Origin of the sequence: Kribbella sp. NPDC004536, from assembly GCF_042873835.1 — a bacterium.
Classification (GTDB): Bacteria; Actinomycetota; Actinomycetes; order Propionibacteriales; family Kribbellaceae; genus Kribbella.
On sequence record NZ_JBIALY010000004.1, the window covers coordinates 279787 to 337457 of the forward strand.

Consider the following 57671-nt stretch of genomic DNA (forward strand, 5'->3'; position numbering starts at 1 on the left):
TGAGCAGGATCAGTACTGCCGTCCGGACATCGCCACGCGGCGCCCGGCCACGGCCGGAACCACGACCGGAACCACGGCCTCCGTCGCGCCGGAGCCCACGCTCACCGCGGCCCCTGCGTTCGCCACGTTCGCTGCGTTCTCCACGCTCGCCGCGGCCGCCGTGCATCGGCATGCCTTCGCCCATCCGCGGTCCACCGCGGCGGGGGTGCTGGTGGCCGCGCCGGCGGCCACGGAATTCGTTGGGGGTGTTCATCATTCCCTCCTCGATACTCTTCATGACACTAACGATATATCGTTACCGTCATGAACGCAAGAACTGAGTTGCGGACACTTCGCTTGGGCCGGAACGTGAGGAGATGAGCACCTTCGACGACCTGATGGGTGAAGTGATGTCGACCGCGTACCACATGGGCGAGGCACCGGCCGAGAGCTTCCCGGAGCTCCTCCAGCGGAACCCAGGCCTGCTGGACAAACGCCTGCTGACCCGCTTCTACAGCTCACGCGCCCTGGCGTCCGCAAAAGCAAGGACGGAGTGGGTCGAGCCCGACGTGAAACCGTTCCCCTTTACTCTGCCCCAAGGGCAGGGGGTGTGATGGTCGCGTGTTGACGATCAGTGAGTTCGGGCGGCGGGCCGGCCTTTCGTTGAAGGCGTTGCGGCTGTACGACGTGTCCGGGCTGCTGGCTCCGGCGCAGGTGGACCCTGCCAACGGGTACCGGTGGTACGACGAGGAGCAACTCGAGCGGGCGCGGCGGATCGGCGTGCTCCGGCAGTTGGACATGCCGCTGACGACGATCCGCGAAGTGCTCGGCGGGACCGACGAGGAGGGGCTGATCCGGCTCGACCGCTGGTGGGCCGCCGAGGAGGCGACCACCGCGGCGCGGCGGGCGACCTGGCAGTACCTCCGCGACCGGCTCTCCCGGTCCGGTACGTCCGGACTCGCACCACGCCCGGTGCTGACCCGCGACGTACCGGCCACGAAGATCGCCTCGATCCGGGCGGACACCGATCAGCAGATGCTGGTCGGCGTGATCGTGACGTGCACCGACGAGATCATGACGTACCTGCACGCCGCCGGGGCGACCGCGACCGTCGGGTCGTGGGTGATCTACCACGGCGCGGTCACGCCCGAGGGCGAGGCCACGGTCGAGGTGTGCGTCCCGTTCGAGGGGCTCGTCGATCCGTCCGGGCGGATCGGGATCCGGGTCGAACCGGCGCACCGCGAGGCGTACTGCACGATCACGATGGACGAGTGCGCGTACCCGCGGATCATGCTCGCGTACGACCTCGTCTTCGACCACGTGCGCGCGTCCGGCGCCCCCGAGGCGGGCCCGCCGCGCGAGCTGTACCGCCCGAACTGCCAACTGCTCCCCCGTGACGAACCGGCCGTCGACATCGCACAGCCCATTCTCCGCTGAAAGGACACAACTGATGGACTACGCGATCCAGACCCCGTGGAGCGATCCCGGCCGGTACGCCGAGCTCTTCGACGCCCTGCCCGACGACGTCGCGGAGATCGCCGCGGTCGTACGCAATCTGCTGATCCACTACCGCGGCGGCGGCATCGAGTTCACCGGCGCACGCCTCGCCGAGATCGACAACCGCTGGGTGACGGCGATCCTCGAGACGGACCAGAAGCGCAACGGTACGCCGCTCGCCACACCGCGCGAGCCCGTCGACCGGGTGGTCGGGTGCTGCCGGGACTACACGCTGCTGTTCGTGTCGATCCTGCGGCACAAAGGGATCCCGGCACGCAGCCGGGTCGGTTTCAGCAACTACTTCGCCGAGGGGTTCAACCACGACCATGTGGTCGCGGAGTACTTCAACGGCGAGCGGTGGGTGATGATCGACGCCCAGATGGCGCCGGGCTCCGTCCCGTTCGAGGTCGGGGACATGCCGGCCGGGCCGTTCCGGTCAGCGGCCGAGGTGTGGCTCGGGTACCGGTCGGGCGAGCTCGACGGCGACCGGTACGGCGCGAGCCCGGAGCCGATCGCCGACCTGAAGCTGTACGGCGGCTGGTTCATCCGGAACTACGTGCACTACCAGCTCGCGCACCTGAACGGCGACGAACTGCTGCTGTGGGACAACTGGGGCGCCATGTCCGACAAGCTGGAGGGCGCCGACCTCGACCTGACCGACCGGATCGCCCGGCTGATGGTTGCCGCCGACAACGGAGACGAGACGGCGGCCAAGGAGGCCGGCGAGCTGTACCGGACGGATCCGGAGCTGAGGTTCGCGGGTCGTTCGTTCGTCACCTCTCCGGCCGGCGGGGAGTTCGCCTGGCAGGAGCTCCGTCGCTGAAGCCGTTGCCGAGCTTGTCGAAGAGGCGCTCGACCCGGGCGCGGTGATCGTCCACGACGTCAGCTGGTGCGGCCCCGGCCAGCTGACGTCGTGCCGTCTCGGTGAGAACCGCCGTGTAGCCGGCGATGAAGAACGCGGCGAGCAGTTCGTCGTTCAGTTCCTCGGCGAGGGTCTTTCGCAGGTCGTCGGCGATCTCGCGGGCGCGGGCGATCAATGCCGGTGACGCCGCGACCGTGGCGAAGAACGGGACCGACCCGTCCCGCAACCCGGACAGCGCGTGCCGTTCGTCGGCCAGGTCGAGCGTCATCCGCCGGAGCGACGCCAGTACGTCGCCGCTGTGTGCTGCCGTACGCAGCAGTTCCGCCGCGTCGTCCGCCCGGTCCAGCAGCAGGTCCTCCTTGCGCGGGAAGTGCTTGAAGACGGTCACGCTCGAGACGCCCGCCTCGCGTGCGACCTCGGCGACCGTCACCTCCTCGAACCCGCGCTCCAGGAACAGCTGGGTCGCGACCTGCGAGATCCGGGCGCGCGTCTGCGGTCCGCCGCGGGCTGCGGTTCTGGGCACGCGTGACCTCCATCTCTTGTGTCACTAAGCTTAGTGACTTAACTTAGTGGCATGTCCTCAGCTCAGGCAACTGTCATAGCAGGCGCCCCGCGTTCACTGCGCGCGGCGTGGGTCGCGTTGGCCGGCCTTTCGGCGGTCTTCCTGTTCGAGATGCTCGACAACTCGATCCTCAACGTCGCGCTCCCCACCATCGGCCGCGAACTGCACGCGTCGACCACCGCACTGCAGTGGGTCACCGGCGCGTACGCCGTGGTGTTCGGCGGACTGATGCTCGCGTTCGGCGCGGTCGCCGACCGGTTCGGGCGGCGGCGGGTGATGCTCGTCGGGCTGGTGCTGCTCGGGCTCGCGAGTCTGGCGACGGCGTTCGTGAACTCGGTCGAGCAGCTGATCGCCGTACGGGTGGCGATGGGGGTCGCGGCGGCGATGACCACGCCGGGGTCGATGGCGTTGAGCTTCCGCCTGTTCGAGGACGACGGGTTGCGGGTGCGGGCGACGACGCTGATCTCGACGGTCGGGCTGGTCGGGCTCGCGATCGGGCCGACCGCGGGCGGGTTCGTCCTCGCGGTGGCGCCGTGGCAGGTGCTACTGCTGGTGAACGTACCGATCGCGGCGCTGGCGATCATCGGCATCCGCCGCGGTGTCGCCGCGGATCTGCCTGCGGACCTGCACCGGGACCCTGTCGATGTGGCCGGCGCCGTCCTGGGTACGGCAACGATCGTGCTCGCGCTGGTCGCGCCGACGCTGTTCGTCAACGATGGCGCGGGGTCGTGGATCCCGTGGGCGTTCACGGGCGCCGCTGTCATCGGAGCCGTCGGCTTCGTCGTCCGCGAGCGCGCTACGCACTACCCGCTGCTCGATCTCAGGCTCGTAGCGCATCCGCTGGTGTCCAGTGGCCTCGCGTTCAAGGCGGCCGCCGGGCTGGCGACAGCCGGACTCGGGTACCTCGTGACGCTACAACTCCAGCTCGACTGGGGTTGGACTCCCGTCGTCGCCTCGCTCGGCCTACTCCCCCAGGTGGTCGTACTCGTCGCCGGCGGCGCACTGATCCGCCCGTTCGTCGACCGCGTCGGTCTCGAGCGCGCCGCCTGGATCAGCGCGTCGTCCGTCGTCATCGGCCTTGCTGTGTACGGCGTCGTCGGCCGCTACGGGTACGTATGGGTCGCCGCCGCTCTCGTACTGGTCGCCGCCGGGATGCGCGTCGTCGGAGTAGTTGCCGGAGTCAACGTACTGCGCGGCCTACCGAAGAACCGCACCACCATCGGCGCCGCCCTCACCGACACCGCCACCGAGGTCACGTCCGGCGCCGGCCTGGCCATCACCGGCACCATCCTCGCCACGCTCTTCACCGGCCCCATCACCACCCCGAACTGGACCACTCACCAAACCACCCAGTTCCACACCGCCACCACCACAGCCACCCTCACCCTCACCACCCTGGCCGCCGCACTAGTTGCCTACGGCATCATCAGAAGCAAGAATCACTGAACCTCACCGTCTGTTCCGCGACGAGGGCGGCGGACAATCGCCCCGAGGGCCAAGACGCCGCAGAGCAGCGTCCCGAGGGGTATCCAGAAGCCGATCAGGTGCAGTTGCGCCGCCTTGGACTTGTAGCCACCTTCGGCCACGTTGTTCTCGGTCGCGCCCGCGACATTCTTCCTGACGGTCGCGTCGTCGTACTCGATGGAGACCTGCGTCGCAGTCAGCTTGTCCTCGCCGTTGTACGCGATCGTTGCGAGCTGCTGCTCCTTGCCTTTGATGATCGCGCCGGTGACCGGCTCGATCCACAGCGTCCTGGTGTTCTCGTAGGTGCGCTGCACCGGCACCGACGCCTTGCCGGGCTGGCCGACCAGCTTGCCCGGCACGAGCAGCGGCTTGGCGAGGGGCACCTCTTGCCTCGGAATGTTCTGCTCGAACACGTAGACCTTGAGTCCGTCCAGCGTCGCTTCGGACTTGTAGTGAATGGGGAACGCCTTGCGCAGCGTCGTGTCCCAGAACCGGTACGTCGTCTTCTTGGTGGCGAACGGGAACTTCAGGACGAGTCCTTCGTGGCCCTTGAACAATGCGCTGTTCGGATCGGGCCTGAGCCGATCAGCCTTCGCCAGTGTCGTCGTGATGTACTCACCGCTGTTGTCGCCGCCTGACGGGTTCCAACGCACCGCTTCACCGGTGCGTGCATCGAGAACCACGCGTTCCTGGACGAAGCTCAACGGCAGGTCGGCGGTTTCCGACGCGTTCTTCGGGAAGTGATAGTTCCTCGAGTCATCGGTGACGACCGCAGTGTCGTACACGACCACCTTGCGGTGGAGTGCCGTGCTGATCTTCTCGGCAGCAGCCACGTCACCGCGGACGGTACGCCGTGCCTCCAGCCGAACTCCCGTCTTCTCCTTCAGGTCCGCGACGCTGAAGATCGTGGCGTCCGAGCCGACCGAGACCGTGTGTGCAACCTGGCCTTCCGGCGCCGTCGCCAATGCCGGCATCGCGTAGAACCTGGTCAGCGCCGCGACAGCGACGAAGAACACCCCTAACCCCACCAGCACCGCACGACGACGAGTCCCCACAGCATCCCCTCCCGGTCCGATTCGCGGGACGCTACCAGTGGGTAGCCAGGCTTGAACAGACGCTGGCGTGAACAAATTCGAGACTGGCCGGACTGGCATATAGTCGCCCGGCATGAGGGGGATCTCCAGCGTCCGACGACCGCCCGAGACATCGGTTCTCCGCGGCGTCGTGGTGACGATCGCACTACTGCAAACAGTCGCGCTCGGGGTGCTCGCACAGCGCGGTTCATGGCTGAGCGACGACCTCACGTTCCTGGAGCAGGGCAGTCGTGGGTTCGCCCCGGCCGAGCTGTTGACGCCGGTGAACGACCACATCGCGCCGGGCCTGCGGTTCGTGTATGCCGTCTTCGCAGAGATCGCACCCCTGAACCACGGCCTGACCATCGGCTGGCGGATGCTGATGCAGGCACTCGCGATTCTCCTGATGGGTGTCCTGCTGATGCGCGTCATCGGCCCGAGTTGGTGGGTTGCGATCGGCACGGTGTATTACGCAGTGACGCCACTCAGCATGCCGTCGTTCATGTCGTTGTCGAGCGGCGTCAACAACCTCAACGCCCACGTCTTCGGCCTGCTGTTGCTCCATGCAACGATCGATTGGCACGGCAACCACCGCCGGCGAGCGCTGGTCTACGGTCCACTCGCACTGCTGATCTCCCTTGCCTGCTGGGAGAAGTCGGTGCTGGTAGTGGTCACAGCCGTTGCCCTGGCCGAATATGTGCGAGGAGATTCGCGGCGCCGCTGGCTCCGTCACGGCTGGCCGTTCGCTGCTGTCAACGGCGTCGCGATCGTGGCCTTCGGCATCGTCTATGTGGCCTTCGGCGACCCGTCATCGGGTCAGCCGCCGAGCGCTCCGCAGGTCCTCGACCTAGTGGCCCGCAGCTTCGAAGTGCCGCTGTCCAGTCTGGTCGGGGGACCTTGGCACTGGGCTGCTTCTGGGCAGCCGTTCAGCTTCGCCGCTCCGCCCGTTGCCGCGATCGTGGCCGGGGCGGTGGCTGCCGCGACGCTGCTGCTCGTCGCGTGGAAGCGCGATCGGCGGGCACTGTGGATGTGGTGCGCCGTCGGGGTCTACGTCCTCGCCACGACTCTCGTCGTCTCCTACGGACGTTTCGACACCTTCGGTGCGAGCTTCAGCGTCCACTATCATTATTGGTCCGATCTCTCGATCCCGCTGACGCTTGCGATCGTTCTGTCCGCCCGCACCGTCCCGGTCGCCGTACCTGCTGTCGCCACGGCCTGCCTGATGATCGGAGTCGTCGTGTCGGACGCCGGTTTTGCCGTTGCCTGGGGGAAGAACCCTGCCAAGCCGTACTTCGCCGCCGTGCGGATGGAGCTGGATCTGGCCGGTCCGAACGTCAACCTCTGGGACACCCAGATGCCGCAGCCGATCGGCACTGCCCTGATGCCGGACAGCCGGCTGTCAGCTGTGCTTCGGATGGCCAGGATCCCCTTCCGGCTGCAGGCTCCTGGCAGCGAGCCGCTGCTGGTCGACGACTCGGGCGCTGTGCGGCCGGCGGCGTTCGCAACCTGGTCGCGAGGCGAGCCGGCCTCGCGCGCCAACTCGTTCTGCAACCTCCTCCTCCGGGGCACCGAGCCACTCAGAATTCCGCTGACACCGACACAGAACAAGGTTGCCGGCGCCGAGTGGTACGCGCGGGCGTCGTACTTCTCGAACCGGGAAAATCAGGTCTCTGTCGAACTCGTCGACGCGGACGGGGCGATCGCTGCGATGCCGACCGCCGGCTGGCCGGCGGGCGCCGGGACGATGTACCTGGGTCCGTCACGGCGCATCCGTGCGACCGCGGTTCAGCTGCACTCCACCGATCCCGCCACGAACCTGTGCGTGGAGCGCATCGAGATCGGCATTCCGCGATGAGAGCGACCAGATTTCCGGCGTTGGACGGTCTGCGCGCGGTCGGCGCGCTCGCAGTCATCACGACGCACGTCGGGTTTCACAGCGGAGCCTCGCTGAGCGGTCCGTTCGCAGGCATCCTCGCGCGGCTGGACGTCGGGGTGGCGATCTTCTTCGCGATCTCCGGGTTCCTCCTCTACCGGCCGCACGCCGTCGCCTGGTTCGAGGAAACGCCGCCGCCGACAACCCGTCGGTACCTTCGCAACAGAGCCCTGCGAATCCTCCCCGCGCTCTGGATGGCTGTCGCAGCGGCCGCTCTTCTCATCCCTCACAAAACCGACGTGACCTGGGCGACCTATGTCGAACAAGCGATGCTCACGCAGATCTATTTCCAGGGGGCAGCCGCGGACGGCCTCACACAGATGTGGAGCCTTGCCACCGAAGCAGCGTTCTACCTCTGCCTGCCGCTCCTGGCGAGGGTGCTCGTTGGGCGCGAGCCACCGAACCGGCGAAACATCCGCCGGTGCCTCGCTGTCATCTGTGGGTTGATCCTGCTCGGCCCGGTCTGGATGGCAACCGTGAACGTCACCGGGCACCCGCAGGCAGGGCTCTGGCTGCCCGGGTACGCCGGCTGGTTCGCCGTGGGCATGGGGCTCGCTCTGTGGCAAGTCGCCCGAACGAACGGCGGACTCGCGCCGACAGCACTGGATCCGCTGGCCCGAGTGCCCGGGACGATCTGGACGATCGCGCTCGGGCTGCTCGTCCTTGCTGCCACACCGCTTGCCGGGCCGTACAGTCTCGCCGCCTCCACGCCCGGCCAAGCATTCGTGAAGAACCTTCTGTACACGGTGATCGCCACCTGCATCCTCTTACCGGCCGTTGAGCCAACTCAGCAGGTTTCTCGCGTCCTGGGTGGCCGAGTCGGTCGTGTCGCCGGCGACATCTCGTACGGCGTCTTCGCGTACCACCTGATCGTCCTCGGTCTCGTCGAGCGGATCAGCGGCTACCGCCTGTTCAGCGGGCACGTCGTCCTCCTGCTCGTTCCCACGGTCCTCGTGTCCGCGGCCGTCGCCGCGGCGAGCTACTACGGGTTGGAGCGTCCGATCATGCGGCGTGGCAGACGGGACAAGTCGTACGACGTCTCGCCTACGACAGGTGACAGCAAAGCGAGTGCGCAGCCGAACAACACCGCCCCTTGAACGACGCCCGACGACACTCCTGCTCCCCCACCAGGCCACGGATGAACGGCAGCGAGAAGGCTCCCGAACGTCACGGCGCCAACCACAGCGACCATCGCAAGACGCCGTGACAGGAACCACGAGCAAGCTACGGCCAGAAGGACCGTCACGAAGCCGATCCAGCCCGCCATGAACACTCCAGCCGTCAGGCCGAGGACGATCGCGACCCACGGACGAACTGCACCGCGCTCCCGCGGTGGACGTCCCGACCTTCGCAGCGAGACCACGGCCGCCCCGACCATCAACAGCAGGGTCAGCGAGCCGATCAACAGGCAGGCACGATAGGTCCGGTCAGGCACGAACCTGGCGGTCACCACCTGTTCCGGTCCAGCCGGGACGATCCAGCCCTGCTGCCAGCCACCGACGCGGATCGGCGTCAGCTTGTGCCCGGCAGTGTCGTGCGCCTCCCAGCCCGCGTTGAAATTCTGCGTGACTGTCAGGATCGATTGCTCGCCTGCTGCCGGCACCGCGGCGGTCAACTCGACAGGTGACGCTCGCTCGATGGCGACCGGCAGAATCCCTGCTGCCGGCCGTTCGTCCCAACCAGGCTTGCTCAGCACCGTCTCGATCGGCACGAAGCCGCCGCCGGCCAGGGCGTCCACGGCGTGACGCCCTGGCGGTATCGAGATCTCAGAGTCCTTCCCGCAGGAGGTGTAGGTGACCGGTCGCCGCTGCAGCAGGTCCCGCAGAGTCGCTGTGACTCGAGTGTCAGCCGATACACCATCGATCCGCACCCGTGGCCCGTAGCCGCAGTAGGCGCCGGTCGGAGTACTCAGGTTGATCCGCCTGCGTAGATCGTCCGCGCCGAGCACCCGGATCTCGGCCACTCCGACCGGCGCGATCCGGGCCAGCCCGGTCGCGGAGTCGAAGTCCTTCATCGGCCGGCTCTTGACGAACGAGATCGCGATCACCCGTGCGGCTCGCGCGCCAAACCGTACATACCCCTCCGGATCCACCGTGCTCCTGCTCGGTGGACCGCCGTCGATCCGGACCACGATCTCGCTCGGACGGGACGCGGTCAGGTACGGATCGGTGAGGAACTGCAGGCCGTTCACCTGCCGGCCTCGCGGCAGCGTCAGCGTCAGGACCGGGTTCAGGTCGGTCGAACTCGCCACCCAGCCGGTCCCCAGATCGCGATCAACCGCGGCCCCCGGTCGCCCCTCCGGCTCCTGGACGGCCCGCGACGACGCCGCCGCCCTGATCGCGCCGGGAACGACCAGCAAACGCTCGAGAGTACGCCCGGCCTGGGGCAGCGCAGTTCCACGCACTTCGTACGAAGCATCCGCCGGCAGTTCCACACTGCGCCGGAGGCCACTGGGCTCCTCCGAATCAACACCTGCCCCCTCACGACACAGTGGCCGACCGTTCACGTGCAGGCAGGAGGACCGGCCGATCTGCTGGTTCCGGAACACTATGGCGCTCGGCTCCCGGCCAGGGTCCGGCACCGCGAGCCTGCTGTCCGCGGACATGCCCGGCAACGTCACCTCAGCGATCGAGACGCCGTTCGGATTCCTTCCATCGGTCACTCCGACAGTGAGCCGCAGTCGCTGCGTCTTGCCCGGCGGAACCGGAATGCTTTGGGGACCGGACGAGTCGGACACGACCGAGGTCAGCGAGCCGGTATCGGTCCGCACCTGCAGCGTTCGCACCGGCTCGGTGGTCGGTGGCAGGAGCGAGAACTGCACCCGCAGGCCGTCGACAGTGCGCGGCGACGCGAAGGTCAGCTCAAGCCATTCCCCACTGCTGCGTCCGTAGGCGCCGGAGATCCACCGGCTGGATGGATCACCGTCGACCGCGGCGAACGGCCCATTGCCCGGGCCGGCTCGCAGCGTCGCGTCGGCATCCGACGCGGACGACGAAGCGCGTACGTCGGCGATGCCGCCGTCCCAGATTCGGGTCGTGCTCGGGCCTGCTCCCTCGACGTCGTAGCCGAGTGTGCGACGGCCCTGCCTACCGGCCGCCGACGCGGTCAGGACAGGCGAGTAGTTCTCGGCTGCCCTGCCGAACGAGACTTCCCGGCGTTGCAGGCCGTCGGTCTGAACGAATGGCAGGCCGGTCAGCCGGCCTGCCGTGTCTGCGTCGGCGATCGCCTCCCGTTCTCCGCCGAGCGCGGTCAGCACGCCCGGCACGTCCTCGGCTGCACCGCGAACCTCCACCAACCGTGGGCTCGGCACCAACCGTCCCGCGCTGGTCGGTCCGGCATCGAAGACCTCCACACTCGGGTACGGAAGCCGGGTGTGCCCGTCGAGCGTCACCTCAGGTTGCTCGATCGTGCTTCCGGTCATCGGTCCGAAGGACGCCACCCGCCGGAGGCCGGCCCCGGCCAGGCTCTCGTGGACCGCGAGCGTCGACGTCAGCTGCGCGTCTCGCCGCAAGTCGTTACGTACGACGACGTACCGGACGCCGGCGCGCGTCAAGGCCTCGCGTAAGGTCTCGTCTCCGACGCCCGACCCGAGCCGCCGCTCGACCTCGTCGAGCCATCGCGTCGCGCCCGCAGAACCGAGCGGTACGGCATCCCGCACAGCCATCGGCCGCTTCAGCAGAGCCTGGAACGGCTCGTCCTTGGTCGATCCCCAGGTGAAATCCGCGAACGACGCAGCGGGAGTCACGAGCACGGTCCCCGGCACGGGCTGGTTGTCGAGCCAGGCCGCGGCATCACGCCAATAGCCAGGAATTGCGTCGTACCCCTCAGGCCGAGGCATCTGGCCCACCACGGCCGGTGTTGCGGCCGAAACCGCGAGACAAGCGACCAGTACCGGCAGGACGCGGCGGTGCACACCTCGCACAATCGTCCACTGCGACAGCCTGCTCAAGGAATGTGCCGCGGCGAGCATCAGCGGCAACCGGACGACCAGTTCGAACTTGTGCGTGTTACGGAGCGCGGCGAGTGGTCCGTCGAGCAATTCCTGCAGCTGTGGTGCGAGCGGCGAACCCGCCACGCCGGCATGCCCGACGGTGACGAGCAGCAGCCCGGCAAGGAACGAGAGTTGCAGGAACCCACGATTGCCGATCGACCGCATCGCCAGGCCGACCAGACCGAGAAGCGCGATGGCGGTGGTGATGAGGATCAGCATGGGCTGCGTGACGTAGAGCCAGCCCGCCGGCCAGCTCGGTCCGTCACCGGCTGACAGGAAGTTCAACCACTGCGACGTACCACGCAGCGACTCGAAGATGCTCGCCTTGCTTGTCGTCAATGCAGCGTTCTCGATCCAGTCGAGGAACGGCGGGCTGTACCGGCCGAGCAACACGAGCGGAGCCAGCCACCAGACCGACGCTGCAATCACACCGCCGAGCCAACCGGCAGCGAGCTTCAGCGTGAATCGATCGAGTCGGCGCGTCATCAGCCAGATCGCCGGCAGCAGGAGCGTTGCTGCGGTCGCTACCGCGTTGACTCCACCGACAAGCGCGAACGCCACCGCCGACCAGGCGGCACGCCACCCGGCGGACCGGGCTCGTGGAGTGACCAACGGCAGCAGAACCCAAGGAGCCATCGCCATCGGCCACACTTCGATCGAGGTGATCGACAGCTCGCCGAGCATTCTTGGGCTGAGGGCGTACAGCAGCGCGACCGCGAAGCGCGTCCACGGCACGCCGAGCTGGAGCGCATTGCAGAGCTTCCAAACACCGACGAATGCGACGCACAACGTGAGCGACCACCACAGCCGCTGGGTGATCCAGCCCGGCACCGCCAAGGTGTCCAGCAACCAGTGGAACGGGCCCATGGGCAGCAGATAGCCGTACGCCTGGTTCTGCAGCTGGCCGAAGGCACCCTGCGGATCCCACAGGTGCAGGGATCGCGCCAGAAACGTACCGGGACCCGCTGTGAGGTCGAGCTTGGTGTCCGGAACGATCTTTCCCGGTGCCTGGTGAAAGCACAGGGCCGTCAACGCAACGCATCCCGCGATCAGTCGCGCACGCCAAACCAGGCCCGGACCCCCCTCAGCGTTCATCGGCGCCGCAGGACCAGAACGAGATTCCACGTCACGAGCTCCCGCAGGCCAGGCAGCCCGACGACGCCGTACGCCCATCGGGGGTGATACCTCGGAACCGCGGCTGTCAGGTCGGCGCCTCTGCATGAGCGAGCCCACCGCAGTCCGCCGGCGACAGTGATCGGGAAGAGCGATTCGCCGTACCTGTTCTTGGGTGGCTTGCCATGTCGTCGCTCGTAGCGGTCGGCAGCTCGATGTCCGCCGAAGTAGTGCCACGGCGCGGTCTCGTGGCCACCGTGCGGACCCCACCAACCGGTGTACGACAAGAAGATCGTCCCGCCCGGCTTGGTGACCCGGACGAGTTCGTCGGCCATCTGCCACGGGTCCGGCACATGCTCGAGCACGTTCGAGGAAAGGCAGATGTCGACCGCCGCATCCGCGACCGGCAAGGCCATACCGCTGCCGAGCACGGTGCCGGGCGTCGGTTCACCGCGGCCGCTCAGCTCGCCCAGGTCCGAGTCGATCGCGTAGTACGACGCGCCCGTGCGCCGGAAGGCATCGGCGAAGTAGCCGGGGCCACCACCCACGTCGAGGAGCACGGCTCCCGCCAGCTCGGAGTACTGACGCAGCTGGCCGACCGTGTCTTCAGCAAGCGTTTCATAGAAGCGATCCGGGTCCGTCTGCTCGACACCGAAGGCCCGGAACAGCCGCACCGCACGACGCAGATCGGCCGCCCAGGCAGGGCTTTCTGTGTCGTTCGTCATCCGCTGCACAGGCGAGACATTAACGGAACTCGTGAGGTCTGGTGTAGATCGTTACTGCTTGGTAACGTCCGCGCCCATTACCTCGGGGGAGGTGACCGGAGGGGTGGGGCGAACAAGTGACCGCACAACGCGTTCTGCTGCTGAACTGGCGCGACACGACGAACCCGGAGGGAGGAGGATCCGAGCGATACGTCGAGGAGGTGGCGAAAGGTCTTGCAACGCTGGGCTGGTCAGTCACCGTCTTGTGCGCGGCTTACCCAGGAAGCCCACGCGAGGCATGTCGGGACGACGTCAAGTACGTGTACCGCGGTAGCAAGATCACGGTGTACCTGCACGGCCTGTTCTACACATGGCTCCACCGACCCGACCGCGTGATCGACGTACAGAACGGCCTGCCGTTCTTCACCCGCCTGGTTCGCCGGACAGGTGTGTTCGTTCTCGTGCATCACGTCCACGAGGAGCAGTGGCAAGTCGTGTACCCGGGCTGGCGCGGTCGGCTCGGTTGGTGGCTGGAATCGCGTCTCGCTCCACGCTTGTACGCCGGCTGCACCTATGTGACGGTGTCGTCGGCGTCGCGCGAAGAACTCGCCCGTCTCGGCATCACCGACATCGCGCTGATCCACAACGGCACCGACCCGGCGCCACCACGCCAACGGCCGAAGGCCTCGAATCCAACCGTCCTTTGCGTCGGTCGCGTCGTACCGCACAAGCAACTCGAGCACGCTGTCGACGCCATCAGGGCTGCCCGCGTAGTCCTTCCGGACGCCAAGCTCATCGTCGTCGGCTCGGGATGGTGGGAGGACGCTCTGCGCAACTACGTCGCGGACCGTGGGCTGGACGAGGCCGTCGAGTTCCGTGGCCATGTCAGCGAGGACGAAAAGCACGCGGCCTACGACGAGGCTTGGATACTGGCGCTGCCAAGTCTCAAAGAGGGCTGGGGTCTGGTCGTTGGCGAGGCGGCTGGTCACGGCGTGCCGACCGTCGCCTATCGGACGGCCGGCGGCCCGACCGAATCGGTGAACGACGGCGTCGCAGGTGTCCTGGTGAACTGCCCGAGCGAGTTCACAGCGGCAACGGTCCGGCTGCTGCAGGACGCAGAGCTAGGCCTGCGCCTGTCACAGGGAGCAGCCGCCGGCGCCGGCACCTTCACCTGGCAGGCGGCCGCGCGGGCCTTCGACCAGCTGCTGACGGCTACTTCGTCCCGTACCCCACGATCGGCACATCCGCCTGCCCCTGAGTCTGTCCGGGCGGCGGCGCCGGATCGTCCTTCACCGACTGGACCACGCCGACAACGGTCGTCGTAGCCACCGCGAGCCCAGCGAGTACGGCGATGGCCGCACCGATCAGCGTTCCCATGAAGCGTGTCCCCTCCCGGTCAAGTGAACCGAAGAGTAACAACGGCGCAGCACCTGCGCCAGAGCACCGAGCAAGGTCGCCAGAGCCGCCGCCCACGCGCCCAGAACGACGGCGGTCCGCCATGGCGCGAACCGAAGCGGCGCCGGCGTGCCCGTGATTCGATAGACCGTCACCGTCGGACCGGAAAACTCTTCGGTCAGCCCGGACACGAGACCTTGCGGTGACGGACCACCGGCCTCATGATCGACGACGATCCAGCCGACCCCGGATCGCAGCAAGGCCGGAGCCGCATCCGTTCCGTCTCGCATTGCCGAGCGGATCGCTGCCGCAACATCTGCCGCCGTACGGTCCTCACCACTCAGTCGGCGACCGCTGACGATGAGCTCGTCCGGGGCAACCGACGGCTGTGCGAAATAGCGGGGCATCGGATCCAGTACCGGACGTCGCCCGTTCCAGACCGGTGCTCGGTAGGTCTCGAAGGGCCACGGGACGAAAGGTCCGGTGATCACCTGCCGCGCGCGCTCCCAATCGGACGGATAGTGCGCCACCCCCAGACCGGAACCGCCGAACAGAGAGGGCAAGGCAGCGATCGGTAGGAGTACCGCAGTGACCCCGACGACAGACCGAAGCGGAACGTGTTCACCGATCGCGTCCGCGCCGACGCCGAAGCCGATGGACATCAGCAGCACGAAGGGTGGAAGGTATCGCTGACCGTCGCGGAACAGTCCGACACCGGGGAGGTGCGCGACGAGTTGGGCGAATCCGCCGGGCGCCACGACACCGGCCAAGGCGATGAGCAACACAAGTACAGCTGCGACGACCAGGGCTCGAACCGCCCGGTCCCGGCGCCACCACGACACCACGCCCGCCACCGAGATCAGCAGCATCGCGAACGCGAGGACGACACTCGGCACGTCCCCACGGTTGCCGGGGACAACGTTCGCGTTCCAGACACCACCGAACGTCAGCAGAGTCGGCAACACTCCGCCGTACCCTTCGTCCCGCGCCGCGAACGCCACCACCGACGAAGGGTCCGTCGGCATTCCGCCGTGCGTCAGTCCCGCGACCACCCACGGGCTGTTCAGAAGCACCGCGGCACCCAGTGGCCAGATCCTCCTCCGTGGCGGCCAGAGCAAGATCAGCCCACCGACCAGCAATCCGATGACCCCACCAGAGGCAGTGAGCGCGCACCCGGCCGACGCGAGCACGAAACCGGCCGCGCCTTCGCCACGACGAAACCGCAGGGCAGCTCTCACCAGCCACGGCAGAGCCGCGTACCCCAGGAGAAATGCCCACGCGCCGAGGTGCAACCGCTCAGCGACGAAAGGATTCCAGACATACAAGGTGGTCGCCGCTGCGCCAGCCAACGCACCACCCAAGCTGAGCTCCCGCCAGAGAGCCGCCATACCGAACCCGGCCAGCAGCGGTATGGCGACCACAACCCCCTTGCTCAGAAGCTCGCCACCGACCAACCCGTCGAGCACGCCGACGAGCACATCGGACGGAACCGCCCTGGGCATCGCCGTCGACACTCCGAGCAGATCCAGCCGCACCGCGAGATTCGGAACGAACACCATGTCGTAACCGATCACAAAGCCCGGAGCGAGCAGCGGAGCAGTCATCAACAGCGTGAGCGCAACTATCCACGACGGAAGCAGAACGCGATGCCAGCGTGATGACACGACCACCCCCGGATGTATCCAGCGTCGGACAACCGAGCATGGGTTCTCCTGCCGTCCGGAACAAGAGATGAGCGCGCCCCGCCTGGTGGGGCAGGCGGGGCGTGTCTTTTCTGGTGAGGCTCAGAATTCCGAGCCGGCGGGGAGGTCGGGGGTGGTGGGGTCGTCGGGGTCGGACGGGCCGGCGGCCAGGCCGAGTTCGGCGACGGAGGCCAGGCCCTGGTGGTTCGGGACGACCCGGACCGTGTAGCCGAACGGACCCGTGCGGTCCAGCTTCAGTTCGCCTTCGTAGCGGTGCCGGTTGCCCTCGTAGGTCTCGGCGAGCGACAGCGTCGCGCGGACCGGGTCGGTGATCTCGTCGTTCGTGTCGACGCGACCGTGCAGGACCTCGACGCAGATGTCCGACGGCTCGAGACCGCCGAGCGCCGCGAACGCCCGGATGCCAACGGTAGTACCGAGCTGCGGTACGTCGCCGAGACCCTGCAGCTCCACGTGGTCGACGCGGATCTCCGGCCACGCCGCGCGGACCTTCTGCTTCCACGCGGCCAGCTCGCGTGCACCGTCGTACGTCGAGTTCAACGCACGCGACGACTGCGCGGCCGGCACGTACAGCTGCTCGACGTAGTCCCGGACCATCCGCGTCGCGAGAACCTTCGGCCCGAGCTCCTTGATCGTGTGCCGGAGCATCTCGATCCAGCGGCCCGGAACCGCGCCGTCGTAGAACCGCGGCGCGACCTGCTTCTCGATGATGTCGTACAGCGCGTGCGCCTCGAGGTCGTCGCGCCGCTCGGTGTCCTCGATGCCCTCGGCGGACGGGATCGCCCAGCCGAACTCGTCGTCGTACCACTCGTCCCACCAGCCGTCGCGGATGGACAGGTTGAGCGCACCGTTCAGCGCCGCCTTCATGCCCGACGTACCACAGGCCTCGTACGGACGCAGCGGGTTGTTGAGCCAGACGTCACAGCCCGGGTACATCGGCTGCGCGAGCGCGATGTCGTAGTCCGGTACGAACACGATCCGGTGCCGCACCTCGGGGTCGTCGGCGAAGCGGACCATCTCCTGGATGAGCTTCTTGCCGCCCTCGTCGTGCGGGTGCGCCTTGCCGGCGATGACGATCTGCACCGGCCGCTGCGGGTGCAGCAGCAGCGCCTTCAGCCGCTCCGGGTCGCGCAGCATCAGCGTCAGCCGCTTGTACGACGGGACGCGGCGCGCGAAGCCCATCGTCAGTACGTCCGGGTCGAGGATCGAGTCGACCCAGCCGAGCTCGGCCTCGCTCGCGCCGCGGTTCAGCCAGGACTGCCGCACCCGGGACCGGGTGTCGTCGATGAACCGCTGGCGCAGCAGCCGCTTGGTCTCCCAGATCTGCTGGTCCGTGGTCTTGTCCAGACCCGCGAACACCTCGTCGCCCTCGGTCGTGTAGTTCGCGTACGTCAGGTCGTGGACCTCACGCGCCACCCACGTCGGCGCGTGCACGCCGTTGGTGATCGAGGTGATCGGGACGTCGATCGAGTCGAAGCTCGGCCACAGGCCCGCGAACATCCCGCGGCTGACCACACCGTGCAGCTTCGAGACGCCGTTGGCGCGCTGGGCGAGCCGCAGCCCCATGATCGCCATGTTGAACAGCGCCGGGTCGCCGCCCTCGAAGTCCTCGGCGCCGAGCTCGAGGATCCGGTCGATCGGCACCCCCGGACCGAACACGTCCGGCGAGAAGTGCTGCTGGATCAGCTCGACCGGGAACCGGTCGATCCCGGCCGGGACCGGGGTGTGGGTGGTGAAGACGGTGCCGCCGCGGTTCACCTCGAGCGCGGTGTCGAAGTCGAGGTCCTTCTCGACCGACAGCTCGCGGATCCGCTCGACGCCGAGGAAGCCGGCGTGGCCCTCGTTGGTGTGGAACACCTCGGGCGCGGCGTGACCGGTGATCCGGCAGTACGTGCGCACCGCGCGGACGCCGCCGACGCCGAGCAGCAGCTCCTGGAGCAACCGGTGCTCGGTCGAACCGCCGTACAGCCGGTCGGTGACCTCGCGCTCCGACGGCTCGTTCTCCTCGATGTCGGAGTCGAGCATCAGCAGCGGCACGCGGCCGACCTGGGCGACCCAGATCTGCGCGTGCAGTTCGCGGTTGCCCGGGAGCGTCAGCGTGATGGTCGCGGGAGTGTCACCATCCCGGAGCAGGCTGATCGGCAGCCCGTCCGGGTCCACCAGGGGGTAACGCTCCTGCTGCCAGCCCTCGGCGTTCAGGGACTGCGCGAAGTAGCCGTGCCGGTACAGCAGGCCGACGCCGATCAGCGGCACGCCGAGGTCGCTGGCCGCCTTCAGGTGGTCACCGGCGAGGATGCCGAGACCGCCGGAGTACTGCGGCAGGACGTGGGTGATGCCGAACTCCGGCGAGAAGTACGCGACCGCGTCGAGCGGCGAACCGCCCGCGGTCTGGAACCACCGGTCGTCGGTCACGTAGCTGTCCAGGTCGGCTACAGCCAGTTCCAGCCGGCGCAGGAAAGCGTGGTCTGCCGCCAACTCGTCGAGGCGGGCCGCCGGGACTTCGCCGAGCAGCTTGACCGGGTCACCGCCGGTGCTCCGCCACAGCTGCGGGTCGACGGCCTCGAAGACGTCCTGCGTCTCCGGGTGCCAGGCCCAGCGGAGGTTGTTCACCAGGGTGCCCAGGCCGGTCAGCGGCTCGGGCAGGACAGGGCGGACGGAGAATCGTCGTATCGCTCGCACCGGGACACCGTACCGGGCAAAGGTGCGCAAGACACCCTCGGGATGCATCGATCTTGCAACGCGAGCAAGATTTTGCAGCCCTGTGTGTCACAGCCAGGTACTGGGAACCGATAACGTCAGTCCTGCAGTGCTCGCCATTCGAACAGGGAGTTCATCCACGCCATGACTGGGCGCATCCCGATCACCGACGTCACCCCGACCGTCGACGCCGGAGCGTATCCGGCCAAGGCAGCAGTCGGCGAGACGTTCACCATCGCGGCAACGGTCTTCCGTGAGGGCCACGACGCGGTGAACGCGAACGTCGTACTGACCTCGCCGTCGGGACAGACCAGACGGATGCTGATGACCCCGGTCGGCCAGGGCACCGACCGCTGGACCGTCGACGTGACGCTGCAGGAGCAGGGCGCGTGGACGTTCGCGGTCGAAGGCTGGAGCGACCCGTACGGGACGTGGCGGCACAACGCCGAGATCAAGATCCCGGCCGGCCTCGACGTCGACCTGATGTTCATGGAAGGCGCCGCGTTCTTCGACCGCGCGGCGGCCGGCGTACCACCCGCCGTACGGGCGGACCGGTCCACGCTGAGTGACGCGGCACACGCCCTCGCGAACGGAGCGCTGCCACCGGAGGCGCGGCTGGCCGCCGGGATCTCCCCGCAGGTACGGTCCGCGCTCGGGCGGTATCCGGTCCGCGAGCTGATCACGTCCTCCGAGACGTACCCGGTGTGGGTCGACCGGACGCGCGCGCTGTACAGCAGCTGGTACGAGTTCTTCCCGCGCTCGGAGGGGGCTCGCTTCGACGAGGCGTCGGGGCAGTGGGTCTCCGGCACCTTCCGTACCGCGGCGGAACGGCTCGAAGCGGTCGCGAAGATGGGCTTCGACATCCTGTACGTGCCGCCGATCCACCCGATCGGGCACTCGTTCCGCAAAGGCCCGAACAACACCCTCGACCCGAAGCCGGGCGATCCCGGTTCGCCGTGGGCGATCGGCTCCGAGGACGGCGGGCACGACGCGATTCACCCGGAGCTGGGGACCTTCGAGGACTTCGAGTACTTCGTCGGCCGCGCCCGCGAGGTCGGCCTCGAGGTCGCGATCGACCTGGCGCTGCAGGCATCGCCGGACCATCCGTGGGTCAAGGAGCACCCGAAGTGGTTCTCGGTCCGCGCCGACGGCTCGATCGCGTACGCCGAGAACCCGCCGAAGAAGTACCAGGACATCTACCCGATCAACTTCGACAACGACCCGGAAGGGATCTACGCCGAAGTACTGCGGATCGTGAAGCTGTGGATCTCCAAGGGTGTGACGGTGTTCCGGGTCGACAACCCGCACACGAAGCCGGTCAACTTCTGGGAGTACCTGCTCGGCGAGATCCGCAAGACCGACCCGGACGTGGTGTTCCTGTCGGAGGCGTTCACCCGCCGGCCGATGATGCAGGAGCTGGCGAAGGTCGGGTTCCACCAGTCGTACACGTACTTCACCTGGCGCAACGAGAAGTGGGAGCTCGAGGAGTACCTGACCGAGCTCACCAAGGAGACCGGTCACTTCCTGCGGCCGAACTTCTTCGTCAACACGCCGGACATCCTGACCGCCTACCTGCAGTACGGCGGGCCTGGCGCGTTCAAGATCCGCGCCGCGATCGCGTCGACGTCGTCGCCGGCCTGGGGCGTGTACGCCGGGTACGAACTGTTCGAGCACGTCGCGCTGAGGCCGGGCTCGGAGGAGTACCTGGACACCGAGAAGTTCCAGCTCCGCCCGCGGGACTGGGACGCGGCCGAGCGTGAAGGCCGCACGCTGGCGCCGTACCTGACGCTGCTGAACAACATCCGCCGCCGGCACCCGGCGCTGCAGCAACTTCGCAACCTGACGCTGCACTCCGTCGAGGACGAGGCGATCATGTGCTACTCGAAGCGCTCGACCGCAGCGGACGGCCACAGTGACACCGTCATCGTCGTGGTGAACACCGACCCGCACGCGGTCCGCGAGTCGATGGTCCACCTCGACATGGCCGCCCTGGGCATGCGCCCCGAAGACACCTTCACCGTCTACGACGAAATCAGCGGCGCCACCTGGCGCTGGGGCCAGAGCAACTACGTCAAACTCGACCCCAACACCAACCCCGCCCACATCCTCGCCGTCCGCCGCGGCCAAGCCTAGAGCGGAACGGTTTCCGGGTATTTGAGGCCGGTGCCGGTGTTGAGGGCTACTACCTGTTCGCCGGGGTGGAGCCAGCCGGATTCGCGGAGTTGGCGGATGGCGGCGAAGTTCGCCGCACCCTCGGGGCAGACGAAGGCGCCTTCGAGGCGGGCGACCTGATGCTGCTCGGCGAGGATGTCCGCGTCGTCGACGGCGATCGCGCAGCCGTTGGTCTCCGCGATCGCCCGCAGGACGAGGAAGTCGCCCAGCGCCTTCGGGACGGTGATGCCGAAGGCAACGGTCTGGGCGTCCGCCCACGGCTCGCTTTCGGGGAGGCCCTTCTCCCAGGCGCGGACGATCGGGGCGCAGCCGGTGGACTGGACGGCGACCAGCCGCGGTAGCGGGCCGTCGATCCAGCCGAGGTCGCGGAGTTCGTTCAGGGCCTTCCAGATGCCGATGATGCCGACGCCGCCGCCGGTCGGGTAGACGATGACGTCGGGCAGCGACCAGCCGAGTTGTTCGGCGATCTCGAGGCCCATCGTCTTCTTGCCCTCGATCCGGTACGGCTCCTTCAGCGTCGACGCGTCGAAGTACCCGGACTGCTCCCGCACATAGGCAGCCGCGTCCCCGATCAGCCCGTCGATCAACTGCAGCCGTGCCCCGACGACCGTCACCTCGCGCCGGCAGATCTCCGGCGCCGCGACCGGCATCGCGATCAGCGCCTCCATCCCGGCCCGCGCGGCGTACGCGGCCCAGGCCGACCCGGCGTTCCCGTTCGTCGGCATCGCGATCTTCCGGACACCGACCTCGTACGCCCGCGACACCCCGACCGCGGCGCCCCGCGCCTTGAACGTACCGGTCGGGATCAGCCCCTCGTCCTTCATCAGCAGCCGCTCGACGCCGACCTCCGCGCCGTACCGCGGCAGGGGGAGCAGCGGCGTCATCCCCTCCCCCAGCGTGATCACGTTCTCCGGCGACCGCACCGGCAACAGCTCGTGGTACCGCCACAGGTCCGGCGGCCGCCCCGCCAGGTCCCCCTTCGACCATGTCGGTACGCCGTACCGCGCGAGCAGCGGCGATCCGCACGGGCAGAGGCCGATGATCTGGTCGGCGTCATGGGTCGCGCCGCAGCGCGGACATTCCAGGTGGCTCAGAGCGGAAAAGGTCACGTCCGGCCACGTTACCCCGCGCGGAGATCGGTGATCTGCGGGCGCTGGTGATCGGTGAGCCGGAACCCGATCCCGCGGACGGCGTCGATGGTGACCGTCGTCCCGAGGTCGTCGAGTTTGCGCCGCAGCCGTTTCACCACGGAGTGGACGTCGGCCGTACCGCGCACGTTGCGGTCCCGCCAGACCGTCTGGTGCAGGGCGTCGTACGACCAGACCCGCGGCGGCGCCGACATCAGCCGGCCGAGCAGTTCCTGCTCGAGGTCGGTGAGCCCCACCTCGCGACCGCCCCACCGCGCGACCGAACGATCCGTGTCGATGGTGAGCACGTCCTCCTCCCCGGCATCCACGGCATCGACGGCATCGCGATCGGCGGCGGGCGACGAGCCGGCGGGCGGCGGCTGCGCGGCGGTGACCAGCAGCCGGCGGAGCTCGTCGAGGCTGGAGACGAGCAGCAGCGGCGCGACGTCGTCGACGAGTTCGGCCAGCCGGACACGTTGGTCCGGTGAGGCGGCGACCGCGATCAGCAGGGGAAAGCTCGCTGTCAGATCGGCGTCCGTCGGGGCGGGTTCACGGGCGGTGACCATCTGATCACGATGTCAATCGCTGCCCGGGATCGTCAACGAAACTGCCGACGTTTGCTCAGTTTGCTCACAGTTGCCTCGATCGGCGCGACAGTTAGTCACGAGTTGCTCACCAGGTGTGCTTGTTACCACGTTGTTCTGACACATAGCGTCCTGCTGCAGCAAGTGACTCGGGGGAGTCGACTCGGGGTCTTTCAAGTGAGGGGCTGCACAGATGTCACATCAACGAAAGGGACTCGCCAGATCACTGGTGAGCACCCTGGCGGCGCTGGCCGTCGTCGCGACCGGGATGGCCGCCGCCGGCCAGGCCCAAGCGTCTCCGCCGACGAAACCGGAAGCCACGCCATCGCCCGCCGCCAAGATCAAGCCGGAACTGATGGCGAAGCTGGACGGCAAGGACGCCAAGGCAGCGACGGACTACTGGGTCCGGTTCGCGGCCAAGGCCGACCTGACCGCCGCCAGCCGGATCACCAACTGGAACGAGCGCGGTACGGCGGTCGCCGCCGCGCTGAAGAAGGCCGCCGCGGACAGCCAGGCGAAGATCCGCGCCGACCTGGACGCGCAACACGTGAAGTACCAGGCGTTCTGGGGTACGAACGCGATCCGGATCGAGAACGGTTCGCTCGCGCTCGCCCAGGACCTGGCCACCCACTCCGAGGTCGAGGGCCTGTACGCGCCGGTCCAGATCGAGGTACCGAAGGTCACGCCGGGCCAGCAGGAGAAGGCGATCCAGTCGGTCGAGTGGGGCGTCGCGAACATCAAGGCGAACCAGGTCTGGTCGCAGTACGGCGACAAGGGTGAGGGCATCGTCGTCGCCAGCATCGACACCGGCGTGCAGTACGACCACCCGGCGCTGGTGCACCAATACCGCGGCAACAACGGCGACGGCACGTTCAACCACAACTACAACTGGTTCGACGCGGCCGGCACGTCGCCGAACGCTCCGTCCGACGGCAACGGCCACGGCACCCACACGATGGGCACGATGGTCGGCGACGACGGCGCGGGCAACCAGATCGGGGTCGCCCCGGGCGTCAAGTGGATCGCCGCGAACGGCTGCTGCCCGAGCGACGCCGCGCTGATCTCGTCCGGCCAGTGGATGCTCGAGCCGACCGACCTCCAGGGTCAGAACCCGGACGCCAGCAAGCGCCCGAACGTCATCAACAACTCCTGGGGCTCCACGCAGCCGTCGAACGACCCGTTCATGGAGGACATCACCAACGCCTGGACCGCGTCCGGGATCTTCGGTGCGTTCGCCAACGGCAACAGCGGCGAGCTGGGCTGTAACAGCAGCGGCTCACCAGGCAGCCTGACCAGCAACTACTCGGCGGGCGCCTACGACATCAACAACAACATCGCGTCGTTCTCCGGCCGCGGTGTGGGCCAGAACGGCACCATCAAGCCGAACATCTCGGCACCGGGTGTCAACGTACGCTCCAGCCTGCCGGGCAACACGTACGGCGCGTTCAACGGCACGTCGATGGCGACACCACACCTGACGGCCACTGTGGCGTTGCTGTGGGCCGCCTCGCCCGCACTCAAGGGTGACGTCGCCGCCACCCGGGCGCTGCTGAACCAGACCGCGATCGACACGCCGAACAGCCAGTGCGGCGGCACCGACGCGAACAACAACGTCTTCGGCCAGGGCCGCCTGGACGCGCTGGCGCTGGTGAGCGCCGCGCCGATCGGCGACACCGGCACGCTGTCCGGCACCGTCACCGCCGCCACCGGTGGCGCCGCGCTGGCCGGCGCGAGCGTGACGATCAAGGCCGCCGGCCAGCCCGACAAGACGCTGACCACCAGCAGCAACGGCACGTTCTCGTCGGTGCTCCCGGCCGGTGACTACAACCTGACGGTCGCGTCCTTCGGGTACAAGACCGCCACTGCGACGGCCACTGTTACCACTGGTCAGACCACCACGAAGAACTTCGCGCTGGAGAGCACTCCGCAGGTGAGCGTGGGCGGCACCGTCACCGACGGCTCCGGCCACGGCTGGCCGCTGTACGCGAAGGTGTCGGTCGAGGGTCCGGGTGGCGTGTTCGACTACACGACCCCGAGCAACGGCCGGTACAGCCTGAAGGTCCCGTCGGGTGCGGCGTACTCGCTCAAGGTCGAGACGAAGTACCCGGGGTACGCGACGGTCAGCCAGCCGATCACGGTCGGCAGCGGCAACCTGACCAAGAACATCGCGGTCCCGGCCGACGCCGACTCGTGCACCACCGCGCCCGGTTACAAGTGGGGTTCGGACGGCGTGTTCGAGACCTTCGACAACGGCACCACGCCGAACGGGTGGACCGTCGTCGACGGCAAGGGCAACGGGCAGGTCTGGAAGTTCGACGACCCGGGCAACCGGGGCAACCTGACCGGCGGCAGCGGCAAGTTCGCCGTCGCCGACAGCGACAAGTACGGCAGCGGTGGTCAGCAGGACACGTCACTGGTCAGTCCAGTGGTCGACCTGAGCTCCGTCACCGCACCGGTGATCCGCTTCAACCAGGACTTCAAGCGGCTCGGTGACAAGGCCGATGTCGACCTGTCGCTGGACGGCGGTGCCACCTGGACCAACGTGCTGCAGCAGACCGCGAACGCGACCGGCCAGCAGCAGATCGCGATCCCGCAGGCCGCTGGCCAGGCGAACGTGCAGGTCCGGTTCCACTACTACGAGGCGAAGTACGCCTGGTGGTGGGAGGTCGACAACGTCCTGATCGGCAGCCAGGTCACCTGTGTGCCGACCGGCGGCGGCATCGTCGTCGGCAACGTCAAGGACGCCAACACGAACGGTTTCGTGAACGGTGCGGTCGTCACCCACGACGGTACCACCGAGAGCGCGACCACCGTGGCGACGCCCGAGGACACCGGCCTGAACGACGGCTTCTACTGGCTGTACTCGGCGGCCGACGGCAACCAGAGCTTCACCGCCAAGGCCGGCAACTACGTCAGCTCGTCCGCAACCGTCGGGGTCGAAGCCGACTGGACCACGACCGCCGACTACACCCTGCAGGCCGGCCGGCTGGCCGTCACGCCGGGTGCGGTCTCCGGCAGTCTGCGGCTGCCGTCGGGCAAGGTGACCAAGTCGTTCAAGGTCACCAACACCGGTGGCGCGAACGTCGACGTGAAGTTCGGTGAGAAGGACGGCGGGTTCGTCCTGGAGAACGCGAACGGCACCAAGACCACCAAGGCAGAGGTGGAGAACGGGACCGGCGCACCGCTGCAGCGGCTCGCGGTGAACACCTCGTTCGCCCGGATGCTGTCCGGCAAGACCGGCTCCTCGCCGGCTGCCGCGAAGCCGATGGCGGCACCGTGGGCCGACATCGCCGACTACCCGGCGACGGTGATGGACAACCGCGTCGTCAACCTCGACGGCAAGGTCTACTCGATTGCCGGCGGCAACGGTAGTGCGTCGACGGCGAACAGCTACGTGTACGACCCGGTCGCGCTCGCGTGGACCGCGATCGCACCGCTGCCGGGCGCCCGGAACGCGATCACCGTCGGGGTGATCGGTGGCAAGATCATCGCCAGCTCCGGCTGGGCGGACTCGGGCCCGGCGCCGGAGACCTGGTCGTACGACCCGGCCGCCAACGCCTGGACCGCACTGGCAGCCAACCCGGCCCCGCGGGCCGCGGCGGGTCAGGCCGTGCTCGACGGCAAGCTGTACGCCGTCGGCGGGTGCACCACCGGCAGCTGCCTCCCGATGAGCAACACGGTCGTCCGGTACGACCCGGCGGCGAACGCCTGGGAGACGCTGGCGAACTACCCGCAGTCGGTCGCGTTCGCGTCCTGCGGTGCCATCGACGGCAAGCTGTACTGCGCCGGTGGTAACGACGGCACGAACTCGCTCAAGTCGGCCTACGTCTACGACCCGGGAGCAGACTCCTGGACCGCGATCGCGGACGCCCCGTCCGACCACTGGGCGGCGTCGTACGCCGTCGCCGGCGGGAAGCTGCTGATCGTCGGCGGCGTCCAGGCCGGTGCGGTCACCAACGCCGGGTTCGCCTACGACCCGTCGGCCGAGACCTGGTCGGCGCTGCCGAACGCCAACCTGCCGCGGTACCGCGGTGGCGCGGCGTGTGGCTTCTACAAGGTCGGCGGCTCGTCCGGCGGCTTCAACGCCACGGTGGACAGTGAGGCCCTGCCGGGTCTCGAGGACTGCACCGAGTCGGCGGCGGACGTGAGCTGGATGTCGCTCGACCAGACCGAGGTCACGCTGGCCCCGGGACAGTCGGCGACGGTCAAGGTCACGCTGTCGGCGAACGTCGACCAGCCCGGTGCCTACACGGGCGCCGTGACGATCGGCGAGAACACGCCGTACACGGTCCCGGCCGTCGGGGTGACGATGAACGTCACGCCGCCGACCACCTGGAGCAAGCTGATGGGTACGGTCACGGGCGTCAGCTCGGCCGGCGCGTCCGCTCCGCTGCCGGGCGCGATCGTCGAGGTGGACTCGTGGGCCCAGTCGTACACGTTCATCACCGACAAGGACGGTAAGTACGCGTACTGGCTGGACCGCCGCAACAACCCGCTCACGCTGATCGCCGCGAAGGACGGTTACAAGCCCCAGACCCGCACCACCAAGCTGGTCGCCGGCACACCCGTCGTCGAAGACTTCGCCCTGAAGTCGATCAAGTAGGCAGGTAGTACAACGCTCGGCCCCCGGGATGCTGAACTGGTCCCGGGGGCTGAGCCCTTTCTGGCACTAACATCCGGTGCATGGCCATGTTGGTGTTCGGGTGCGTCCTCACGGTCATGACCGCGTGGTTCGTCACGAGCTCGGTCCGCGAGGTGCTCTGGCTGCGCGGAGTACGCCGTACGGGCCGGCAGCTGACCGGCGAGGTCATCGACAACGAGGCGCGGCGTCGCTCGACGTACGGCGGCTACCTGCTCTATCCGGTGGTCCGCTACCAACTCGACGGCAAGCAGCACAGTGCCACGGTCCGCAACTGGCAGGGCAAGGTCGAGCTGGGCGCCGGGCTGCCACTGCTGGTCGACCCCTCGGACCCGTACTCCCCCGCGGTCGCCGATCGGGACTCGCTCGGGCGCGGGCTGTTCATCTCGCTCGGGATGTTCGCTGTGGCGCTGCTGCTGACCTACTGGGGCTGGCAGTCCCGCTAGGCAGTCGGGAGCAGGTGGAAGCCGACGCCGCGGACGGCGTGGATGGTCACGGTGGCGCCGAGGTTCGCGAGTTTCTGCCGGAGGCGTTTGACGACCGAGTGGATGTGCGAGCCGTGGCCGAGGTGCTCGTTGCCCCAGACGGCGTGATGCAGGCGCTGGTAGGTCCAGACGCGTCCGGGTTCCGCGACCAGGCAGTGCAGGAAGTCGTGCTCCAAGCGGGTCAGTGGCATCTCGCGGTCCTTCCAGCGGACCACGCGCCGGTCGAGGTCGAGGTGCAGTTCGCTGACCGGTTCGGGAACCGCCTTGATCGGCGTGGGCCGGACCGCGGGTCGCGACGTGCCGGCGAGCACGGTCTGTGCGGCGCTCGGCGCGATCGTGACGCCGGTCAGTTCGAGGAAGGCGCGGGCCTGGTCGGCGCTCGACACCAGCAGCAGCGCGTCGGCCTCACCCAGCAGCCGCGCCAGCTGCACGCGTTCGGCGGTGGACGCGGCCACGCCGATGATCAGTGACGAATCGGACGGTCTGTCTTCCGGCCCAGCGGCGATCGGCAACACGGCAAGCCCCTCCCAGTCGAAACCGGCCCGCCACAAGTACGGTTCAGGCCGCGAACTAAGTCAAGGGATTCACTGCGCAGCGGGCTGGCACATATGCGTCCTGTCCGAGACAGGACAGGAAAACCTGCGACTCCTCGCCGTGCTGCGTGCGCCGGGCAAGGGCTGCGGAGTAGTCTCCTGCCGCACGGTCGCTCTGCCCGCATCCACGGAGGAACAGTGCCCCGGCTCATTCGACGGCCGCTCGTCATCTGGCTGCTCGCGGCCCTCGCAGTGCCAGTACTGCTGACGGCTGTGCTGATTCCGGCGCGCGCCGGCACGACCGAGGACGACCTGCGGGAACGAACCCAGGCGGCCTTGAAAGCCCGTGGGATCGAGGCGAGCGTCGTCGACTTCGACGGCCGGGACGCGCACATCACCGTTCCGGCAGGCGTCGACGAGGCCGCGGTCCGGGACGTCGTCGCCGCGGTCGACGGGGTGCGGTCGGTGCAGATTTCCAACGGACAGGTCAGTACGCCGACTCCGACAGCGGTGAGCAGTGCGCCGGCGCAGGCCGACGTACCGGCGTTCGAGGTCGGCCGGACGGACCGGTCGATCCGGGTGCAGGCGCCGGTGCGGAGCCAGGCGGTGAAGGACGCGATCTCCGCCGAGGTGACGCAGTTGCTCGGACCGGATCGTGAGTACGACGACCGTACGACGATCGCCGCGGACGGGCTCGCCGACTTCTCGACGGTGTCCGCGCTGCTGCGGGCGCTCGCGATCGGGTCGGGCGACGCCTCGGTGCGGTACGACGGGAACACCGTGACGTTGTCCGGACAAGTACCGGACCAGGCGACCAAGGCGACCGTCGGACGGGCGGCGGCGAAGGCCGTACCTGGTGCCGTGATCGCGGATCAGCTCGTACTGCCGGCACCGTCGAAGAACGTGGTGAGTGAACCGTGCCGCACATTCCCGAGCCGGCTGGCCGAGTTCGGCCGGGTGTACCGGATCAACTTCCTGTCCGGTACGTCGATCGTCAACGACGCGTCCAAGCCGTCCGTACTGAAGGCGGCCGCGCTGCTGAAGTCCTGTCCGACGGCCCGCGTCGAGGTGGCGGGGCACACCGACAACCTCGGCTCGACCGCGTCCAGCCTGCCGCTGTCGGAGCGCCGCGCCGCGGAAGTGAAGGCGGAACTCGTACGGCTCGGCGTGGCCGCGGACCGGATCGTGACCAACGGGTACGGCGAGTCCTTCCCGATCGCGTCGAACGCCACCGGCGCCGGACGGATCGCCAACCGGCGGGTCGAGCTGCGGCCGCGCTGACGAACCTGAAACCCGCCCACGATGCCTGACGGAGTAGGGTCGTCGTGGTCCATAGCTTCTCCAGGGGATTCCATGAGTTGGCTGATCGCACAGGTCTGGGTCTTGCTCCTCGTCGCCTTCGTCCTCGGCAGCGCGGCCGCGTGGCTGCTGCACCGCCTCCGCCCGTCGAAAGGCACCCGCTGATGAGCTGGCTCCTCAGAGACAACTGGCTGGGCTCGCTGCTCGCCTTCCTCCTCGGCGCCGCCATCACCTGGCGCCTCCTCAACCGCCAATCCCCCGCACCCACAACCCCGGTCGCTCCCGTGGAGCACACCACACCCACGGCCGAGCGGACTGCTCCTGCTCGCATCGCCTCCTCCACACCACCTGCACAGGAAGCGCCGGCGCCGCCGATTGCAGTTGCGGAGGAGCCTGCGTTCTCGCAGTTGATGGACGGGGAGGCGACGCTCTTCGATCACATCGAGGAGGACAACACCGCAGTGCCGGCCGGCAGGTACGGCGAGGGCTCCGCGGACGCCGTACCGCACCAAGGCCCACCGGACGGCTTCACGATCAAGGGCAACGCCCAGTCGATGCTCTTCCACACCCCCGACTCGCCGTACTACGGCCGCACCAAACCCGAAGTCTGGTTCCGCACCGAGTCCGACGCCGAACGAGCCGGCTTCACCAAGTACACCCGCCGCCCCCGAAAATCCCCCGACCCCCGCAGCTGACCACCTGCCCGGCCGACCGCCTCCACGACGACGCACAGTCGCGGTCGCCGGTTCCGCCCGCTGCATGTTGGTTACAGCACGCGACGACCTCCAGGATTCTGACCCAGCGCAGATCTACGATCGCGACAGATCCACTACACAGGAGGCGGAGTTGCAGCGCGACATCACAGTTTCTTTCACAGTTGAGCAGGACGAGAACGGCACCTGGTGCGCCGAGGCAGCCCTGACCCCGACGTCCTTCGCGAACGGCGAGGGCGCGACGCGGGAGGCGGCCATCGAGGACCTGAAGGAAGCCGTCGCCACCCTGGCCGAGACCGTCGGCGTACCCGAGCAGCTGACGGTCGCCGTCGAGATCGACGGCTGATGGCGGCACCGAAGAAGCGCCGCGAAGCCGAAAAGGAGCTGAAGGCCAAGGGCTTCACCCAGCAGCCGGGACGCGGCAAGGGCAGCCACCAGGTCTGGAAGGACAGCAAAGGCAACTCGGTCACCGTTCCGACCCACGGGGACGAGATCGCCGCGGGCACCTGGCGATCGATCGAACGGCAGGCCAACCAGGCACCGCGCAAGCAGGCGCAGAGCGACACCCAGGCCGCGCAGCGGGCGGCTGGGTCCGGGGTTGCGGCGCCGGGGTCGAAGGGGCGTGGGTCGGGCCAGCAGGGTCAAGGCCAGCAAGGGCAGGGACAGAAAGGGCAGAAGCCGGCCAAGAAGAAGCGGTTCGGGTTCGGCAGTCGCTGAAGGCCGGGTCGACCCGTCGGGCGACGTACCGTTGCTGTGCACTGGTAAGCACAGCAAGGTGCGTCGCCCGACTGTTTGAAGGAGAACGCGATGGGAACCGATGCGCCGGAGCCGCACGAGCTCGCCGCGACGGACGAACCGCAGGGATCGGGCGAGGTACTGACGCCGGATGCCGTCTTCCTTGCGGGTGAAGGACAAGAGGGCCGGGGCGTCCACGCCGACGCGGCCCACCCGCCACTGGACAAGCTGTACCCGACCGGCCGTCGGCTGACGAAGGGCGGCCGCGCCCGCGGCGGGCAGGGACAGTACGCCGGGAAAGAGCGCGGGGAGCGCGACCGGAAGCGGTGATGTGAGCCGTCATCCAATCGCAGTGTGGACTGAGTGCGAGCCCTATTTGCTTGTACTGGCAAAGGGCCGCCAGACTGTGCTGAACGCCTTGCGGGACCGTCCTACCGACGGCGTCACCACATCACGGAGCTGCTCGAGCCACCACGCACTACCGCCTCTTTTGAGTACGCCGTAACGGGGTACCCGGAAGCAGTGCCTGGCCGAGCGGTCCACACACTGTCGCCACGTCGTGGCGGCACGCTGTAGTCAAGCTGTAGTACCGCTAGGTTTGGAGACACCCGATGGAGGTGAGCGTGACCGACATGCTGCCGGAGCAGCACCACGGACTGACGAAGAGTGACCCGCTGTGGTTCAAGCGGGCCGTCTTCTACGAGGTCCTCGTGCGGTCCTTCAAGGACTCGAACGCCGACGGCATCGGCGACCTGCAGGGCCTGACCGAGAAACTCGACTATCTCGAGTGGCTCGGCGTCGACTGTCTCTGGTTACCCCCGTTCTATCCGTCGCCGTTGCGCGACGGCGGCTACGACATCTCGCACTACACCGAGGTGATGCCGGAGATCGGGACGGTCGCCGACTTCGCCGCGTTCCTGAACCAGGCACACGCCCGCGGTATCCGGGTGATCGTCGACTTCGTCATGAACCACACCTCCGACCAGCACCCCTGGTTCCAGGCGTCGCGGGAGGACCCGGAGGGCCCGTACGGCGACTTCTACGTGTGGTCGGACACCGACGACACGTACGCCGACGCGCGGATCATCTTCGTCGACACCGAGACCTCGAACTGGACCTGGGACCCGGTTCGCGGGCAGTACTTCTGGCACCGGTTCTACTCCAACCAGCCGGACCTGAACTTCGAGAACCCGGCCGTCGGCGACGCGATGATCGAGGCGCTGAAGTTCTGGCTCGACCTGGGCGTCGACGGTTTCCGGCTGGACGCGGTGCCGTACCTGTTCGAGACCGACGGTACGAACTGCGAGAACCTGCCGCGGACGCACGAGTTCCTGAAGCGGGTCCGCAAGGAGGTGGACGCGAACTACGAGGACCGCGTCCTGCTCTGCGAGGCGAACCAGTGGCCGGCCGACGTGGTCGAGTACTTCGGCGACCGCGACTCCGGTGGCGACGAGTGCCAGATGGCGTTCCACTTCCCGGTGATGCCGCGCATCTTCATGGGCGTACGCCGGGAGTCCCGGTTCCCGATCTCCGAGATCCTGGCGCAGACGCCGGAGATCCCGGACACCTGCCAGTGGGGCATCTTCCTGCGCAACCACGACGAGCTGACGCTCGAGATGGTGACCGACGAGGACCGCGACTACATGTGGTCGGAGTACGCGCAGGACCCGCGGATGAAGGCGAACATCGGCATCCGCCGCCGGCTCGCACCGCTGCTGGACAACGACACCAACAAGATGGAGTTGTTCACCGCGCTGCTGCTCAGCCTGCCCGGCTCCCCGATCCTGTACTACGGGGACGAGATCGGCATGGGCGACAACATCTGGCTGGGTGACCGCGACGGTGTCCGGACCCCGATGCAGTGGTCCCCGGACCGCAACGCGTCGTTCTCGACGGCGACACCGGGCAAGCTGCACCTGCCGGTGATCATGGATCCGGTGTACGGCTTCCAGGCGGTGAACGTCGAGGCCGAGATGGAGAACGCGTCGTCGTTGCTGCACTGGACCCGGCGGATGATCCAGACCCGCAAGCAGCACCCGAGCTTCGGGATGGGTACCTTCACCGATCTCGGCGGCTCGAACCCGAGCGTGCTGTCGTACGTGCGGGAGTTCGGCGACGACGTGGTGCTGTGCGTCAACAACCTGTCCCGGTTCCCGCAGCCGATCGAGCTGGACCTGCGGCAGTGGCAGGGCGTGGAGCCGATCGAACTGCTGGGTGGCGTGCACTTCCCGGCGATCGGTGAGTTGCCCTACCTTCTGACCCTCGGCGCCCACGGTTTCTACTGGTTCCGGCTGCCGGCGGTGAAGCCGGAAGACCACGAGGAGAGCATTTAAGTGACTTCCCATCTGGACCAGGTCCAGTCCTTCTGCGCGACCCAGCGATGGTTCGGGGAGAAGGGACACGACGTTCACGTCGAAGCGCTGGCCACGTCGGCCTGGCTGTCCGACGCGGGCGCCTGGCCGGCGGTCCGGATCGGGTTCGTCTACTGTTCGGGCCCGCCCGGGTCGGAGTTCCCGATCCGGGTCTACCAGCTGCCGCTCAGCTACCACCGCGAACCGGCCGAGAACCTCGGCCACGCATTGGTCGGCGAGTGGATCGAGCAGGACCTCGACGACACCGAGGTCTGGGTGTACGACGCGCTGCACGACAAGGAAGCGACGCCGTACTGGCTGGACGCGCTCACGCACGGACGGCAGCTGGACGGGCTGGAGTTCCATCCCGTCCAGGCGCCGGACGGAGCTCTCGAGGTGCCGGAGCACGCGCAGTCGCTCGTCCTCACCGTGGAGCAGAGCAACACGTCGCTGGTGTTCGGCGACGTGGCGCTGCTGAAGGTGTTCCGCCGGCTCGAGCCCGGGAGCAACCCGGGGGTCGAGATCGAGTCGGCGCTCACCGAGGCCGGGTCCGAACTGGTCCCGGCGGTACTGGGGTCTGCGCGCGGTAGGTGGCCGCGCGCCGGCGGCGGTACCGACTCCGGTGAGCTGGCGATGATGACGGCGTTCCAGAGCAACGCGACCGACGGCTGGTCGTTCGCGACCTCGTCGGTCCGGGACCTGTACGCCGAGGCCGACCTGCACGCCGCGGAGGTCGGCGGCGACTTCGCGCCCGAGTCGTACCGGCTCGGTGCGAGTACGGCGCAGGTGCACTCGGAGCTGGCGAAGGCGCTCGGCACCGACATCTGGGAGCCGGCCAAGCTGGTCGAGCACGCGTCCGCGATGCAGCGGCGGCTCGATCACGCGGCGTCCGTGATTCCGGAGCTCGATCCGTACCGCGAGGGCCTCGGGCGGTGGTTCGACGAGCTTGCCGCGTACGACCAGCCGGTGACGGTGCAGCGGATCCACGGTGACTACCACCTCGGGCAGGTGCTGCGCACGATCGACGGCTGGAAGCTGATCGACTTCGAGGGCGAGCCGGCCAAGTCGCTGATCGAGCGGCGCGCGCTGGACACGCCGGTGAAGGACATCGCCGGGATGCTGCGCTCGTTCGACTACGCGGCCCGGTCGTTGCTGGCCGACCACCAGGGCGACCAGCAGATCGCGTACCGGGCGGCCGAATGGGCGGCCCGGAACCAGAAGGCGTTCGGCGACGGGTATGCCGAGGTCGCGGGCACGGACCCGCGGCAGCAGACCGTGCTGCTGAACGCGTTCCTGGCCGACAAGGTCATCTACGAGGTCCTCTACGAGGCCCGCAACCGTCCCACCTGGCTCCAGATCCCACTGTCCGCAGCAGCCCAGCTGGCCGAGCAGTAGCAGGAGGTTCCGATGAGCGAGCGTGAGCCCTTCGAAGAGCCCGTGGTGGCTGTCGATCTCCCCGTCGTGACCGCGGTGGCGGTTGATCGGACCGCGTTGGAGCGGCTGGTGGCGGGGACGTTCCACGATCCGCACCAGGTGCTCGGGCCGCATCTGGGCGAGCACGGCGTCACGGTACGGGCGCTGCGTCCGTACGCGAAGACCGTGACCGTGCTGTACGACGACCAGCGCCTGGAGCTCCGGCACGAGTACGACGGTGTCTGGGTCGGCGTACTCGACACCGACAAGGTGCCGGACTACCGCCTCGAGGTCACCTACACCGACGGTCCCGCGACCGAGGTCGACGACCCGTACCGGTACCTGCCGTCGCTCGGCGAGGTCGACCTGCACCTGATCGGCGAAGGCCGGCACGAGCAGCTGTGGACGGTGCTCGGCGCGCACGTCCGCCGGTACGACGGCCCCGGCGGCCAGGTGACCGGTACGTCGTTCGCGGTCTGGGCCCCGAACGCGCAGGGCATCCGGCTGACCGCCGACTTCAACTTCTGGGACGGCCGCGCGCATCCGATGCGGTCGCTCGGCAGCTCCGGGGTATGGGAGCTGTTCGTCCCGGGCGTCGGGCCTGGTACGCGGTACAAGTTCGACATCTGCGGGCGGGACGGCGTCTGGCGGCAGAAGGCCGACCCGATGGCGAACCTGGCCGAGACTCCGCCGGCGAACGCGTCGGTGGTGCACGAGTCGACGTACGAGTGGGACGACGACGCCTGGATCCAGCGGCGCGCGGCGAGTCAGGCGTACGCCGAGCCGATGAGCGTGTACGAAGTCCATCTCGGCTCCTGGCGCAAGGGCAAGTCGTACCGCGAACTCGCCGACGAGCTCGTTGCCTATGTCAACGACATGGGATTCACCCACGTCGAGTTCATGCCGGTGATGGAGCACCCGTTCGGCGGGTCCTGGGGCTACCAGGTCACGTCGTACTTCGCGCCGACGTCTCGCTTCGGCGATCCGGACGACTTCAAGCATCTCGTCGACCGGCTGCACCAGGCCGGCATCGGCGTGATCGTGGACTGGGTGCCGGCGCACTTCCCGAAGGACGCCTGGGCGCTGGCCCGGTTCGACGGTACGCCGCTGTACGAGCACCCGGACCCGCGCCGCGGCGAGCAGCCCGACTGGGGCACGCTGGTGTTCGACTTCGGCCGGCCGCAGGTGCGGAACTTCCTGGTCGCGAACGCGATCTACTGGGCCGAGGAGTTCCACATCGACGGCCTGCGCGTCGACGCGGTCGCCTCGATGTTGTACCTGGACTACTCGCGTTCCGAGGGACAGTGGGTCCCGAACCAGTACGGCGGCCGGGAGAACCTGGAGGCTGTCTCGTTCCTGCAGGAGATGAACGCGACGCTGTACAAGCGGGTCCCGGGCGTGATCACGGTCGCCGAGGAGTCGACGTCCTGGCCGGGTGTCACCCGCGCGACGCACCTCGGCGGGCTCGGGTTCGGGTTCAAGTGGAACATGGGCTGGATGAACGACTCGCTCCGCTACCTGGAGCACGAGCCGGTGCACCGGCAGTACCACCACCACGAGATGACGTTCTCGATGATGTACGCGTACTCCGAGAACTTCGTCCTCCCGCTCTCCCACGACGAGGTCGTGCACGGCAAGGGCTCGCTGCTGCGCAAGATGCCGGGTGATCGCTGGCAGCAGCTGGCGAACCTGCGCGCGTACCTGGCGATGATGTGGGCGCACCCGGGCAAGCAGCTGCTGTTCATGGGCTGCGAGTTCGGCCAGGAGTCGGAGTGGTCGGAGAAGGGTGAGCTGGACTGGTGGCTGCTGGACCACAGCGACCACAAGGGCCTGCAGGACCTGGTCCGCGACCTGAACGCGGCGTACAAGGACAACCCGGCGTTGTGGGGTACGGACCACGACGCGGAGAAGTTCAGCTGGATCGACGCGAACGACGCCGGCAACAACGTGTTCTCGTTCGTCCGGTACGGCTCTGACGGCCAGCCTACGGTTGCGTGCATCGCGAACTTCTCCGCGCTGCCGCACCACGGGTACCGGCTCGGTCTGCCGTACGCCGGCCGCTGGGAGGAGATCGTGAACACCGACGCGAACTCGTACGGCGGATCCGGAGTCGGCAACTACGGCGCGGTCGAGGCCAACGGGACCGAGTGGCACGGGTTGCCGTCGAGCGCAGAGCTGTCCGTGCCACCCCTGGCGACGGTGTACCTGCGCTTCACCGGGTAGCGTTCACGGCGTGACCGCCGTAGATCCGCTGTCCGATGGTGAACTCGTACTGCGTCCGTCGCCGCCGAACGGGCAGGTGACGAGCTTCGCCGTCGAGCACGGCGAAGCACTGGGGACGGTCGAGGTGCGCCGGACCTCGCCGGGTGTCGCCCTGGTGACCTGGGCGCTCGACGGCGGGCCCGGTGTGGCTCAGCAGGCGCTTCGGCTGGTGAGCGAGTACGCGTTCGCCGAGCTCGGGCTGGAGCGGTTGCAGGTCGAGGTGGATCCGGAGCTGCACTCGTCGGCGCGGGTCGCGATCCGCTCCGGTTTCCGGCGCGAAGGCATCCTGCGTGGCGCCGCGCTGGTGGAGGGCGAGCGCCGCGACGTCGCGATCTTCGGAATGCGCGCCGGCGATCCGCGGCCGGACACGGTGACGGGCTGGACGGCGTTGATGGATTCGGCGCTGCCGAAGAAGCGCGTGATCGCGCACGTCGTCGTCCGGGACACGGGTGGGCGGGTGCTGCTCTGCCAGGTCAGCTACAAGAACGACCTCGAGCTGCCGGGTGGCGTGGTCGAGCCCGACGAGGACCCGGCGACCGGAGCGTCCCGGGAGATGGAGGAGGAGCTCGGTACGGCGCTGCCGCTGCTCGGGGTCCTCGCGATCGACTGGCTGCCGCGCTGGGAGGGCTGGGGCGACGCGGTCGAGATCCTGTACGACGGCGGCGTACACGACCCGTCACTGATCGACCGCCTGCAACCGGACGGCTTCGAGATCAAAGCCCTGTCCTGGCATGCCCCCGAAGCTTTGACCGGCCTGGTCTCCCCCTTGAACGCCCGCCGCCTCCCCATGCTCCTCGCCTCCCCCAACCACCTCCACAACCTGAGCAACGGCTCCCCGATCACCACCTGAGCAGCTGGCCGATTCCGCTCCGGCAAGCCCCGGATCCTGCCTGGCCAGGGTCGGCGTTACGCCACACGAGTACGAAGCGTTAGGCGTCAGGATTGCCGAGGCCGACTGCGTCATGCCGCCAGAAGGCCTCTGCATAGACCAGCGTCCCTGTCATCCACGGCTCGTACCTCGGGAGCTTGATGGCCTGGAAGGCGTCGTCCGGGATGCGCAGGGACGGCTTTCGAAAGCCCAGATCACCACCAGGCGCGAAGCCGAAGCGCGAGTAGTAGCCCGGGCTGCCTTCCAAGAAGACAAGGGGAGCAGCGCGCTCGGCAAGGTGTGCGAGTCCGTGCCGGACCAGGGCCGAACCGATACCGCAGTTGTGGAACTCGGGCTTCACCGCCAACGGACTGAGAACTTGCACGTCGACCAGCCGCCTAGGGGCATCGAGCAGGCTCCGGGTAAACATGACATGCCCGACGATGCGTCCGTCGCGCTCGGCGATCAGCGACAGGCCGCTGTCCGGGGTGATGATGTCCCGCAAACTGTCAACGAGGTCTGCCACGACGAAGCCATGGTCGCCGAACGCCCGCAAGTGAACATCCCGCACGGCTTGCACGTCACGCGCAAGCTCTTCCCGAAACTCCATCGCCGGAGAATAAGTCCTCCCGCGGTCGGCCCGCACCCGATATGCCGCCAGAACGACCCGCCGCTTGCCGCCACAACAACCCGCCGCTTGCCGCCACAACAACCTGCCGCTTGCCGCCAGAACGACCTGTCGCTTGCCGCCAGAACAACCTGCCGCTTGCCGCCAGTGCGACCTGCCGCCGAGAGACCGCCGAACCGGTCCGTGTGCCGAAGTCCTCGAGCTTCTCGCCGTTCGACGCGAACATCACCTGGCGGCCGCTCACGTGCGCGATCGCGACCGCGAGCGCGACCCCCGCCGCCGCGCGAGCGCACGCGACCGGCCCGCCGCGCCCACGCCCTCGAACGAGGAAAGATTTCGCCGCGACAACGCCAGTCCCCCGCCCGCCACAACGCCAGCTTCGCCGGCACGGCGCCAGATCCGCCGGCACGGCGCCAGATCCGCCGGCACGGCGCCAGATCCGCTGGCGCCAGATCCGCTGGCGCTAGAAGGGCGGAGGTTCGCCCGTGGGTGTCGCGGCAGGTGCGGGTTTCAGGGGGCCGCGGGCGGGTGGGACTGTGGTGTACCGGTGGCCAGTGGGTGCGGTGAGGGTGACGGATCCGTCGGGGTGTGCGGTGGTCGTCCAGCCCCAGTCGGGGTTGTCTTTGATGACGTGGTGGTATTCGCAGTAGGGGACGAGGCCGGTGAGGGTTGTGCGGCCTGTTCGGCGGAAGGGGGTGGTGTGGTCGCGGTCGCATTCGCGGGAGGTGCGGTTGCAGCCGGGCCAGGCGCACACGGGGTGCCGGGCCAGCAAGGTCTCGCTGACCAGTACGCCAGGGTCGTGGCGGGTGGTGGATGCTTCGAGGACGACGCCGGTGGTGGGGTCGGTGAGGATTCTGCGCCAGGTGCCGTCGGTGGCGATGCGGCGTGCCATGTCGGCGGGAACGGGACCGTAGCCGGTGAGCTCGCAGGGGTCGTCGTCCATCCCGAGCAGAGTGGTGATCGGCATGAGGACCTCGATGTGTGGTCGTCTGCGGTGCCGGTCGGGCAGTCGGCGGCCGAGCCAGTCGAGTCCGTTGTGCAGCATGTGCTCGAACAGGTCGGCCATGACATCGGCGCGTCGCTGTGGCGCGCTCCGCGCGTCGCGCCCCGCCCCGGCGGCGTCGGCGCTCCCGTCGGAGCAGGCGGTGTCGGCGCTCCCGGCGGTCCCGGCGGAGTAGGCGGTCCCGGCGGTCCCGGCGGTGTCAGCGCTCCCGGCGGTCCCGGCGGAGTAGGCGGTGTCGGCGCTCCCGGCGGTCTCGGCTGAGTAGGCGGTCCCGGCGGTGTCAGCGCTCCCGGCTGTCCCGACGGAGTAGGCGGTGTCGGCGCTCCCGGCGGTCCCGGCTGAGTAGGCGGTCCCGGCGGTCCCGGCTGAGTAGGCGGTCCCGGCGGTCCCGGCTGAGTAGGCGGTCCCGGCGGTGTCGGCGCTCGCGTCGGAGTAGGCAGCCCGGGCGGTGTCGGGGTTCGGGTGGCTGGTGCGCGCACGGGACGTGCTGACCGGTTCGCTGTGTGGAGCGCTGTCGGGCGCGGTGTGCGGGCTGGCGGCGTCCGGGGTGCCGGTGTCCATGGTGGCAGCCTGATCCGTCGGGGTGACCGGGCTGGTTGGGGTGGCCGGGGTGGTTGGGGTGGCCGGGATGGTTGGGGTGGCCGGGGTGGTTGGGGTGGGGCGTTTGGCTAGGTCGGCCATGGCTTGGATGACTACCCACATTTGCTGGATCTTGTCGGCGGTGTGCACGACCCACAGGCCTGCCATGCCGTCCGCGAGGGGGACGATCTTGCAGGTGCGGTCGGCGATGGCGGCGCGGTGGGCGTCGGCGTCTTCGCGGGTGGTGTGTTTGGCGATGTGGCGGCGGAGTGAGGCGTTCAGGTTTTTGTGGGTCTGGCCTGGGGCGCGGCGCAGGACGTGGGCTTCGACGGCGCGGGCCGCGTGCTCGGGTAGCGAGCGGGTGGCTTCGGAGATCGCCAGGGCTTTGGATGCGGTCAGGGCGCCGCAGCGCAGTGCGGTGTGGGTGGCGGCCAGGGTGCCGGTCAGGTGCAACGCGGTGTCGATGTGACGGCTCGCGGTGGAAGGTGCCAGGTGCAGGGCGGCGGCGATCTCGGCGGACCAGGAGCGTTCGGGGTCGAGCGGGCGGCCGGACGAGTCCAGCTGGGTGAGGCGAGGGATCTCGCTCAGTTGGGCCTTGCGTTGCCGGACGAACGACGCCATTGCGGCGCTCTTGATCGACGCGGCCCAGGACTCCATCCGGGCCGCGGCCTTCATTGCCTCGAGCGACGCGATCGGTGACTCGCACTGCGGACGCAGCTCCTCCAGCGCCGCGGCCAGTTCGGCGCCTGGCGGCAGGAACACCCAGGCCGGTGCCTTCAAACGCAGCATGAAGCGTTCGGCCTCGTCCTGGTCGACGCCGGCCCACTCCTCCCACTCGAGCGCATCGACGCGCGACATCGGCGGCAGTTCGTCGTGCCGGTCCGGGTCCCACACATCGTCGTCGTACAGCTCGCCAGGCGGCAGGTACGAGTCTGTGAGCACGTCGGGTGGCCACCGATCAGGCGGCACTAGATCGGGCGGCACTAGATCGGCAGCGGACAGCGCAGCGGGACCGCCCGGCGAGGATACGCCGAGGGCCGGATCGGTCATCGTCACTGTCATGTGTTCATATTCGAACAAGTGTTCGATCAAGTCAAATCAGGTTGCCTCCTGGGATCCCCGCTCCGCGTGGTCCGGCTCCGCAGACGCCGAGGCCGGGCACCGAGCGAACGCGGGTGAACCACGTCACCTCGGCGGCGGTGGTGGCGGACGGTCGGGGATGTCCGGACGGGCACCGTCGGGTACGAAGCGTCACGTCCGGCAGGCTGGCTCAACCGCGGGGCCAAGGCCTCGTGAGCTGGGCGACGCACCAGTTGTAGTGTCCGTCGTTCGCGTTCTGGTCGTAGATCGTGGCGGTGATGATTGCGTACGCGCGGCGGTAGAGCTGCATCAGCTCGCGATCGTGTCCGCGTTCCGCGAAGCGGGCTGTGAGTAGGTCGTCCAGCCGCCGGGCGTCCGGCGAGTACATGTCGAAGAAGCCCGCGGCCAGCGAGGCCTCGAACGTGTTGTCTCCGGCCGTGGACAGGAATCCCCAGTCCAGCACCGCCGCCACGTTCGCACCGTCCATCAACACGTTCGGCGGACAAACATCCCCATGCACCACACTCAACCCGCCGGCCCCCACCCCACCCGAGCCCGCCGCCCCTACCCCACCCCCGAGCTGGGCAAGATCGGCCGCCGTTTCTTCCAACAGTTGAGGGAAATCACGGACGTCACGCTCCAGAAAGACATTCGAAGCCTCAGCACGCCGACGTACCAAAGCCGCCAAACTCTCCCCCCAGGAACCCACCCAGAACGCCTCACCCACCACCGGTAACAACGTACTGGCCGGCCCAGGCCGCACCCCGCGCAAAGCCTCAACGACAGACACAAACGCATCAAGCGCAACCGACTCAGGCAGCCCGGCCTGATGCAACGGCACACCGACCAGCTTGTCCTCCACGCTGACCGCCAACCCACCGTCCCCCGCATCGACCGAGCGGATCCGCGGTGTCCGGAACGGCAACTCCGGCAGCTCGTCGAGGAACGCCTTCAACGGCAGCACGTCCTCCGGCCGCCGATCGAACCAGATCTTCCGCACCGTCCCGTTCCCGAGGTCGTAGACGGCGCCTTCCATCCCCTGCCCGATCAGCTCCACCCACCAGAGGTTAGTGGACGAACCGAATCGTCAACGGATACGAGTACTCCGCCCCGTTCGACGCCGCGACGGTCGCCAGAATGATGACGACGACAGCGGCAACAGCACCGATCGCCACCAGCGGTACGACGAGCAGCACCCCGAGCCCGAACGTCACGAAGACCAGCACGCTCGCAACCGCCGAGTAGATCAGCAGCGAGATCTGGAAGTTCAGCGACTCGACCGCGTTCCGCCGGACGAACTCCGACCGGTTCCGGAACGCCAGCCAGACCGCCAGCGGACACAGGAACCCCATCGCGAACCAGGCCGCGACGAACACCCCCACGTGCGCGACCATCGCCCACGTGCGTTCCTCCGAGGCTGACAGCGGCGGCCCCATACTCCACTGAAGCACACCGATTCCTTTCCGTGCAGCCCCTGGTCAATACAGCAACGGAAAGGAACCGACCATGGCAAGCAAGGAATCAGAAGCCGTACGGCGGCACTGGGAGTCTGTACGTGAACCCAAGGACCAACTGGAACGGGAGCGCGCCGACCACCGCTGGGCCGAGCTGACCACAGAACCCGAAGACGTCGACTACCTGGCCGTACCGGGCCGTCCCGCGCTGTGGATCGTCCCGCACGGCGCCGCCACGGACCGGGTGCTTCTCTGCCTGCACGGCGGCGGCTACATCAGCGGATCGCGCTACTCACACCGCAAACTGTTCGCACACATGGCCAAGGCGGTCGGCGTACGCGCGCTCGTCTTCGACTACTCGCTGGCGCCCGAACAGATCCATCCGGTCCAGGTCGACGAGGCCGTCGACACGTACCGTTGGCTGCTCGACCAGGGCATCGCACCCGAGCACATCGTCTTCACCGGCGACTCGGCCGGCGGCGGGATGTCGATCACCACCCAACTCCGGGCGCGGGCGGCCGGTCTGCCGGTGCCCGCCGGGGCGATGCCGTTCTCGCCGTGGATCGACTTCGAGGCGAGCGGATCGACGTACGACAGCAACCGGGACACGGACTCGTTCTTCCATCGCGACCTGGTCCGCGGCCTGGCCAGGATCTTCCTCGGCCCGGAGGGGTCGCCGCGGGATCCGTCCGTGAACCCGACGTACGGCGACCTGACCGGGCTCGGGCCGATCTACATCCAGGTCGGCGCGGACGAGGTACTGCTGGACGACGCGCGGGTTTTGGCGGCGGCGGCGGACAAGGCCGGAGTCGACGTCCGGCTGGATGTCTTCCCGGGGATGCAGCACACGTTCCAGATGGCTGCAGGGCGCGCGCCGGAGGCCGACGACGCGGTCCGGCGGATGGGACAGTGGGGGCGGAAGGTGCTCGGGCTGTGACTGTTACTGGAACTGTTACTGGAACTGGGACTGTGCAAGGAGTCGTGATGGACGAGTTCGCGGTGGTTGCGGAGCCGTTCCGGAAGGAACTGCTGGCGCACTGCTACCGGATGCTCGCGGCGGTGCACGAGGCGGAGGACGCGGTCCAGGAGACGTACCTGCGAGCGTGGCGGGCGTGGCGCGACTTCGAGGGACGGTCGTCGGTACGGGTCTGGCTGTACCGGATCGCGACCAACGTCTGCCTGACCGCGCTGGAGCAGCGCGGCCGGCGGGCGCTGCCGTCGGGGATCGTTGCCCCGAGCACCGATTTCGGCGATCCGCAGGCGCCGGTGCCGGACGGGATCGGCTGGATCGAGCCGATCGCGGAATCGCTGGTGGCGTCGTCGGACCCGGCGTCGATCGTCACGCAGCGGGAGAGTCTGCGGCTGGCGCTGATCGCGGCGCTGCAGTACCTGCCGCCGAAGCAGCGTGCCGTACTCATCCTGCGCGAGGTGCTCGCGTTCCCGGCGGCCGAGGTCGCGACGATGCTCGACACCTCGGTCGCGGCCGTGAAGAGCACGCTGCAACGCGCGCGGGCCCGGATCGACGAGACGGCGCCGTCGCGGGGCGAGGTCTACGAACCGACCGATCCCGCGGCCCGGGCGTTGCTCGACGACTACATCGCCGGGTTCGAGAACGCCGACACCGCGGCACTCGAGCGCGCCCTGCGTGCTGACGCCGCGCTCGAGATGGTCGGTACGACAGCTTGGTTCGACGGCATGGTGGCCTGCCTGAAGGTGATGTCCGACGCGGCCGGCGAGCCCGGCGACTGGCGGATGATCCCGATCATCGCGAACGGCCAGCCCGCCGTCGGCTCGTACTACAAGGGCGAGCCGTACGGCATCGCCGTACTCACCCCGGCTCCCGGCGGGCTCACCCACATCCACGTCTTCAGCACACCCTCGTTGGTCATGCACTTCGGGTTGCCGGCTACAGCTCCTGGGCGGTGAGGCGGGCGCGGCGGCTGGTGCTGATCAGGGCGAGTGTGACGACGACGAGGCCGACGGCGATCATCGGCCACCAGACTGTGTGCGCCGCGCGGACGAAGCGGTGTGGGTCGGTGGTCGCGGTGGCGCCGACGATCGAACCGGCCACCGCGACGCCGAGCGACGTACCGGTCTGGCGGCCGACCGACGCGAGGGAACCCGCCAGACCCGCCATCGACGCGGGCATGCCGGACACCGCGGAGTTCGCGATCGGTGGGTTGATCGTTCCGAGGAAGACGCCGAACAGCAGGAAGCTCCCAAGCACGATCGGCAGCGGCGTCGTCAAGCCGATCGTGAGCTGCGCGGCCGCTCCGAGCGCCAGCGCCGTACCGGCGATGGTGAGCGGCAGGCGTGGACCGTGGGCGCCGACCACTCGACCGGTGAGTGGTGAGAGTACGCAGATCAGCAGGCCGACCGGGAGCAGGCTCAGGCCGGCGTTCAGAGCGGACAGGTGGCGGACGCTCTGCAGGTAGAGCGTGGTGACGAAGAGGAACACGCCGAACCCGCTGTACGCGACCAGCGCGATGACGACGGCCGAGCTGAACGGGATGCTGCGGAAGAGCCGGAGTTCGAGCATCGGCTCGGTGCGGCGGCGTTCGTACAGGATCAGCGCCGCGGCCGCGATCGCGGCGACCACGAGCAGGGCGATGATCGGCGGCGCGGTCCAGCCGTGTTTCTCGGACTCGATGATCGCGGTGACGACGCCGCCGAGGAGCAGTACGACCAGGAGCTGGCCGATCGGGTCGAAGCGGCGGCCGTGCGCGGCGCGGGACTCCGGGACGTACCGGCCGGCGAAGATCACCGCGAGGACGACGATCGGCAGGTTCACCCAGAAGATCGAGCGCCAGCCGAGTCCGTCGACGAGCGCGCCGCCGAGGATCGGGCCGAGGACCAGCGAGAGGCCGGCGGTGGCACCGAAGATGCCGATCGCACGGGCCCGTTCGGCGCGGTCCGGGAAGACGCCGACCACGATCGCCATCGCGACCGGGTTCAGCATCGTGCCACCGACCGCCTGGACGGCGCGGGCCGCGATCAGCGTGTCGATCCCCGGGGCGAGGCTGCAGAGCAACGAGCCGAGACCGAAGACGATCAGGCCGAGGCGGAACATGCGCTTGCGGCCGTACCGGTCGGCGGTCGATCCGGACAGCATCAGGAAGCTCGCGAGCACCAGGGTGTAGGCGTCGACGGTCCACTGCAGTCCGGCGGTGGACGCGTTCAGGTCGTCCCGGATCGCGGGCAGGGCCATGTTGACGATCGAGATGTCCATCACCGAGATGAGCAGGCTTGCGCAGCAGATGATGAGGACCAGGTATTTCCGTACACTGGTCTGACCAGTGGCCTTAGTTGCCTCAGTTGTTGTGAGGGTCATACAACGAAGCTACGATTTAGAGCGTGCTCGAAGTCAATGAACGCGGGATCAGCATCGCCGAAGCCGCCGAACGTACCGGCGTCAGCGTCCACACCCTCCGCTACTACGAACGCGCCGGCCTGGTCGTCACCACGGTCGACCGCACCGCCGGCGGCCGTCGCCGCTACCGGAAGCGGGACCTCGACTGGATCAAGATCTGCACCAAGTTCCGCGCCACCGGGATGCCGATCCGCACGATCCGCAAGTACGCCGAACTCGTCACCGCCGGCCGGGGCAACGAGAAGGACCGCCTGGAACTCCTCGAAACCCACCGCTCCGAGATCCTCACCCAGCTGGCCGAACTCCAAGAAAGCCTGGAACTCATCGACCACAAGATCGACGTCTACAAAGGCCGCCTACAAGCCGGCGACGCCGACCAGCTCTGGGCTCCCCACCCATAACAGGTCCCCTCACTCGGTGTGGGGTGGGGTGAGTGCGTTGAGTCTCGTGGTGAGGAAGCGGCGTTCGGTTTCGTTGGCGGTCAGGTGGATTGCTTGTTCGTAGGCCTTGGCGGCTTCGGTGGGGCGGTTCAGGCGGGTGAGGATGTCGGCGCGGGTGGCGGGTAGGTAGGCGTAGGTCGCGAGGGCTGGTTCTTGGGCGAGGGCGTCGAGTTCGGCGAGGACCGACTCGACGTCGGCACCGGGGACCAGGCTGTGGGCGGCGGCCCGGTTGAGGGCGACGATCGGCGTCGGCCAGCTCACCATCATCGCGTCGTACATGCGGACCACCTGTTGCCAGTCCGTCTTCTCCCACGACGGCGCCGTCACATGCAACCCGGCGACCGCCGCCTGCAGCGCGAACCGCCCGTACCCACGCTGCAACGCCGCGGTAGCCCGCGAAACCCCCTCCGCCAGCAGCTTCCCGTCCCACCTCGACCGGTCCTGGTCCGCCAGCAACACCAACTCACCATCCGCGCTGACCCGAGCACCACCCCGCGCCTCGGTCATCAACAGCAACCCGAGCAGCGCCTGCGGCTCCGGCTCGCCCGGCATCAACCGCACCAGCAACCGCGCCAACTCGATCGCCCGCCCGGTCAGGTCCGTACGCGTCAGCTCCACCCCGGCAGCGACGTAGCCAGCCGTGTACACCAGGTGTACGACGGTCAGCACCACATCCATCCGCGCCGGCAACTCGTGGTCCGCCGGGATCCGGTACGGGATGCCCGCCGCGGCGATCTTCTTCTTCGCCCGCGTGATCCGCGCCGCCGCCGTCGCCTCACCGATCAGCAGCACCGCGGCGACCTCGCGTGTCGTCAGCCCGCAGATCAGCCGCAACGTCAACGCCACCTGCGAGTCCCGCGCCAACGCCGGGTGGCAGCACGTGAACACGAGCCGCAGCGGATCCGTCGGCTGTTCGGCCTCCCCAGGCTCCTCCACCAGCAGCGGCAGCTTCCGCCGCAGGTTGGTCTCCCGCCGGAGCCGATCCAGCGCGAGCCGCCGCGCGACCGTCGTCAACCACCCGCCCGGGTTGTCCGGGATCCCGTCCGGCCAGGTGCGCAGCGCCCGTACGAACGCGTCCTGGGTACAGTCCTCCGCGAGGTCCAGGTCCCGGGTCAGCCACACCACGGACGCCAGCACCGTCGACCAGCACTCCCGGTGTGCCTGGTCGACGACGCGCGTCACCTCGACCGCCTCAGTCACCCACTCCCCCGTTCCCCTCCGCGGGGTACGCCGACCCACACGGTGTCGGCGTACCCGCGGCACCAACTGGTCGGACCAGCAGACCGGTCCGACCTGCGGACCGGTCCGACCTGCGGACCGGTCGGACACCCCGACTGGTCCGACTTGTGCGCTGGTCAGGCCGGTGGTGCGGCGTCTTCGGACGTCGGCATCACCGGGCGTACCTCGATGTTCCCGGACGGGCAGGCCTTGGCCAGCTCCAGCGCCTGGTCCAGGTCGCGCGCCTCGATCAGGTAGAACCCGCCGAGCGCCTCGCGGGTCTCGATGAACGGCCCGTCGGTGACCAGCGGCTCCGCACCCTCGCGGTTCTTCACGGTGCTCGCCGTACTGGACCGCTCGAGCGCCTCCCCGCCGAGGATCTTCGCCCCGGCCTTCTCCACCGCTGCCGCGAACTCGCCGTGCAGCTTCATCGCCTGGTTCCACTCGTCCCGGGTCAGGTTGTCGTACCAGTCCTCGCTGTCGAACAGCAGGAACATGTACTGCGCCATGTCGGACTCCCTCGTCTAGCGCTTCTTACGGCGCCTCTTACTGGACATCTTGCTGACGATCGCCACGACACGGAATCGACAACGCCGGATCGGAATCTTTATTACCGTGGGGTACATGGAGCACTACGACGTTCTGGTCGTCGGCGCGGGACTGTCCGGGATCGGAGCGGCGTACCGCCTGCAGACCCGCTGCCCGGACCGCACGTACGCGATCCTCGAGGCGCGCGAGGCGCTCGGCGGCACCTGGGACCTGTTCCGCTACCCAGGGGTGCGGTCGGACTCGGACATGTTCACACTCGGGTTCCCGTTCCACCCGTGGAAGGCGGCGAAGGCGATCGCCGACGGGCCGTCGATCCTGTCGTACCTGCACGAGACGGCCGCGAAGTACGGCATCGACAAGCACATCCGGTACGGCGAACGCGTCGTCCGCGCGTCCTGGTCGTCGGCGGACGCGCGGTGGACCGTACACACCTCCGCCGCGTCGTACACGTGCTCGTTCCTGTACGCCTGCAGCGGGTACTACGACTACGACTCGGGACATGTGGTCGACTTCGACGGGCAGGAGGCGTTCGAAGGGCAGGTCGTACACCCGCAGCACTGGCCGGCCGACCTCGACTACACCGGCAAGCGGGTCGTCGTGGTCGGGAGCGGCGCGACGGCGGTCACGCTGGTGCCCGCGATGGCCGGTGCGGCGGAACACGTCACGATGCTGCAGCGCTCACCGAGCTACGTCGCGTCCCGCCCGGCCGTCGACGCGCTGTCGGACCGGATCCGCGCCGTCCTGCCCGAGAAGACCGCGCACCGGGTGATCCGTGGGAAGAACGTTGCCATGAGCACCCTGTTCTACAACGCCTTCCGGAAGTTCCCGGCGCATGCGGCGTGGTTGCTGAACAGTACGGTGGCCAAGCAACTACCGGACTCGATCCCGGTCGATCCACACTTCACGCCGCGGTACAAGCCGTGGGACGAGCGGCTCTGCCTGGTCCCGGACGCCGACCTGTTCAAGGCACTGCGGAACGGTTCCGCGTCGGTGGTGACCGACGAGATCGAGAGGTTCACCCCGTCCGGGCTGCTGCTCCGCTCGGGCGAGAAACTGGAGGCCGATCTCGTCGTCACCGCGACCGGTCTCCGTATGGTTGCACTCGGCAACATCAAGCTGACGGTCGACGGGTGGACCGTGAAGCCCGGCGACCGGTTCGTCTACAAGGGCATGATGCTGGACGGCGTACCGAACCTCGCCTGGTGCATTGGCTACACCAACAACTCGTGGACCCTCCGCTCGGACCTGACCTCCCAGTACGTGTGCCGCCTGCTCAACTACATGACCACCACCAAGAGCCGCATCTGCCGCGCCGACGTACCACCGACCGACTACGACGCGCCACGCCGCCCGGTGGTCGACCTGACCTCCGGCTACGTCCGGCGAGCCGCCGACATCCTCCCCCGCCAAGGCACCCACGGCCCCTGGCGTCTCCGCCAGAACTACCCCCGAGACCTCCTGTCCCTCCGCTTCACTCCAGTAACCGACGGCGTCATGCGATTCTTCTGACAGGTCAGCCGATCGGGGCCGGGGGTTGCGGGCCGACGTAGGTGGCGATGGGGCGGATGATCTTGGGGTCGGTGGACTGTTCGAGGATGTTCGCGGACCAGCCGATGATGCGGCTGACGGCGAAGGTGGGGGTGAACATCGCGCGCGGGATGCCGCACAGCTCCATCACCACGCCGGCGTAGAACTCGACGTTCGCGTACAGGTTGCGGCCCGGCTTGAGTTCGGCGAGTACGTCGACGATGCGCTGCTCGACCGTCGTCGCGAAGTCGACCAGGTCGCCGCCGATCCCGCGGGCGATGTCGCGCAGCATCAGCGACCGCGGGTCCTCCGTTCGGTACACGGCATGCCCGAACCCCATGATCCGGTCGCCCGCGGACACCTTCGCGCGGACCCAGGCGTCGATGCGGTCCGGCGTACCGATCTCGTCCAGACTCGCCAGCGCGCGGTCCGGGGCGCCGCCGTGCAACGGGCCGGAGAACGCGCCGATCGCGCCGGCGACCGCGGAGACGACATCGGCGCCGGTGGAGGCGATCACCCGCGCGGTGAACGTGGACGCGTTGAATCCGTGGTCGACGGTCGACACCAGGTAGTGCTCGATCGCGGCTGTGTGTACGGCGGTCGACTCGGCGCCGGTCACCAGGTACAGCCAGTTCTCCGCGGCCGTCAGATCGGCGCGCGGCTCGAGCGGCTGCTGTCCTTCGCGGAGGCGGTAGAGCGCCGCCAGGATCGTCGGGGTGACGGCGCAGACGAGCATCGCGTCGGCCTTGCGGCGTACCGGGTCGGCGTCCCAGAGCGGCGGCAGGGCGCGTACGGCAGCAAGCAGCGAGAGCGCCGTACGAAGGCCCGCAAGTGGGTTGAAGGTCGGACCAGCGGCCGCGATCGCGGGCAGTACGGCGCTGACCTCGTCCGGAAGGACGCGCAGCGGGGCGAGCTCCGCGACGAAGCGCTCGCGTTCGTCGGCGGTCGGGAGGTGGCCCTCGAACATCAGGTACCAGACGTCTTCGAGGCTCTTGGACTTCGCGAGCTCGATCGCCGAGTACTGCCGGTAGTGGTAGAACCCCTCGTCACCCCGGACGTCGCCGAGGGTCGTCTCGGTGACGACGACGTTGCGCAGACCGGGCGGGGCAGTGATCGTTGTTGACATGACTTCAGAGTTGACAGGCAATCAACTATTGTCAATATTGATCCAGTCAACATGAACGGCTCGAGGAGCGGGGATGTCAGCCGAAGGTGACGAGAATTACCTGACCACCGCGGAGGTCGCGCGCCGGCTGCAGGTCAAACCGGCCACCATCTACGCGTACGTCAGCCGAGGCCTCCTCACCAGCGTCCGCGCCCGCGGCCGCCGCGGCAGCCTGTTCTCCAGCACCGACGTGGAACGCCTCGCCGCCCGCTCGGTCGAACACTCCGGCGTCGTCGAACGCATCGAGTCAGAACTCACGCTGCTCAAAGACGACGAGCTCTACTACCGCGGCCACTCAGCACGCTTGTTAGCCACCACCGCAACAGTCGACCAGGTCGCCAACCTCCTCTGGTCCAACCAGTTCCCCACCGCCGACACGGCGGGAGCCGGCGCGGCGGATGCAGCCCGCGGGGACGGCGAGCGCGGCACGGGCGCAGACGGGGCGGGCGTGCACGGGGCGGGCGTGCACGGGGCGGATGCGCCGCGGGGCGAGGGGTGGACGGACGTGGGGTTGTTTGCGGGTGATGGTCGCGGGGTGGAGCTGGCTAGGCGGGCCATGGGTGTGGTGCCGCCGGATGCTCGGCTTGTGGATGGGGTTCGGGTGGCGGTGGCGGTGTTGGGGGCGGCGGATGGGTTGCGGTTTGATTTGTCGCCCGGCGCGGTGACGGCGGCGGCTGGGCGGTTGGTGGGGAATCTGGTGGCGGCGCTGCCGGGTCCGACCGTGGACGGGACGTTGGGGGCCCGGTTGTGGCCGAAGCTTTCGGATCAGGAGCCGCGGCCGGAGTTGCTCGATGCGGTGCTGATCTTGCTCGCCGATCACGGGCTCGCGGTGTCGACCGTCGCCGCGCGGGTCGCCGCGAGCGCTCGCGCCAACCTGTACGCGGTGATCTCCGCCGGACTCGGCGCACTCGACGGGCAGTACCACGGCGCCGCGCCGACGCTCGCGTACGAGTTCCTCGCCCGCGCGAAACAGGACCCACTCAAAGCGTTGTCGGACCAGTTGCGTACCGGCGAACCGATCCCCGGCTTCGGCCACAAGATCTACCAGCACCACGACCCGCGCGCCGAAGTACTCCTCGAACTCCTGAACGACCACCCGATCGTCGCCACGGTGCACGCGATCGCCGAACGCAGGCCGACGTTCCCGAACAGCGACCTGGCGATCGCCGCGCTCATGCACGCGTACAACTTCCGCCCCGACGCCGGCGATGCCCTGTTCGCACTCGCCCGGATGATCGGCTGGACCGCGCACGCCCTGGAGGAGTACGCCGCCCCCGCGCTCCGCTTCCGCGCCATGGGCGTCTACACCGGCCAAGGTGGGCTGCCGTAGCGACAGCCCACCACACAGCTACTTCGCCGGTTGTCGTAGGCAAGCGTCTGGATGAACACCCAGGCCGGGATGTCCCCGTGCAGCGCGGCATCCCTCAGGTGCGCCGGCGGTGGGCGGTGACTGCGTCGGCGGTGGCGTCGAAGGCCTGTTCTGCCAGCAGGTAGTCGCGTTGCGCGACCCCGAGGTACAGCGCGTCGAGAACCAGCAGTTGCGCGTGCCGCCCGGCCAGGCCGCCGGTCCGGAACGTCACGTCGCGGGCCGCGGTGACCAGTACGATCCCCGCGACCTGCGCCAGCGGCGACCGCGGATAGTTGGTGACGGCAACGGTCGTGGCACCTTGCCGCCCGGCCCTGATCAACGGCTCCAGTACCTCGATCGTCTCGCCGCTGTGCGAGATCCCGACCGCGACGTCCCCGGTCCCGAGCAACGCGGAACTGGCCAGCGCGGTGTGTACGTCGCTCCAGCTACTCGCACCCCGCCCGATCCGGTGCAGCCGCAACCGCAGATCCTCCGCCACCGCCGCGGACCCGGCCACGGCGTACAGATCGATCCGCCGCGCATCCGAGATCGCCAGTACGGCCCGCCCGAGCGCGGCAACGTCGAGTGCCGCGACGGTTTCCTCGAGCGCGCGGCTGTCCGCGCGGAGCAGGGTGCGCAGTACGTCGTCCAGCGAGTCGTCCGGTCCGACCTCGGACCCGGTCCCCCGCTCCCAGCTGAGACTGGTCCGACCAGTCTCAGCCGCAAGCGTCAGCCTCAGCTCCGCGTACCCGGACAGGCCGAGCGCCAGGCAGAACCGCGTCACACTCGGCAGCGACGTACCGCACCGCTCCGCGAGTTGCCCGATCGTCGACGACGCCACCGCCGCCGGATCCCGCAGTACCTCGGCCGCGATCCGCGCCTGCGCCGGACTGAGCGCCGGCAACAGACCGTGGATCCGCGCCTCAAGACTCGGCAACGGCGACTCGGCAGTACTCATGTAAAGAATTCTCAGAGCACCGCAACACCGATTTCAACAATTCACACTGACCGGTTCCGGTCACGACAAGCTCTAGAAGAGCGCAGCCATCAGCCGGCGGCGGGCCTTGATCACGCGGTCGTCGTCGGCGCCCACGACGTCGAACAGTTCGAGCAGGTGCAGGCGTACGGCGTTGCGTTCGTCGCCGGCCGTCGCCTGGATCGTGGAGATCAGCCGCGCGAAGGCGTCGTCGACGTGCCCGCCCATCAGGTCCACGTCCGCGACCAGCAGCTGCGCCTCGACGTCGGCCGGGTTGTCCGCGGCCCGCGTCCGTACGTCGGCCGGCACGTCCTGCGTGCGCTTCACCAGCTGCACGCGGGCCAGCCCGGACTTCGCCTCGGCGTCGTTCGGGGTCTCCTTGAGGAGTTCCTCGTACGCCGCGATCGCGCCGTCCAGATCGCCCGCGCCGAGGGCGGTCTCCGCCTTCTCGTACCGCGGGTTCGGGGCGTCCTCCTCGACCGGCTCGGCCACCGGGCCGACCGGTTCGGCGCGCCCGGTGATGCCGTTCGCGACCGCAACGGTCAGCAGCTGGTCGAGGTACTGACGCACCTCGGGCTCGCCCAGTACGCCCTGGAACAGCGGCACCGGCTGACCCCGCAGGATCGCGATCACGACCGGTACGGCCTGGACGCCGAACGCCTGCGCCACCTGCGGGTTCGCGTCGACGTCGATCCGGGCCAGCAAGAACTTGCCGTCGTACTCGGTGGAGAGCTTCGTCAGCGCGGCGCTCAGCGTCGCCGCGCCCTGGGAACGCGGCGAGTACAGCTCGACCACGACCGGCGCCTGCAGCGACCGCTCGATCACGTCGGCCTGGAAGTTCGCCTCGGTCACCTCGATCACATAGGCACCGGCAGCGCCGCCACCAGCGGGAGCACCGGGCGCGCCGCCGGCCGGTTTGCGCAGGGACGAGAGGTCGACCGCCCCGGGACGGGAGAAGTTGGACTGGCTCACCGTGATCCTCGCATTCCGTGCCTGCTCCGCATGTTCACAAACCTATCCTCTACGACGCGGCCGACTTGCGCTGCGCCCGGGTCACCATCAGCAGCCGGGCGAGCCCGGCGCGGGTCCCCGCGACCGCCACCCGATCGCCCGCGTTGACGGCCCGGGTGGCGGTCGGCTGCCAGTCCCAGGGTCCGTTCAGGTCCTGCCGGGCGAGGATCCGCAGGCCCTCGGCCTCGTTCAGGCTGCCGAGGTTGCGCCCTTCGGCGACCGAGCCGGGTTCGACGACCACCTCGGTCAGGAGCAGTACGCGGCGACCGGCCGGCACGATCACCTGGCGGCGCTTGTCGCCGACCGCCGCCGCGACCGCCGGTGCCACCAGCATCGACACCGACCGGCTGTTGCCGAGGCCGAGCTGCCGCTCGACCCGCTCCGCCAGGTCGTGGTCGAACATGCGCATCGTGATCCGCGCGTCCGGATTCAGCTCCTGCGCGACCATTGCCGACTCCAGGTTGGTGATGTCCCCGTCGGTGATCGCGAGCAGTGCCTGGCAGCGCTGTACACCGGCCGACCGCAGCGTCTCCTCGTTGCTGCTGTCCCCCACCACGACCGGGATCTTCAACCGATGCGCGACCTGTACGCCGGGCGCGTCGTCGTCCTGGTCGACCCCGACCACCGCGACGCCCCGCTCGACCAGGATCTCCAGCACCCGGGCGCCGACCGTACCGAGACCGCACACCACGACGTGGTTCCGCGGCCGCCCGCGCACCCCGCCGATGATCCGCGACAGCCGCGCGCCGATCAGCGAGTCGACCACGACCGCCGTCAACAATGCCATCAGTACGATCCCGGTCAGCTGGACGACGACCGCACTGACCTTCACCCACGGCTGCGCGTCGTTGAACTTGTCGTCGTCGATCCCTGCCGACGTGACCACACCGGCCGCGAGGTACAGCGCCCGCCACCACTCGATGTTGCCGAAGTAGTGCACGATCCCGGTACCGATCGCGATCAGCATCGCCATCAGCGCGGCGATCTTCCGGACCCGGCTGTCGAGGATGTCGCGGACCGCCATCGCCCACCCGGCCGGGCGTACGCCACGGCTGTACCAGACCGTCCGGACGCCGGTACCGAGGACGATGTCGCCCTCCGGGTCGACACTGGCCTGCGGCAACAATTGCGGCGTGGCCGACGACGTCGTGTCGGCGAGCACGGTCAGGTGTGGTTCCCGGATCAGATCGGCCTGACCGACCACGACCATCCGGCCGCCGAGTTCCATCCAGGTCAGCTCGTCGTCGTCGAGCGCGTCCGAGACGAACGCGGGCGCCGCGAGCGACGGCCCGTTGATCACCACGCAGTCGCCGAGCAGGCTGTTCAGCTGGCTGCCCAGTCGCGGGTTCACCATCTGCAGGATGATCCGCAGGTCGCGATCCATGTCGCGGGCGGTCAGCGCGGTGTGCACGTTGTGGACGTCGTCGGTGTCGAGCAGCACCAGCGCGCGGGCGGTGGACGGCGTACCGTCGTCGTCCGCGTCGATACCGGCCTTGCGGAGCAGGGACTCGCTGATCACCGGGGCGAGGATCACAGTCGCGCCGAGCTCCCCGATCCGGTCGCGATGCCGCGACACCGGGTTGACGATCGCGGTCACCCGCTCGCCCGAACTCACCAGCTCGGTGACCACCCGGAGCATCGTGCGGTCCGAGCCGCAGACCACGACCGGGCGTTCGTCCGGGGTCCCGGTCGCGGCGGACCGCTCGGACGGTTCCTCAGAAGCGGGCGGGCTCTCGGTACTCGCCCCACTGTTCCCGAAGAACGTGACAGATTTCCCCCATCGTGGCCTCCGCACGCACTGCCTCCAGCATGGGCTCGATCAGGTTGCCAGTGCCGCTGGCCGCCTCCACCAGAGCCGACAGCGTACGCCGTACCCGGTCCTCGTCGCGGTGGGACTTGCGCTCCGCGAGCACCCGGCACTGCTCGATCTCGACCTCGTGCGAGACCCGGAGGATCTCCAGCTCACCGGACACCGTGTCGGTGAGCGTGTTGACGCCGACGATCTTCTTCTCGCCCTTCTCGAGCTTCTGCTGGTACTCGAACGCGGCGTCGGCGATCTCGGCCATGAACCAGCCGTCCTCGATCCCGCGCAGGATGCCGCCGGTCATCGTCTCGTCCGGGCTCATCTCCTTGATCCGCGCGAAGATCTGCTCGGCCTCGGCCTCGATCGCGTCGGTGAGCGCCTCGACGTACCACGAGCCGCCGAGCGGGTCGGCGACGTTCGTGACGCCGACCTCCTCCATCAGCACGGACTGCGTGCGCAGCGCGATCTCGGCCGACTCCTCGGTCGGCAGCGCGAGCGTCTCGTCGAGCGCGTTCGTGTGCAGCGAGTTGGTCCCGCCGAGTACGGCGGCGAGTGCCTCGACGGCCGTCCGTACGACGTTGTTTACCGGCTGCTGCGCCGTCAGCGACACCCCGGCCGTCTGCGTGTGGAACCGCAGCCACTGGGCCTTCTCGGTGCGCGCGCCGTACACGTCGCGCAGCCAGCGCGCCCAGATCCGGCGGGCAGCGCGGAACTTGGCGATCTCCTCGAAGAAGTCCAGGTGGCTGTCGAAGAAGAACGACAGACCGGGCGCGAACACGTCGACGTCGAGCCCGCGCGACAGCCCGAGCTCGACGTACCCGAAGCCGTCGGCGAGCGTGTACGCCAACTCCTGCGCGGCCGTCGAGCCGGCCTCGCGGATGTGGTACCCGGAGACGCTGAGCGGCTTGTACGCCGGGATCGTGGTCGCGCAGTACTCCATCAGGTCGCCGATCAGGCGCAGGTGTGGCTCCGGCGGGAACAGCCACTCCTTCTGCGCGATGTACTCCTTGAAGATGTCGGTCTGCAGCGTCCCGTTGAGCTTGGAGATGTCGGCGCCCTGCCGCTCGGCGGCGACCAGGTACATGCAGAACGCCGGGACGGCGGGGCCGGAGATCGTCATCGAGGTGGTGACGTCCTGCAGCGGGATGTCCTTGAACAGCCGGTCCATGTCCGCGGCCGAGTCGATCGCGACCCCGCAGTGCCCGACCTCGCCGAGCGACTTCGGGTCGTCGGAGTCGCGGCCCATCAGCGTCGGCATGTCGAACGCGACCGACAGGCCGCCACCACCGCCGTTCAGGATCATCTTGTACCGCTCGTTGGTCTGCTCGGCGTTGCCGAAGCCGGCGAACTGCCGGATTGTCCAGGTCC

At 68.5% G+C, this 57671-nt stretch carries 47 protein-coding genes (2 of these 47 only partly in view); 24 read left to right on the top strand and 23 right to left on the bottom strand.

Annotated features, from left to right (window positions below; all coding sequences use genetic code 11):
• On the bottom strand, positions 1-277 hold the 5' end (the start) of the coding sequence (locus ACFYRU_RS34570; protein ID WP_387666735.1) for a PadR family transcriptional regulator. 410 nt of this gene lie to the left of the window's left edge; the window shows 277 of its 687 coding nt (coding positions 1-277); its start codon is at positions 275-277; its stop codon lies beyond the left edge, outside the window.
• 79 nt (positions 278-356) lie between these two features.
• Between ACFYRU_RS34570 and ACFYRU_RS34575 the strand changes: the two genes are divergently transcribed.
• The 3 genes from ACFYRU_RS34575 to ACFYRU_RS34585 are packed head-to-tail and all read left to right on the top strand — an operon-like array spanning position 357 to position 2299.
• On the top strand, positions 357-593 hold the full coding sequence (locus ACFYRU_RS34575) for a hypothetical protein (protein WP_387666738.1): 237 nt from the start codon (positions 357-359) through the stop codon (positions 591-593).
• Positions 594-600: 7 nt separating this feature from the next.
• On the top strand, positions 601-1416 hold the full coding sequence (locus tag ACFYRU_RS34580) for a MerR family transcriptional regulator (RefSeq protein WP_387666740.1): 816 nt from the start codon (positions 601-603) through the stop codon (positions 1414-1416).
• A gap of 13 nt (positions 1417-1429) precedes the next feature.
• Positions 1430-2299 carry a transglutaminase domain-containing protein gene (locus ACFYRU_RS34585; RefSeq protein WP_387666742.1) on the top strand — a complete coding sequence of 290 codons (870 nt, stop codon included), beginning with the start codon at positions 1430-1432 and terminating at the stop codon, positions 2297-2299.
• Here ACFYRU_RS34585 and ACFYRU_RS34590 read toward each other — a convergent pair.
• Positions 2250-2861, bottom strand: a complete 612-nt coding sequence (locus tag ACFYRU_RS34590; RefSeq protein ID WP_387666745.1) for a TetR/AcrR family transcriptional regulator — start codon at positions 2859-2861, stop codon at positions 2250-2252. The genes ACFYRU_RS34585 and ACFYRU_RS34590 overlap by 50 nt on opposite strands.
• Before the next feature lie 51 nt (positions 2862-2912).
• On the opposite strand from ACFYRU_RS34590, the gene ACFYRU_RS34595 reads away from it, so the two are divergent.
• On the top strand, positions 2913-4346 hold the full coding sequence (locus tag ACFYRU_RS34595) for an MFS transporter (protein WP_387666748.1): 1434 nt from the start codon (positions 2913-2915) through the stop codon (positions 4344-4346).
• On the opposite strand, the gene ACFYRU_RS34600 is transcribed toward ACFYRU_RS34595, so the two are convergent.
• Positions 4340-5419: a DUF3068 domain-containing protein gene (locus tag ACFYRU_RS34600; protein WP_387666751.1), complete on the bottom strand. Its 1080-nt coding sequence runs from the start codon at positions 5417-5419 to the stop codon at positions 4340-4342. The genes ACFYRU_RS34595 and ACFYRU_RS34600 overlap by 7 nt on opposite strands.
• A gap of 112 nt (positions 5420-5531) precedes the next feature.
• On the opposite strand from ACFYRU_RS34600, the gene ACFYRU_RS34605 reads away from it, so the two are divergent.
• Both ACFYRU_RS34605 and ACFYRU_RS34610 read left to right on the top strand, forming a co-directional pair.
• Positions 5532-7292 (top strand): hypothetical protein, encoded by a 1761-nt coding sequence (locus tag ACFYRU_RS34605; protein ID WP_387666754.1) that lies wholly within the window; start codon positions 5532-5534, stop codon positions 7290-7292.
• Positions 7289-8467 (top strand): acyltransferase family protein, encoded by a 1179-nt coding sequence (locus ACFYRU_RS34610; RefSeq protein WP_387666757.1) that lies wholly within the window; start codon positions 7289-7291, stop codon positions 8465-8467. The genes ACFYRU_RS34605 and ACFYRU_RS34610 overlap by 4 nt, the downstream gene beginning before the upstream one ends.
• On the opposite strand, the gene ACFYRU_RS34615 is transcribed toward ACFYRU_RS34610, so the two are convergent.
• A complete protein-coding gene (locus tag ACFYRU_RS34615) occupies positions 8353-12393 on the bottom strand; it encodes an alpha-(1->3)-arabinofuranosyltransferase (protein WP_387666760.1) in 4041 nt (1346 codons plus the stop codon). The genes ACFYRU_RS34610 and ACFYRU_RS34615 overlap by 115 nt on opposite strands.
• A 59-nt stretch (positions 12394-12452) precedes the next feature.
• Complete coding sequence (locus ACFYRU_RS34620) at positions 12453-13199, bottom strand: class I SAM-dependent methyltransferase (RefSeq protein WP_387666761.1); 747 nt, start codon at positions 13197-13199, stop codon at positions 12453-12455.
• A gap of 116 nt (positions 13200-13315) precedes the next feature.
• On the opposite strand from ACFYRU_RS34620, the gene ACFYRU_RS34625 reads away from it, so the two are divergent.
• Positions 13316-14503: a glycosyltransferase family 4 protein gene (locus ACFYRU_RS34625; protein WP_387666764.1), complete on the top strand. Its 1188-nt coding sequence runs from the start codon at positions 13316-13318 to the stop codon at positions 14501-14503.
• On the opposite strand, the gene ACFYRU_RS34630 is transcribed toward ACFYRU_RS34625, so the two are convergent.
• From ACFYRU_RS34630 to glgP, 3 genes are all read right to left on the bottom strand, one after another.
• Positions 14391-14651, bottom strand: coding sequence for a DUF2613 family protein (locus ACFYRU_RS34630; RefSeq protein WP_387666766.1), 261 nt, complete (start codon positions 14649-14651; stop codon positions 14391-14393). The genes ACFYRU_RS34625 and ACFYRU_RS34630 overlap by 113 nt on opposite strands.
• On the bottom strand, positions 14543-16177 hold the full coding sequence (locus ACFYRU_RS34635; RefSeq protein WP_387666769.1) for a hypothetical protein: 1635 nt from the start codon (positions 16175-16177) through the stop codon (positions 14543-14545). The genes ACFYRU_RS34630 and ACFYRU_RS34635 overlap by 109 nt, the downstream gene beginning before the upstream one ends.
• A gap of 180 nt (positions 16178-16357) precedes the next feature.
• On the bottom strand, positions 16358-18952 hold the full coding sequence (gene glgP, locus ACFYRU_RS34640) for an alpha-glucan family phosphorylase (RefSeq protein WP_387666772.1): 2595 nt from the start codon (positions 18950-18952) through the stop codon (positions 16358-16360).
• Positions 18953-19114: 162 nt separating this feature from the next.
• Here glgP and ACFYRU_RS34645 point away from each other — a divergent pair, with 162 nt between their 5' ends.
• On the top strand, positions 19115-21103 hold the full coding sequence (locus ACFYRU_RS34645; RefSeq protein WP_387666775.1) for an alpha-1,4-glucan--maltose-1-phosphate maltosyltransferase: 1989 nt from the start codon (positions 19115-19117) through the stop codon (positions 21101-21103).
• Here the strand turns inward: ACFYRU_RS34645 and ACFYRU_RS34650 are convergent.
• Together ACFYRU_RS34650 and ACFYRU_RS34655 are read right to left on the bottom strand one after the other, a co-directional pair.
• Positions 21100-22251 carry a threonine synthase gene (locus ACFYRU_RS34650; protein WP_387666778.1) on the bottom strand — a complete coding sequence of 384 codons (1152 nt, stop codon included), beginning with the start codon at positions 22249-22251 and terminating at the stop codon, positions 21100-21102. The two genes, ACFYRU_RS34645 and ACFYRU_RS34650, sit on opposite strands and share 4 nt — an antisense overlap.
• Positions 22252-22262: 11 nt before the next feature.
• Complete coding sequence (locus ACFYRU_RS34655) at positions 22263-22835, bottom strand: winged helix-turn-helix domain-containing protein (RefSeq protein WP_387666781.1); 573 nt, start codon at positions 22833-22835, stop codon at positions 22263-22265.
• A gap of 211 nt (positions 22836-23046) precedes the next feature.
• Here ACFYRU_RS34655 and ACFYRU_RS34660 point away from each other — a divergent pair, with 211 nt between their 5' ends.
• Both ACFYRU_RS34660 and ACFYRU_RS34665 read left to right on the top strand, forming a co-directional pair.
• Positions 23047-27456, top strand: coding sequence for a S8 family serine peptidase (locus ACFYRU_RS34660; RefSeq protein WP_387666784.1), 4410 nt, complete (start codon positions 23047-23049; stop codon positions 27454-27456).
• 80 nt (positions 27457-27536) lie between these two features.
• Entirely contained in the window at positions 27537-27938 is a 402-nt protein-coding gene (locus ACFYRU_RS34665; protein WP_387666787.1) for a DUF3592 domain-containing protein, read from the top strand.
• Here the strand turns inward: ACFYRU_RS34665 and ACFYRU_RS34670 are convergent.
• Positions 27935-28492 (bottom strand): winged helix-turn-helix domain-containing protein, encoded by a 558-nt coding sequence (locus ACFYRU_RS34670; protein ID WP_387666790.1) that lies wholly within the window; start codon positions 28490-28492, stop codon positions 27935-27937. The genes ACFYRU_RS34665 and ACFYRU_RS34670 overlap by 4 nt on opposite strands.
• 216 nt (positions 28493-28708) lie before the next feature.
• Here ACFYRU_RS34670 and ACFYRU_RS34675 point away from each other — a divergent pair, with 216 nt between their 5' ends.
• From ACFYRU_RS34675 to ACFYRU_RS34715, 9 genes are all read left to right on the top strand, one after another.
• Positions 28709-29791: an OmpA family protein gene (locus ACFYRU_RS34675; RefSeq protein ID WP_387666793.1), complete on the top strand. Its 1083-nt coding sequence runs from the start codon at positions 28709-28711 to the stop codon at positions 29789-29791.
• Positions 29792-29973: 182 nt separating this feature from the next.
• A complete protein-coding gene (locus ACFYRU_RS34680; RefSeq protein WP_387666796.1) occupies positions 29974-30504 on the top strand; it encodes a hypothetical protein in 531 nt (176 codons plus the stop codon).
• A 151-nt stretch (positions 30505-30655) separates the two neighbouring features.
• A complete protein-coding gene (locus ACFYRU_RS34685; protein ID WP_387666798.1) occupies positions 30656-30868 on the top strand; it encodes a hypothetical protein in 213 nt (70 codons plus the stop codon).
• Positions 30868-31239, top strand: coding sequence for a type II toxin-antitoxin system HicA family toxin (locus tag ACFYRU_RS34690; RefSeq protein WP_387666801.1), 372 nt, complete (start codon positions 30868-30870; stop codon positions 31237-31239). The genes ACFYRU_RS34685 and ACFYRU_RS34690 overlap by 1 nt, the downstream gene beginning before the upstream one ends.
• A 90-nt stretch (positions 31240-31329) precedes the next feature.
• Positions 31330-31587 carry a hypothetical protein gene (locus tag ACFYRU_RS34695; RefSeq protein ID WP_387666804.1) on the top strand — a complete coding sequence of 86 codons (258 nt, stop codon included), beginning with the start codon at positions 31330-31332 and terminating at the stop codon, positions 31585-31587.
• A 281-nt stretch (positions 31588-31868) separates the two neighbouring features.
• Positions 31869-33590: a maltose alpha-D-glucosyltransferase gene (gene treS, locus ACFYRU_RS34700; protein WP_387666807.1), complete on the top strand. Its 1722-nt coding sequence runs from the start codon at positions 31869-31871 to the stop codon at positions 33588-33590.
• Positions 33591-35003 (top strand): aminoglycoside phosphotransferase, encoded by a 1413-nt coding sequence (locus ACFYRU_RS34705; protein ID WP_387666810.1) that lies wholly within the window; start codon positions 33591-33593, stop codon positions 35001-35003. It begins immediately after the preceding gene.
• A 12-nt stretch (positions 35004-35015) separates the two neighbouring features.
• The gene (gene glgB / locus ACFYRU_RS34710) at positions 35016-37244 is read left to right on the top strand and encodes a 1,4-alpha-glucan branching protein GlgB (protein ID WP_387666813.1); all 2229 of its coding nucleotides are present in this window, start codon (positions 35016-35018) and stop codon (positions 37242-37244) included.
• Between the two features lie 10 nt (positions 37245-37254).
• Positions 37255-38133 carry a GNAT family N-acetyltransferase gene (locus ACFYRU_RS34715; protein ID WP_387666815.1) on the top strand — a complete coding sequence of 293 codons (879 nt, stop codon included), beginning with the start codon at positions 37255-37257 and terminating at the stop codon, positions 38131-38133.
• A gap of 79 nt (positions 38134-38212) precedes the next feature.
• Here ACFYRU_RS34715 and ACFYRU_RS34720 read toward each other — a convergent pair whose 3' ends face one another.
• The 4 genes from ACFYRU_RS34720 to ACFYRU_RS34735 form a co-directional block, all read right to left on the bottom strand.
• Positions 38213-38761 carry a GNAT family N-acetyltransferase gene (locus ACFYRU_RS34720; RefSeq protein ID WP_387666817.1) on the bottom strand — a complete coding sequence of 183 codons (549 nt, stop codon included), beginning with the start codon at positions 38759-38761 and terminating at the stop codon, positions 38213-38215.
• A gap of 481 nt (positions 38762-39242) precedes the next feature.
• Positions 39243-41303, bottom strand: a complete 2061-nt coding sequence (locus ACFYRU_RS34725; protein WP_387666820.1) for a DUF222 domain-containing protein — start codon at positions 41301-41303, stop codon at positions 39243-39245.
• A gap of 328 nt (positions 41304-41631) precedes the next feature.
• Positions 41632-42498, bottom strand: a complete 867-nt coding sequence (locus ACFYRU_RS34730; protein ID WP_387666823.1) for a phosphotransferase — start codon at positions 42496-42498, stop codon at positions 41632-41634.
• Positions 42499-42508: 10 nt separating this feature from the next.
• A complete protein-coding gene (locus tag ACFYRU_RS34735) occupies positions 42509-42892 on the bottom strand; it encodes a DUF4870 domain-containing protein (protein WP_387666826.1) in 384 nt (127 codons plus the stop codon).
• A 55-nt stretch (positions 42893-42947) separates the two neighbouring features.
• On the opposite strand from ACFYRU_RS34735, the gene ACFYRU_RS34740 reads away from it, so the two are divergent.
• The gene (locus ACFYRU_RS34740) at positions 42948-43832 is read left to right on the top strand and encodes an alpha/beta hydrolase (protein ID WP_387666828.1); all 885 of its coding nucleotides are present in this window, start codon (positions 42948-42950) and stop codon (positions 43830-43832) included.
• A 47-nt stretch (positions 43833-43879) separates the two neighbouring features.
• Positions 43880-44821, top strand: coding sequence for an RNA polymerase subunit sigma-70 (locus ACFYRU_RS34745; protein WP_387666831.1), 942 nt, complete (start codon positions 43880-43882; stop codon positions 44819-44821).
• Here ACFYRU_RS34745 and ACFYRU_RS34750 read toward each other — a convergent pair.
• Positions 44802-46226, bottom strand: a complete 1425-nt coding sequence (locus ACFYRU_RS34750) for an MFS transporter (protein WP_387666834.1) — start codon at positions 46224-46226, stop codon at positions 44802-44804. The genes ACFYRU_RS34745 and ACFYRU_RS34750 overlap by 20 nt on opposite strands.
• Positions 46227-46249: 23 nt before the next feature.
• Here ACFYRU_RS34750 and ACFYRU_RS34755 point away from each other — a divergent pair, with 23 nt between their 5' ends.
• Positions 46250-46666 (top strand): MerR family transcriptional regulator, encoded by a 417-nt coding sequence (locus ACFYRU_RS34755; protein ID WP_387666837.1) that lies wholly within the window; start codon positions 46250-46252, stop codon positions 46664-46666.
• A 9-nt stretch (positions 46667-46675) separates the two neighbouring features.
• Here ACFYRU_RS34755 and ACFYRU_RS34760 read toward each other — a convergent pair whose 3' ends face one another.
• Together ACFYRU_RS34760 and ACFYRU_RS34765 are read right to left on the bottom strand one after the other, a co-directional pair.
• Positions 46676-47905, bottom strand: a complete 1230-nt coding sequence (locus ACFYRU_RS34760) for an RNA polymerase sigma factor (protein WP_387666839.1) — start codon at positions 47903-47905, stop codon at positions 46676-46678.
• Between the two features lie 155 nt (positions 47906-48060).
• Entirely contained in the window at positions 48061-48432 is a 372-nt protein-coding gene (locus tag ACFYRU_RS34765) for a YciI family protein (protein WP_387666842.1), read from the bottom strand.
• 115 nt (positions 48433-48547) lie between these two features.
• Between ACFYRU_RS34765 and ACFYRU_RS34770 the strand changes: the two genes are divergently transcribed.
• The gene (locus tag ACFYRU_RS34770; RefSeq protein WP_387666845.1) at positions 48548-49981 is read left to right on the top strand and encodes a flavin-containing monooxygenase; all 1434 of its coding nucleotides are present in this window, start codon (positions 48548-48550) and stop codon (positions 49979-49981) included.
• 4 nt (positions 49982-49985) lie between these two features.
• On the opposite strand, the gene ACFYRU_RS34775 is transcribed toward ACFYRU_RS34770, so the two are convergent.
• A complete protein-coding gene (locus ACFYRU_RS34775; protein ID WP_387666848.1) occupies positions 49986-51125 on the bottom strand; it encodes a citrate/2-methylcitrate synthase in 1140 nt (379 codons plus the stop codon).
• Positions 51126-51198: 73 nt separating this feature from the next.
• Here ACFYRU_RS34775 and ACFYRU_RS34780 point away from each other — a divergent pair, with 73 nt between their 5' ends.
• Entirely contained in the window at positions 51199-52494 is a 1296-nt protein-coding gene (locus tag ACFYRU_RS34780; RefSeq protein ID WP_387666850.1) for a citrate synthase, read from the top strand.
• A gap of 94 nt (positions 52495-52588) precedes the next feature.
• Here the strand turns inward: ACFYRU_RS34780 and ACFYRU_RS34785 are convergent, their stop codons facing one another.
• From ACFYRU_RS34785 to ACFYRU_RS34800, 4 genes are all read right to left on the bottom strand, one after another.
• Positions 52589-53470 carry a MurR/RpiR family transcriptional regulator gene (locus ACFYRU_RS34785; protein WP_387666852.1) on the bottom strand — a complete coding sequence of 294 codons (882 nt, stop codon included), beginning with the start codon at positions 53468-53470 and terminating at the stop codon, positions 52589-52591.
• 72 nt (positions 53471-53542) lie between these two features.
• Positions 53543-54460, bottom strand: a complete 918-nt coding sequence (locus tag ACFYRU_RS34790; protein WP_387666855.1) for a tetratricopeptide repeat protein — start codon at positions 54458-54460, stop codon at positions 53543-53545.
• A 49-nt stretch (positions 54461-54509) separates the two neighbouring features.
• A complete protein-coding gene (locus tag ACFYRU_RS34795) occupies positions 54510-56294 on the bottom strand; it encodes an NAD-binding protein (protein WP_387666857.1) in 1785 nt (594 codons plus the stop codon).
• A protein-coding gene (locus ACFYRU_RS34800) for a methylmalonyl-CoA mutase (protein WP_387666860.1) crosses the window boundary here: on the bottom strand, positions 56215-57671 show its 3' portion. The gene runs 217 nt beyond the window's last position; the window shows 1457 of its 1674 coding nt (coding positions 218-1674); its start codon lies off the right edge, out of view — the gene reads right to left on this strand; it ends in the stop codon at positions 56215-56217. The genes ACFYRU_RS34795 and ACFYRU_RS34800 overlap by 80 nt, the downstream gene beginning before the upstream one ends.

Coding starts and splice junctions, on each gene's coding strand:
- ACFYRU_RS34740 (WP_387666828.1), top strand. CDS start 42,948: ATGGCAAGCAAGGAATCAGAAGCCGTACGGCGGCACTGGGAGTCTGTA.
- ACFYRU_RS34660 (WP_387666784.1), top strand. CDS start 23,047: ATGTCACATCAACGAAAGGGACTCGCCAGATCACTGGTGAGCACCCTG.
- ACFYRU_RS34720 (WP_387666817.1), bottom strand. CDS start 38,761: ATGGAGTTTCGGGAAGAGCTTGCGCGTGACGTGCAAGCCGTGCGGGAT.
- ACFYRU_RS34645 (WP_387666775.1), top strand. CDS start 19,115: ATGACTGGGCGCATCCCGATCACCGACGTCACCCCGACCGTCGACGCC.
- ACFYRU_RS34750 (WP_387666834.1), bottom strand. CDS start 46,226: ATGACCCTCACAACAACTGAGGCAACTAAGGCCACTGGTCAGACCAGT.
- ACFYRU_RS34585 (WP_387666742.1), top strand. CDS start 1,430: ATGGACTACGCGATCCAGACCCCGTGGAGCGATCCCGGCCGGTACGCC.
- ACFYRU_RS34765 (WP_387666842.1), bottom strand. CDS start 48,432: ATGGCGCAGTACATGTTCCTGCTGTTCGACAGCGAGGACTGGTACGAC.
- glgB (WP_387666813.1), top strand. CDS start 35,016: ATGAGCGAGCGTGAGCCCTTCGAAGAGCCCGTGGTGGCTGTCGATCTC.
- ACFYRU_RS34575 (WP_387666738.1), top strand. CDS start 357: ATGAGCACCTTCGACGACCTGATGGGTGAAGTGATGTCGACCGCGTAC.
- ACFYRU_RS34655 (WP_387666781.1), bottom strand. CDS start 22,835: ATGGTCACCGCCCGTGAACCCGCCCCGACGGACGCCGATCTGACAGCG.
- ACFYRU_RS34770 (WP_387666845.1), top strand. CDS start 48,548: ATGGAGCACTACGACGTTCTGGTCGTCGGCGCGGGACTGTCCGGGATC.
- ACFYRU_RS34690 (WP_387666801.1), top strand. CDS start 30,868: ATGGCGGCACCGAAGAAGCGCCGCGAAGCCGAAAAGGAGCTGAAGGCC.
- ACFYRU_RS34665 (WP_387666787.1), top strand. CDS start 27,537: ATGGCCATGTTGGTGTTCGGGTGCGTCCTCACGGTCATGACCGCGTGG.
- ACFYRU_RS34775 (WP_387666848.1), bottom strand. CDS start 51,125: ATGTCAACAACGATCACTGCCCCGCCCGGTCTGCGCAACGTCGTCGTC.
- ACFYRU_RS34605 (WP_387666754.1), top strand. CDS start 5,532: ATGAGGGGGATCTCCAGCGTCCGACGACCGCCCGAGACATCGGTTCTC.
- ACFYRU_RS34620 (WP_387666761.1), bottom strand. CDS start 13,199: ATGACGAACGACACAGAAAGCCCTGCCTGGGCGGCCGATCTGCGTCGT.
- ACFYRU_RS34780 (WP_387666850.1), top strand. CDS start 51,199: ATGTCAGCCGAAGGTGACGAGAATTACCTGACCACCGCGGAGGTCGCG.
- ACFYRU_RS34680 (WP_387666796.1), top strand. CDS start 29,974: ATGAGCTGGCTCCTCAGAGACAACTGGCTGGGCTCGCTGCTCGCCTTC.
- ACFYRU_RS34695 (WP_387666804.1), top strand. CDS start 31,330: ATGGGAACCGATGCGCCGGAGCCGCACGAGCTCGCCGCGACGGACGAA.
- ACFYRU_RS34610 (WP_387666757.1), top strand. CDS start 7,289: ATGAGAGCGACCAGATTTCCGGCGTTGGACGGTCTGCGCGCGGTCGGC.
- ACFYRU_RS34745 (WP_387666831.1), top strand. CDS start 43,880: ATGGACGAGTTCGCGGTGGTTGCGGAGCCGTTCCGGAAGGAACTGCTG.
- treS (WP_387666807.1), top strand. CDS start 31,869: ATGGAGGTGAGCGTGACCGACATGCTGCCGGAGCAGCACCACGGACTG.
- ACFYRU_RS34785 (WP_387666852.1), bottom strand. CDS start 53,470: ATGAGTACTGCCGAGTCGCCGTTGCCGAGTCTTGAGGCGCGGATCCAC.
- ACFYRU_RS34595 (WP_387666748.1), top strand. CDS start 2,913: ATGTCCTCAGCTCAGGCAACTGTCATAGCAGGCGCCCCGCGTTCACTG.
- ACFYRU_RS34635 (WP_387666769.1), bottom strand. CDS start 16,177: ATGACTGCTCCGCTGCTCGCTCCGGGCTTTGTGATCGGTTACGACATG.